Annotated in this window: 47 protein-coding genes and 1 tRNA gene (2 of these 48 only partly in view); 17 read left to right on the top strand and 31 right to left on the bottom strand. The window is 66.9% G+C overall.

What is annotated here, in order from left to right; all coding sequences use genetic code 11:
* A protein-coding gene (arfB, locus tag F8O03_RS06750) for an alternative ribosome rescue aminoacyl-tRNA hydrolase ArfB (protein WP_151423205.1) crosses the window boundary here: on the bottom strand, window positions 1-161 show its beginning. It extends 262 nt beyond the left edge of the window; 161 of the gene's 423 nt are visible here — the first part of the coding sequence; the start codon lies at window positions 159-161; its stop codon lies beyond the left edge, outside the window.
* A 251-nt stretch (window positions 162-412) separates the two neighbouring features.
* Here arfB and F8O03_RS06745 point away from each other — a divergent pair, with 251 nt between their 5' ends.
* The 3 genes from F8O03_RS06745 (at window position 413) to F8O03_RS06735 (ending at window position 2,839) form a co-directional block, all read left to right on the top strand.
* The gene (locus F8O03_RS06745; RefSeq protein WP_151423204.1) at window positions 413-805 is read left to right on the top strand and encodes a hypothetical protein; all 393 of its coding nucleotides are present in this window, start codon (window positions 413-415) and stop codon (window positions 803-805) included.
* The gene (locus F8O03_RS06740; RefSeq protein ID WP_151423203.1) at window positions 802-1,053 is read left to right on the top strand and encodes a hypothetical protein; all 252 of its coding nucleotides are present in this window, start codon (window positions 802-804) and stop codon (window positions 1,051-1,053) included. Before F8O03_RS06745 ends, F8O03_RS06740 begins: the two co-directional genes overlap by 4 nt.
* A 355-nt stretch (window positions 1,054-1,408) precedes the next feature.
* Window positions 1,409-2,839 carry an MFS transporter gene (locus tag F8O03_RS06735; protein ID WP_151423202.1) on the top strand — a complete coding sequence of 477 codons (1,431 nt, stop codon included), beginning with the start codon at window positions 1,409-1,411 and terminating at the stop codon, window positions 2,837-2,839.
* A gap of 297 nt (window positions 2,840-3,136) precedes the next feature.
* Here the strand turns inward: F8O03_RS06735 and F8O03_RS06730 are convergent, their stop codons facing one another.
* The 6 genes from F8O03_RS06730 to F8O03_RS06705 all read right to left on the bottom strand — a co-directional run bounded on the left by F8O03_RS06730 (window position 3,137) and on the right by F8O03_RS06705 (window position 8,926).
* The gene (locus F8O03_RS06730) at window positions 3,137-3,448 is read right to left on the bottom strand and encodes a metal-sensitive transcriptional regulator (RefSeq protein WP_151423201.1); all 312 of its coding nucleotides are present in this window, start codon (window positions 3,446-3,448) and stop codon (window positions 3,137-3,139) included.
* A gap of 102 nt (window positions 3,449-3,550) precedes the next feature.
* Window positions 3,551-4,918: an MFS transporter gene (locus F8O03_RS06725; protein WP_151423200.1), complete on the bottom strand. Its 1,368-nt coding sequence runs from the start codon at window positions 4,916-4,918 to the stop codon at window positions 3,551-3,553.
* A 166-nt stretch (window positions 4,919-5,084) separates the two neighbouring features.
* Entirely contained in the window at window positions 5,085-5,360 is a 276-nt protein-coding gene (locus tag F8O03_RS06720) for a YHS domain-containing protein (RefSeq protein WP_151423199.1), read from the bottom strand.
* 41 nt (window positions 5,361-5,401) lie between these two features.
* On the bottom strand, window positions 5,402-7,672 hold the full coding sequence (locus F8O03_RS06715) for a heavy metal translocating P-type ATPase (protein WP_151423198.1): 2,271 nt from the start codon (window positions 7,670-7,672) through the stop codon (window positions 5,402-5,404).
* Window positions 7,673-7,763: 91 nt separating this feature from the next.
* The gene (locus F8O03_RS06710; RefSeq protein WP_244296000.1) at window positions 7,764-8,591 is read right to left on the bottom strand and encodes a hypothetical protein; all 828 of its coding nucleotides are present in this window, start codon (window positions 8,589-8,591) and stop codon (window positions 7,764-7,766) included.
* A 122-nt stretch (window positions 8,592-8,713) separates the two neighbouring features.
* Entirely contained in the window at window positions 8,714-8,926 is a 213-nt protein-coding gene (locus F8O03_RS06705) for a heavy-metal-associated domain-containing protein (RefSeq protein ID WP_151423196.1), read from the bottom strand.
* Between the two features lie 262 nt (window positions 8,927-9,188).
* Between F8O03_RS06705 and F8O03_RS06700 the strand changes: the two genes are divergently transcribed.
* From F8O03_RS06700 to F8O03_RS18510, 3 genes are all read left to right on the top strand, one after another.
* Window positions 9,189-11,090 carry an ABC transporter ATP-binding protein gene (locus tag F8O03_RS06700; protein WP_151423195.1) on the top strand — a complete coding sequence of 634 codons (1,902 nt, stop codon included), beginning with the start codon at window positions 9,189-9,191 and terminating at the stop codon, window positions 11,088-11,090.
* Between the two features lie 63 nt (window positions 11,091-11,153).
* The gene (locus tag F8O03_RS06695) at window positions 11,154-11,705 is read left to right on the top strand and encodes a HEAT repeat domain-containing protein (protein ID WP_167516511.1); all 552 of its coding nucleotides are present in this window, start codon (window positions 11,154-11,156) and stop codon (window positions 11,703-11,705) included.
* A gap of 50 nt (window positions 11,706-11,755) precedes the next feature.
* Complete coding sequence (locus F8O03_RS18510; protein WP_280115566.1) at window positions 11,756-11,887, top strand: hypothetical protein; 132 nt, start codon at window positions 11,756-11,758, stop codon at window positions 11,885-11,887.
* 652 nt (window positions 11,888-12,539) lie between these two features.
* Here the strand turns inward: F8O03_RS18510 and F8O03_RS06690 are convergent.
* Complete coding sequence (locus F8O03_RS06690) at window positions 12,540-14,078, bottom strand: SIR2 family protein (RefSeq protein ID WP_151423194.1); 1,539 nt, start codon at window positions 14,076-14,078, stop codon at window positions 12,540-12,542.
* Window positions 14,079-15,090: 1,012 nt separating this feature from the next.
* On the bottom strand, window positions 15,091-15,546 hold the full coding sequence (locus tag F8O03_RS06685; protein ID WP_167516510.1) for an FRG domain-containing protein: 456 nt from the start codon (window positions 15,544-15,546) through the stop codon (window positions 15,091-15,093).
* Between the two features lie 1,369 nt (window positions 15,547-16,915).
* Here F8O03_RS06685 and F8O03_RS06680 point away from each other — a divergent pair.
* Together F8O03_RS06680 and F8O03_RS06675 are read left to right on the top strand one after the other, a co-directional pair.
* A complete protein-coding gene (locus tag F8O03_RS06680) occupies window positions 16,916-17,797 on the top strand; it encodes a hypothetical protein (protein ID WP_151423192.1) in 882 nt (293 codons plus the stop codon).
* 551 nt (window positions 17,798-18,348) lie between these two features.
* A complete protein-coding gene (locus F8O03_RS06675; protein WP_151423191.1) occupies window positions 18,349-21,861 on the top strand; it encodes an NACHT domain-containing protein in 3,513 nt (1,170 codons plus the stop codon).
* Between the two features lie 898 nt (window positions 21,862-22,759).
* On the opposite strand, the gene F8O03_RS06670 is transcribed toward F8O03_RS06675, so the two are convergent.
* Window positions 22,760-24,517 carry a hypothetical protein gene (locus F8O03_RS06670; RefSeq protein WP_151423190.1) on the bottom strand — a complete coding sequence of 586 codons (1,758 nt, stop codon included), beginning with the start codon at window positions 24,515-24,517 and terminating at the stop codon, window positions 22,760-22,762.
* Between the two features lie 371 nt (window positions 24,518-24,888).
* Between F8O03_RS06670 and F8O03_RS06665 the strand changes: the two genes are divergently transcribed.
* Window positions 24,889-26,472, top strand: coding sequence for a recombinase family protein (locus tag F8O03_RS06665; RefSeq protein WP_167516509.1), 1,584 nt, complete (start codon window positions 24,889-24,891; stop codon window positions 26,470-26,472).
* Window positions 26,473-27,133: 661 nt separating this feature from the next.
* Here the strand turns inward: F8O03_RS06665 and F8O03_RS06660 are convergent.
* The 4 genes from F8O03_RS06660 to F8O03_RS06645 form a co-directional block, all read right to left on the bottom strand.
* The gene (locus F8O03_RS06660) at window positions 27,134-28,156 is read right to left on the bottom strand and encodes a tyrosine-type recombinase/integrase (protein ID WP_244295998.1); all 1,023 of its coding nucleotides are present in this window, start codon (window positions 28,154-28,156) and stop codon (window positions 27,134-27,136) included.
* Window positions 28,157-28,316: 160 nt separating this feature from the next.
* Window positions 28,317-28,556, bottom strand: a complete 240-nt coding sequence (locus F8O03_RS06655) for a helix-turn-helix domain-containing protein (RefSeq protein ID WP_151423188.1) — start codon at window positions 28,554-28,556, stop codon at window positions 28,317-28,319.
* Window positions 28,557-28,738: 182 nt separating this feature from the next.
* Window positions 28,739-28,812: transfer RNA gene (locus F8O03_RS06650), tRNA-Pro, on the bottom strand.
* A 128-nt stretch (window positions 28,813-28,940) separates the two neighbouring features.
* Window positions 28,941-29,723: an acetoin reductase gene (locus F8O03_RS06645; RefSeq protein WP_104252604.1), complete on the bottom strand. Its 783-nt coding sequence runs from the start codon at window positions 29,721-29,723 to the stop codon at window positions 28,941-28,943.
* 282 nt (window positions 29,724-30,005) lie between these two features.
* Here F8O03_RS06645 and F8O03_RS06640 point away from each other — a divergent pair, with 282 nt between their 5' ends.
* The 3 genes from F8O03_RS06640 (at window position 30,006) to F8O03_RS18505 (ending at window position 32,880) form a co-directional block, all read left to right on the top strand.
* Window positions 30,006-31,247, top strand: coding sequence for a sigma-54-dependent transcriptional regulator family protein (locus F8O03_RS06640; RefSeq protein WP_167516508.1), 1,242 nt, complete (start codon window positions 30,006-30,008; stop codon window positions 31,245-31,247).
* A 120-nt stretch (window positions 31,248-31,367) separates the two neighbouring features.
* Complete coding sequence (locus F8O03_RS06635; protein ID WP_151423186.1) at window positions 31,368-32,630, top strand: MFS transporter; 1,263 nt, start codon at window positions 31,368-31,370, stop codon at window positions 32,628-32,630.
* Between the two features lie 124 nt (window positions 32,631-32,754).
* Window positions 32,755-32,880 (top strand): hypothetical protein, encoded by a 126-nt coding sequence (locus F8O03_RS18505; protein ID WP_280115564.1) that lies wholly within the window; start codon window positions 32,755-32,757, stop codon window positions 32,878-32,880.
* A gap of 10 nt (window positions 32,881-32,890) precedes the next feature.
* Here the strand turns inward: F8O03_RS18505 and glsA (F8O03_RS06630) are convergent, their stop codons facing one another.
* The 4 genes from glsA (F8O03_RS06630) to F8O03_RS06615 form a co-directional block, all read right to left on the bottom strand.
* Complete coding sequence (gene glsA / locus F8O03_RS06630; protein ID WP_271983323.1) at window positions 32,891-33,871, bottom strand: glutaminase A; 981 nt, start codon at window positions 33,869-33,871, stop codon at window positions 32,891-32,893.
* A gap of 109 nt (window positions 33,872-33,980) precedes the next feature.
* Window positions 33,981-35,027, bottom strand: a complete 1,047-nt coding sequence (gene glsA, locus F8O03_RS06625; protein ID WP_244295996.1) for a glutaminase A — start codon at window positions 35,025-35,027, stop codon at window positions 33,981-33,983.
* A 9-nt stretch (window positions 35,028-35,036) separates the two neighbouring features.
* Window positions 35,037-36,749 (bottom strand): flavin monoamine oxidase family protein, encoded by a 1,713-nt coding sequence (locus F8O03_RS06620; RefSeq protein ID WP_425280948.1) that lies wholly within the window; start codon window positions 36,747-36,749, stop codon window positions 35,037-35,039.
* Window positions 36,746-38,254 (bottom strand): amino acid permease, encoded by a 1,509-nt coding sequence (locus F8O03_RS06615; RefSeq protein ID WP_151423185.1) that lies wholly within the window; start codon window positions 38,252-38,254, stop codon window positions 36,746-36,748. The genes F8O03_RS06620 and F8O03_RS06615 overlap by 4 nt, the downstream gene beginning before the upstream one ends.
* Window positions 38,255-38,388: 134 nt before the next feature.
* On the opposite strand from F8O03_RS06615, the gene F8O03_RS06610 reads away from it, so the two are divergent.
* The 5 genes from F8O03_RS06610 (at window position 38,389) to F8O03_RS06590 (ending at window position 44,037) form a co-directional block, all read left to right on the top strand.
* On the top strand, window positions 38,389-39,897 hold the full coding sequence (locus F8O03_RS06610; protein ID WP_167516507.1) for a PucR family transcriptional regulator ligand-binding domain-containing protein: 1,509 nt from the start codon (window positions 38,389-38,391) through the stop codon (window positions 39,895-39,897).
* Between the two features lie 161 nt (window positions 39,898-40,058).
* Window positions 40,059-41,801 carry a sensor histidine kinase gene (locus F8O03_RS06605; RefSeq protein ID WP_151423183.1) on the top strand — a complete coding sequence of 581 codons (1,743 nt, stop codon included), beginning with the start codon at window positions 40,059-40,061 and terminating at the stop codon, window positions 41,799-41,801.
* Window positions 41,789-42,469: a response regulator transcription factor gene (locus F8O03_RS06600; protein WP_151423182.1), complete on the top strand. Its 681-nt coding sequence runs from the start codon at window positions 41,789-41,791 to the stop codon at window positions 42,467-42,469. The genes F8O03_RS06605 and F8O03_RS06600 overlap by 13 nt, the downstream gene beginning before the upstream one ends.
* Before the next feature lie 75 nt (window positions 42,470-42,544).
* Complete coding sequence (locus F8O03_RS06595; protein ID WP_151423181.1) at window positions 42,545-43,105, top strand: RNA polymerase sigma factor; 561 nt, start codon at window positions 42,545-42,547, stop codon at window positions 43,103-43,105.
* Window positions 43,102-44,037, top strand: a complete 936-nt coding sequence (locus F8O03_RS06590; RefSeq protein WP_151423180.1) for a hypothetical protein — start codon at window positions 43,102-43,104, stop codon at window positions 44,035-44,037. Before F8O03_RS06595 ends, F8O03_RS06590 begins: the two co-directional genes overlap by 4 nt.
* A gap of 4 nt (window positions 44,038-44,041) precedes the next feature.
* Here F8O03_RS06590 and F8O03_RS06585 read toward each other — a convergent pair whose 3' ends face one another.
* The 13 genes from F8O03_RS06585 to F8O03_RS06525 all read right to left on the bottom strand — a co-directional run.
* Complete coding sequence (locus F8O03_RS06585; RefSeq protein WP_151423179.1) at window positions 44,042-45,268, bottom strand: serine hydrolase domain-containing protein; 1,227 nt, start codon at window positions 45,266-45,268, stop codon at window positions 44,042-44,044.
* Window positions 45,269-45,312: 44 nt separating this feature from the next.
* Complete coding sequence (gene dacB / locus F8O03_RS06580) at window positions 45,313-46,971, bottom strand: D-alanyl-D-alanine carboxypeptidase/D-alanyl-D-alanine endopeptidase (RefSeq protein WP_151423178.1); 1,659 nt, start codon at window positions 46,969-46,971, stop codon at window positions 45,313-45,315.
* Window positions 46,968-48,161 carry a serine hydrolase domain-containing protein gene (locus tag F8O03_RS06575; protein ID WP_151423177.1) on the bottom strand — a complete coding sequence of 398 codons (1,194 nt, stop codon included), beginning with the start codon at window positions 48,159-48,161 and terminating at the stop codon, window positions 46,968-46,970. Before F8O03_RS06575 ends, dacB begins: the two co-directional genes overlap by 4 nt.
* Before the next feature lie 150 nt (window positions 48,162-48,311).
* On the bottom strand, window positions 48,312-48,539 hold the full coding sequence (locus F8O03_RS06570; protein WP_151423176.1) for a hypothetical protein: 228 nt from the start codon (window positions 48,537-48,539) through the stop codon (window positions 48,312-48,314).
* Between the two features lie 76 nt (window positions 48,540-48,615).
* Window positions 48,616-48,837, bottom strand: a complete 222-nt coding sequence (locus tag F8O03_RS06565) for a hypothetical protein (protein ID WP_151423175.1) — start codon at window positions 48,835-48,837, stop codon at window positions 48,616-48,618.
* A gap of 213 nt (window positions 48,838-49,050) precedes the next feature.
* Window positions 49,051-50,073: an MBL fold metallo-hydrolase gene (locus F8O03_RS06560; protein ID WP_151423174.1), complete on the bottom strand. Its 1,023-nt coding sequence runs from the start codon at window positions 50,071-50,073 to the stop codon at window positions 49,051-49,053.
* Between the two features lie 237 nt (window positions 50,074-50,310).
* Window positions 50,311-51,294, bottom strand: a complete 984-nt coding sequence (gene speB / locus F8O03_RS06555) for an agmatinase (RefSeq protein ID WP_244295994.1) — start codon at window positions 51,292-51,294, stop codon at window positions 50,311-50,313.
* 879 nt (window positions 51,295-52,173) lie between these two features.
* Window positions 52,174-53,433: a M20 family metallo-hydrolase gene (locus F8O03_RS06550; protein ID WP_151423173.1), complete on the bottom strand. Its 1,260-nt coding sequence runs from the start codon at window positions 53,431-53,433 to the stop codon at window positions 52,174-52,176.
* Window positions 53,430-54,404 carry an NAD(P)-dependent oxidoreductase gene (locus tag F8O03_RS06545; protein WP_151423172.1) on the bottom strand — a complete coding sequence of 325 codons (975 nt, stop codon included), beginning with the start codon at window positions 54,402-54,404 and terminating at the stop codon, window positions 53,430-53,432. The genes F8O03_RS06550 and F8O03_RS06545 overlap by 4 nt, the downstream gene beginning before the upstream one ends.
* Before the next feature lie 10 nt (window positions 54,405-54,414).
* Window positions 54,415-55,197: an amino acid ABC transporter ATP-binding protein gene (locus F8O03_RS06540; protein ID WP_271982391.1), complete on the bottom strand. Its 783-nt coding sequence runs from the start codon at window positions 55,195-55,197 to the stop codon at window positions 54,415-54,417.
* Entirely contained in the window at window positions 55,197-56,162 is a 966-nt protein-coding gene (locus tag F8O03_RS06535) for an amino acid ABC transporter permease (protein ID WP_151423171.1), read from the bottom strand. The genes F8O03_RS06540 and F8O03_RS06535 overlap by 1 nt, the downstream gene beginning before the upstream one ends.
* Window positions 56,163-56,202: 40 nt before the next feature.
* Complete coding sequence (locus F8O03_RS06530) at window positions 56,203-57,093, bottom strand: ABC transporter substrate-binding protein (RefSeq protein ID WP_104252585.1); 891 nt, start codon at window positions 57,091-57,093, stop codon at window positions 56,203-56,205.
* Between the two features lie 171 nt (window positions 57,094-57,264).
* Window positions 57,265-57,671, bottom strand: the 3' portion of a protein-coding gene (locus F8O03_RS06525; protein ID WP_151423170.1) for a helix-turn-helix domain-containing protein. The gene runs 187 nt beyond the window's last position; only the last 407 of its 594 coding nucleotides appear in the window; its start codon lies beyond the right edge, outside the window; its stop codon occupies window positions 57,265-57,267.

Raw genomic sequence — 57,671 nt, 5'->3', positions numbered from 1 at the left:
CGATCGTCGGTGAGGACCTGGGATTCGCCGATGTTCCAGGAGAGTTCGACGCGACTGTCGGTGGTGTTGACGTGCTGCCCACCCGGCCCGGAGGATCGCGAGAACCGCCAGCCGAGCTCCGCGGCCGGAATCGTGAGCGAGCGCGACACCTCCAAGTCCATGCGCCAAGCCTCCCACGTTGAACGTCGCAGCCTCCCTCAACCTGTGACCCCCACTGCATCCACCCGAATGCCTGGCGGCTTTGGAAGTCTGGAAGCCTGACGGCGACGCTCCTCCTTGTGAATCCGGTCTTTGGTCACGGTTGCACACCATACGGGCCCCCTACCTTCCCCCGTTCGGAAGCCGGGACTAGCGTCAGGCGCAAGCCCTCGGCCAACGAGGGTCGATTTCAGGATCACCCTGGGAGGCCCGAATGAAGACAGGATTGATGAGCTGGCGCGGCGTGTTCACGCTGATTCTGCTGCTCATCGTCACGACCGCCGCTGTCGTCTCGATCATGAATGCGGGAACCGTTCCGACGTTCGACGACAAGGGGACGCTGCTCGTCGACCCGTTCGCCAACAGCAAGGATGTGCTGGCCCTGGTGCTGGCTCCCGCGACACTCGCACTCGGCTACTGGTTCGGTTCTTCCGGAACGGAACGGGCGGAGGAACAGCGCGCGAGCGCTGTCGTCGCCGAGCGAACAGCGAAGGACAAGCTGAATGAGTCCCAGTCCGCCGTCGCGGCGCTCTCCCAAACCTCTGATCCAGCGGTGGTCGCGGATCTGAAGACCCGCTACCCGCAGGCGTTCGGAGAGCGGCCGTGAGCGTCTTCAAGCACGATGAGGATGGCGGCGACCTGAGCCTCATCGTTGCTGGCTCGACACTCGTGCTCGCCTGCAACCAAGGCCACGCCTGGACGCTTCCGCTCACAGCTCTCGACGGCGACGGTGCGGCGCGCGACGACTCCCCCGGAGCCACCTCCGTGCTTCGGAACTCCATCCCGGACGACGAACCCGAGACGATCGATCGCGGACGATTGTCGGAGATCGTGGAGAAGTACACCGATCGCTGATGGCCCGAAGGCCGGGACCCCGCCCGTGATCGTCGATCTCACGCATCCGCTCACGACTGTCATGCAGGTCTCCCCCGGCGACCTTGAGGTGCGGATCGCACCCGGCAACTGATCCCAGGACGACGGCGTCGTCGTCCACGGTCCTCACCTTGGCGCGCACACAGGCCCGCACCTCCACGCACCCCGCACGTTGCGCAGGCGCGTCATCGGCGCCGTGGTTCGGCGCAACAGCGGGACATCGAGCGGCTCGTGCACCTCCTGCCGCCGCCGGGGTAACAACATGACACCCCTACCCCCTAGGGGTATAGAGTACAGCGCATCCGGATACCCCGGCTCTGTTCCAAGGAGGACACCCATGACCACCCACCCGCCCTTATCGCCCGCCAAGCGCTGGCTCGGCCTCGTGCTCATCGCAACGGCGCAGTTCGTCGTCATCATGGACACCTCGATCATCGGCGTCGCCCTTCCCGACATCCAAAGGGCGCTCGGTTTCTCACCCGAGTCGCTTTCTTGGGTGTTCAACGCCTACGTCGTCGCGTTCGGGGGCCTCCTCCTCCTCGGAGGGCGCCTGTCGGATGCATTCGGTGCCAGGAAGATCTTCGTGACCGGCTGGCTCGTCCTCATCGCGGGATCGATCATGGCGGGAGCGGCCAGCACGATCGGCCTTGAACTCGCTGGCCGCGCCATTCAGGGCGCAGGTTCGGCGCTCATCGCACCGGCGGCGTTGACCCTGCTGATGATGTTGTTCGGTGGCACGGCCGACCTCCCGAAGGCTTTCGCGGTCTACGGAGCTGCCGCGCCGATCGGCGGCACGGCCGGCGTCTTCCTCGGCGGCGTGCTGACCGAGTACCTGAGCTGGCCGTGGGTGTTCTACGTCACCGTACCTATCGCGGCTTTTGTCCTCGCGTTCACGGCCACGGCGCTCCCCCGGACTGCCCGCAAGGCGTCAGGATCCATCGATCTCGGCGGTGCCGTCACGGTGACGGCAGGGCTCGCGGCCGTCGTGTACGCGGTTGTGAACGCCCCAGAAGTCGGTTGGCTCACCTGGCCCACGCTGGCCGTGCTGGCCGCCGGCATCGTCCTGTTGGTGTTCTTCTTCATCATTCAAGCTCGTAGCCGCAGCCCGCTGCTGCGACTCGGTCTCCTCCGCGCCCCGCGGCTCGCCTCGGCAAACGGAGCCCAGCTGATGTTGGGCGCGGCCTGGGTGTCGATGTGGTTCTTCCTGAACCTGTACCTTCAGCAGGTGCTCGGCGCGACCGCGTTCCTCGCCGGTGCGGCGCTCCTCCCGATGACCGGCCTCGTCGTCATCGTCATGATTGCGCTCGCGCCACGTCTCCAGGCGAGGTTCGGCGCGAAGTCGATGATCGTCACCGGACTCCTGCTGCTGGCCGCGGGTCTGGCCTGGCTCGCGTTCGTTCGCCCAGACGGCACCTATGCAGTGGATGTCCTGCCCGCCTCGCTCCTGTCCGCCCTCGGCATGTCGCTTGCGTTCGTCCCGTCCCTCGGCACAGCCATCGACGCAGCACCGGCCGCTGAAACTGGCATCGCGTCAGGACTCGTCAGCACCAGCTACCAGATCGGCTCGGCCCTGGGACTCGCTGTCCTCACGGCGATCGTCTACGGCATCGCAGGTGCAGACGCGTCAAAGGCAGAACTGACCCAGGGATACTCAGCAGCCTTCATCGGCGCGGCCATCCTCGCGCTGGTCGGTGCGATCGTCACCGCCATCAGCATGTCCAAGCCGCGGGTATCCGCGCGCACGGCTGAGGAGTCAATCTCCGTCTGACGGCGACGGGGAGGGCGGCTTGACTGAGAACGTGCTTCAGCAGGCCGCCCGCCCGAAGCCGGTGACTCCACCACGTGCGGTGTCATCGGCTCGTCAGACGAACAGGATCGTGCTCACCGCAGAGTGAGTGGACCACTCCCCCACGCTTGTCGGACCTGTCACGCGGAAACGCAGGACGGGTCCGACAACTCTGCGCCCGACACGCGCCAGCTGGGCGCGGCGGTCCTGCTCGCCCTGGCATGCGACCTGAGGCCACGTGCGCCTCGCGTCACGCGCCGGACCGCGAACGGGTTCGGATCAGGAGCGGACGAGTCGACGGATAGCGTCGCTGGCTTCCTTGATCTTCGCCTCGGCCTCGTCCTCGCCAAGTCGCGCCGCGTCGACGACGCAGTGCCGGAGGTGGTCATCGAGCAACCCAAGGGCGACGACCTGCATCGCGCTGGTCAGGGCGCTGATCTGCGTGAGGATGTCGATGCAGTACTTCTCATCGTCGATCATCTTGGAGATGCCGCGTGCCTGCCCCTCGATGCGCCGCATCCGCTTCAGATACTGATCTTTGTCGCTGATGTAGCCATGGTCTCCTGCGGGAGACTCAGATGTGGGTGACATGGGTCGTTCCTTCGGAGTGAGCGGGCGAGCTGGGCGGGATGCCCGTGCGGCACGACAGGGATCGCGCCGGCGAGCGGCGGAACCCTCCAAACCGTTGCCAGGCTACCGGCCCTCGCCCGCTCGGCCCCTCGACCCTCGCTCACCGGAGGCAGACGCTGCGGAAGCTGCACCGTCGCGGTCCGCACGCTCGACAAGGACATCGCTGAGCTCGGTGACCGGATGCGCGGCCTCGTTTCCGTCCGGAACGTCACGAATCCTGAGCCGCCGCATGGTGGCGACCGCGCACAGCACCACGATCACGACGCCGACGACTGTCATCGCGCCCCGCAGCGTGGCGACCGGCACGAGCAAGCCCGCGACGATCGTCGGCACGCCGAAAGCCAGATACGAGACGGTGTAGATGACCGCCATCACGGCTGCACGCTCAGTGGGGCCGACGCGCGGCATGAGCGTCTTCAGGACGCCCATGAACGCTGTTCCGAACCCAGTTCCCACAACCGCCACCGTGAGGAGGTAGACCGGGAGGGAGTTCAGCGCCAAGGCAAGCAGGCTCAGCGCAGTTCCGACCCCAAGCGCGGACGTGCCGTAGACGCTGACAAGCCGTGCCGATCGGCGACGCAACAGGACGGACGTGATGATGCCCGCGACGGCGAAGATGGGAATCGCGACGCTCTGCTGCGCGTGCGTCGTCGCGCCGAATTCCTGCGCGACGAGGGAGGAAGCAAGGGCAAGGAAAAGCCCGTTGGTTGCCCAACCGGCAATGATGGCGGGCACCGCCACCCCGAGCGGTCGTCGCAGCCTCGCAGGAACCGCCAAGTGCGACCGGGGGCGCTCGGACCGGGAGCGCTCGACGCGCACACCAGTCGAGCGAGTCGAACGGGCCGAGCGAGTCGATCGGGTCGAATCCGGCGTCGCCCAGACCACTGCGGCCGCCAGGATGAACACGACTGCCAGGGTGCCGAAGACTGCACTGGATGCGTCGACGACGAGGTCAAGGACGAAGGCCGACGTGATTGCGCCGATTCCGAGGCCCGTCATGGCCGCGATGGTGTTCCACAGCGAGGCGGCCTCGGATTGTCTCGGAGGCGCGAAGTCAACCACCATCGCGGATAGCGCTGGCAAGAGCAGGCCGGCAGCGATTCCCTGCAGGGCCCGTGCGATGAGCAGCATGGCGAGGCCGCCCGACTGCCAGAAGAGCAGGAGACTCGCGGCCAGCACCACTGACCCGGTCGCGATAACGGGGCGACGCCCGACTGTGTCGGAGAGCGCGCCCGTGAGCAGCAGTGTCGCGAGCATCGTGAAGGCGTAGACGGCGAAGATCAGCGTGATCGCGACCGGCGGCAACTCGAATTGGGCAGCGAGCTCCGGGTAGAAGGGAGACGGCGCGCTGGCTGCGATCATCATCAGCATGGTCGCGGTGATAGCGAAGCCGAAGCCTCGCCGGCGGCCCGCGAGCGGCAGTTCTGACATCAGAGCGGAACTGCGCCGACGGCGACTTGCGGCGATCGTGACCCGGACGGCGCTGGAGCGAGCCCGACCGATCGTAGGTACTTCGTGATGAGCATTGCGGGGAGTATCCGTTCAGGTCGAGTCGACCGCGGTGAGTTGTCTGACGTCGTCCGCGTTCGGTGTACGGCTAGGCCATGTTGGCGGCGTACTTGGCAGGGTCCGAGTCGAAGGCTGGGCCGCATCCGGCGCAGCAGAAGTGGTACCGCTCACCCTCGTGATCTCGGTAGAGACCCACCGCTTCGGCGGCCTTCGTGTTGACGGGGGTGCCGACCATGACCGGACACGTGGTCATGTCGTCGTTCACGCCAGTCTCCAGGAGAGTCTCGCGCCCGTTGCGCGCGGCGGCGGGGTTGGGGGTGCTGGTGCTGCAGCAGCTCGAGGGGGCGTGTGTGTTGTTCGTCATGCGTGCATGGTTCCTTTCGTTGATGGGGTGGGGCGGTCGCGCTAGTTCTTGGCGACGGTTTTGAATCCGCGCAAGCGCAGGCTGTTGCCGACGACGAAGACGCTGGAGAGCGCCATGGCAGCCCCGGCGAGCATGGGGTTGAGCATTCCCAGCGCCGCGACGGGGATCGCCGCGACGTTGTAGGCGAAAGCCCAGAAGAGGTTGGTCTTGATCGTGCTGAGCGTCTTCCGGGACAGTCGGATCGCATCCACTGCGCTGCGGAGGTCTCCGCGCACCAGGGTGATGTCGGATGCTTCGATCGCGACGTCGGCGCCGGTTCCCATTGCGAGACCGAGGTCGGCCTGCGCGAGTGCCGGAGCGTCGTTGACACCGTCTCCGATCATCGCGACGACCTTGCCCTCGCTCTGGAGGCGGGTGACGACGTCGACCTTGTCCTTGGGCAGCACCTCGGCGATGACCGTCTCGATGCCAACGGCTGCGGCGATCTGTCGAGCGACAGCTTCGTTGTCTCCGGTGAGGAGGATCGGAGTCAGGCCGATCGCCGTGAACTGCGCAATGGCTTCGGCGCTCGTCGGCTTGACCGTGTCGGCGACGACGAGGATGCCTCGGGCCCGTCCATCCCAGCCCACCGCGACGACCGTCTTGCCTTCGCTCTCGATGCGCGCCTTCGTGGACGCCAGCTCGGGGCTCAGCGCCTGCGACCACTCGGCGAGCAGCGACTCGCGGCCCACCAGCACCGCGTGTCCGTCGACGATGCCTTGCACACCCCTGCCCTCGAGGTTCGCGAAGTCCTCTGGCGTTGGCAGGGCCCCCACCTCTTGGGTTGCACCCTTGGCGATCGCCTGCGCGATCGGGTGTTCCGACGCCTCTTCCAGCGCGCCGGCTAGCTTGAGCAGCTCGGTCCGGTCGGTGCCGCTCTCGACGACCACGTCGACGAGGCTCATCTTTCCCGTGGTGACCGTCCCGGTCTTGTCCAGCACGACCGTGTCGACCTTGCGGGTGGATTCCAGGACTTCTGGGCCCTTGATGAGGATGCCCAGCTGGGCGCCACGACCGGTGCCGACCAGGAGTGCCGTCGGAGTTGCGAGACCCAGGGCGCACGGGCAGGCGATCACGAGCACGGCCACTGCGGCGGTGAACGCCGCGGTGACCGGGAATCCGGCGCCGAGCCAGCCACCCAGGGCGACGAACGCGATCACGATCACGATGGGCACGAAGACCCCGGAGATCTTGTCAGCGAGGCGCTGCACCTCCGCCTTCCCGGTCTGGGCGTCTTCGACGAGCTGGGCCATCTGCGCCAGCTGTGTGTCGGAGCCGATTCTGGTTGCACGGACGACGAGTCGCCCGCCGACGTTGGCGGTGGCCCCGGTGACCGCGTCGCCCTCGGCGACCTCCACCGGCACGGCTTCCCCCGTGAGCATGGACGCATCCACGGCTGACGTCCCGGAGACCACGACACCGTCGGTGGCGATTTTCTCCCCCGGACGCACGATGAACTCGTCGCCGACCGCCAGATCCTCGACAGCGATCTTCGTCTCGATTCCTCCGCGGAGGACGGCGACCTCCTTCGCGCCGAGTTCCAGCAGCGCACGCAGCGCAGCGCCGGCCTGCTTCTTCGATCGCTTCTCGAAGTACCGGCCCGCGAGGATGAACATCGTCACCCCCGCGCCGACCTCGAGGTAGATGTTCGCCGCACCGTCAGAGGGGGCCAACGCGAACTCGAACGGATGCGTCATGCCGGGCGTGCCGGCGGTGCCGAAGAACAGCGCGTAGAGCGACCACAGGAAGGCGGCGGATGTGCCCATCGAGATGAGCGTGTCCATCGTGGCGGCGCCGTGCTTCAGGTTCGTCCACGCGGCCTTGTGGAAGGGCCACGCGGCCCACAGGATCACGGGTGCGGCCAGCGCGAGCGACGCCCACTGCCAGTAGGTGAACTGGAGGGCGGGGATCATCGCCATCGCGATGACGGGAACGGTGAGGACGATTGAGCCGATCAGCCGGTTGCGCAGCGACAGGAGCTCCGGATCCGCGTCGTCGGCGTCACCGGCCCGTTCGTCGTCGCGCTTCTTCCCCTTGGGCACGGGCATCGCGGCCGTGTACCCGGTCTTCTCGACCTCAGCGATCAGCAGGGCCGGGTCGTAGCCGTCCGGAACGGTGACCTTCGCCTTCTCTGTCGCGTAGTTCACGGTTGCGACGACGCCGTCGAGCTTGTTGAGCTTCTTCTCGATTCGCATCGCGCAGGAGGCGCACGTCATTCCGCCGATCTCCAGCTCGACTCCTGCCCCGATGTCCGGGACCGCTGATGGACTCATGTGGTTCTTCTCTTCTCTTGGCTGTGCGCAGACTCAGAACGGCGGCTGTTGACCGCAGCGGGGTTGGATGTGACGGGGTTGGTTGTGACGGTCAGTGCCCGTCTTCGTGTGACTCGTCGTCGGCGTCGGCAGCGGGGGCGCCGTGGCCGGCGTCGACCACGAACTCGGCGGTGTGCACCTGCCCGTCGACCTGGAAGTCCAGGTAGAGCAGGTAGCGCCCAGCAGTCGGGGCTTGCGCGGCGAAGCCGATGTCCGGACCGGACATCTCGCCGGCCTTCGGCTCCTCGCCCTCGGCGTGCACGTGCAGGTACGCGAGGTCACCCTCGCGCAGGGCGACGAGGTGGCCGAACGCGCCCAGGTACGGCTCGAGCGTGGTGACCGGAGTTCCGTCCCGTTCGACGCTGAGGGTGAGCTCGCTCGCCGAGCCTGTTGCCAGGTCTCCGTCGAGGGTCACCGTGAATCCGTCGACCTCGGCCACCCGTGTCGGCTGCGGCGCCACGGGAGCGAACTCCCCGGCCACCTGGAGCGTGTGGGTGAGCGTGAGACCGGGAGCGTCGTCGCCCGCGGGTGTGAAGTCCGCGAAGACGCGGTAGGTTCCGGCCGCAGCCCACTCCCACGGCACCGACCAGGTGCCAGTGGATGCGTCGAGCACGGGGTGGACGTGGCGGAACTGGCTGCCGTCGGATCGGGCCACGATCAGGTGCAGGTCCTTGTCGTGCGCGGTCGTGTACTCCGTGACCGGGGTGCCGACCGCATCCTGAATCTGGAACGTCAGCGCACCAGGCTCACCGACGCCCGCAGGCCCATCGACCTGCGCCAGCATGTATCCGTTGATTCCGAGCGAGAGGCCCTTCAGGTCGTCCGCAACGACGCTCGCTTCAGCTTCGCTGGACGCGTGTCCACCCTCGTGACCGTTCATTTCTGCACCCTTCGTCCAATCACTCACGACGCTCTCCGGGACAACGACGCCGGCGAGGCCGAATGCCGCGCCGAACGCCACCACCACACCGAGTCCGTATATCGCTAGTCGTGCGCCTGCGTTCATGTCGCTGGCACCGCCGTGTACCCCGCCTCCGCGACGGCGGCCAGGACCTGCGCGTCTTCGACGGGGCCAGAACTGGTCACCACGAGCCTGCCGGTCTGGGCACTCACCTGAATGTCCTCGACGCCGGTCACCTCAGCGACCTCTTCTCGAATCGACATCTCGCAGTGCCCGCAGGTCATGCCCGACACCTGGTACTCATTCGTGATCATCGCGACTCCTCCGAAATCTGGATACCCCTACCGGGTACATGTGAGTGCAACCGTATACCCCACGTGGGTATTCCGCCAAGCCGAGAAAGGGCGACATTCCCGGCGCGCACGCGTAAGGGCGATCCTGTTTCTCACGAGGCGGGGCGCGCGCGTCTCTCTCCTGGGGTCTCCAGCCGGCAGCGCACTGCGCCCCTGGCGGACAACCCCGATTTGGGACGAGCCGCGGCCTAAGCTGAGCCTCCTGCTAGGGGAAGGAACCGCTATGAGCATGGAAGGCGCGGCCTGGAGTTCGCTCTACAAGATCTCGTCCGCGAGGGATGGGAAGCACGGCTTCTCGCGTGAGTCGGTGCGGCGCATCCTGACGTTCGCGGTGCCCTACCGGTCGAAGCTGGTGCTCTTCATCGGCCTCTCCATCGTGGGTGCGTTCCTCGCGGTCGCGACGCCCGTGCTCGCCGGGCAGGTGGTCGACGTCATCGTCGCCAAGGGCGCTCTCAGCACGATCGTCTGGCTCGCGGTCCTCATCGCCATCGTCGCCGTCGCGGACGCGGGCGTCTCGCTCGTGACGCGCTGGTACTCGGCGAGGATCGGCGAAGGCGTGATCCTGGACCTCCGCACCGCCGTCTTCAACCATGTGCAGAAGATGCCGATCGCCTTCTTCACGCGCACGCGGACGGGCGCCCTCGTGAGCCGCCTCAACAACGACGTGATCGGCGCGCAGCAGGCGTTCAGCGGCACGCTGTCTGGCGTGGTCACGAACCTCGTGGCGCTCATCCTGACGCTCATCGTCATGCTCAGCACGTCCTGGCTCGTGACGGTGCTGGCCGTGATCATGCTGCCCATCTTCCTGATTCCCGCGCGCCGCATGGGCAGTCGCCTGGCCGCGCTGCGCCGCGAGGCCGCCGACCACAACTCGGCCATGAGCACACAGATGACCGAGCGCTTCTCGGCGCCCGGTGCGACGCTCGTCAAGCTCTTCGGTCGGCCGGATGAGGAGGCCGAGGAGTTCCGCGTCCGCGCGGCCCGGGTCCGCGACATCGGGGTTCGCACCGCGATGCTGCAGTTCGTCTTCTTCACCGCGCTGATGCTCGTCTCGGCGCTGGCCCTAGCGCTCGTGTACGGACTCGGCGGCGCTCTCGCGCTCGGCGGTCAGCTGGAGACCGGCGACGTGGTGACCCTGGCGCTGCTCCTCACCCGCCTCTACGCGCCGCTCACGAGCCTCGCGAATGCGCGGGTGGAGATCATGAGCGCGGTGGTCAGCTTCGAGCGCGTCTTCGAGGTGCTGGATCTCGAGCCGCTCATCAAGGAGAAGCCGGACGCCGTTACCGTGCCCGAGGGCCCGGTGTCTGTCGAGTTCGACGATGTGCACTTCGGCTACCCGTCTGCGGACAAGGTGTCGCTCGCCTCGCTCGAGGAGGTGTCCACGCTGGACACCCGCGGAGGCGAAGAGGTGCTGCACGGAGTGTCTTTCCGGATCGAGCCGGGGCAGACCGTTGCCCTCGTCGGCACGTCGGGTGCCGGGAAGTCCACGATCGCGCAGCTCCTGTCTCGCCTGTACGACGTCGACAGCGGCGCGGTGCGCCTCGCGGGCACGGATGTCCGCGACGTGACCTTCGCCTCCATGCGGCACACGCTTGGCATGGTGACGCAGGACGGCCACCTGTTCCACGAGACGATCCTCTCCAACCTGAAGCTCGCGAGGCCGGAGGCGTCTGACGACGAGGTGTGGGATGCGGTGCGCCGCGCCCGCCTCGAGCCGCTCATCCGGTCGCTGCCTGACCAGCTGGACACCATGGTGGGCGAGCGCGGCTACCGGCTGTCGGGCGGTGAGCGTCAGCGGATGACGATCGCGAGGCTCCTGCTGGCCCAGCCGCGGGTTGTCATCCTCGATGAGGCGACGGCTGCGCTGGACTCGACGTCGGAGGCGGCCGTGCAGGCGGCGCTGAGCGAGGCGCTCGAGGGGCGGACGGCGATGGTGATCGCCCACCGCCTGTCCACGATCCGTAGCGCGGACATGATCCTCGTGGTCGAGGACGGCTCGATCGTGGAGCGTGGCACGCACGAGGAGCTGCTCGCCGCGGCTGGGCGGTACGAGGAGCTGCATCGCACGCAGTTCGCGGTTCAGAAGAAGCTGGCGGCAGATGTGGATGCGGCGGGTGGATCCTGAGTTCGAAGCGGGAAGGCGCCTCGCGGGCACCTGACCACAGCGCGGTCGGCGTAGGGTGAGGTGATGTCTGACATGCCCTCCTCAGTTCCTGCGCCCGTTCCTGTCGACCTCCCGCTTGAGCAGCGGCTGGCGGCCGCCGTCGAGCGGTACGGCCAGTCCGAGTTCGTTGAGCGGGTGCTCGGCCTCATCAAGGGGCATGACGAAGGCGACGACCTTCTCCTGTTCGTCGGCGGCGATCACGCGCAGGGAATCCTTGATGGTGCGCCCGTGCTCTACTGGCCCGAGCTCTGGGGCACCCGAGCGCTGCTGTATGTCTGGGATGAGTCGGCCGCACCGGCGGTTATCGGCACGCTCACCAACCCGGCTTGGCGGGTGCGTGAAATGGGAGCAAGGGTTGTTGCGGCGCGCGAGCTCCCAGCAGCATCCGAACTGGCTGGGCTGCTCGGCGACAGCGTCGCTCGAGTGCGGTCGGCAGCCGCGAGGTCCTTGGGAGCCGTGGGCGCGCTCGAAGACCTGGAACTCCTGCGCCCACTGCTCAAAGATCCCGAGATCGATGTGCGTCGGAGTGCGCAGCAGAGCATCGACGCTCTGCGCGCGAGGTTCCCGAAGAACTAGGGCATGCTGACGAGGTTGCGGCATCAGACGAACCCCTCGCCCGAACCCACATGAAACTTCTCATCCAGGACCTGGGTGTGACGGTCATCAACGCCGCCACCCGCGAAGTCCTGCGCGAGCTCACCATCGATCTCGGCCAGGACTACCGAGCCACCGGCAACCCCAAGGGCCGGGCCAGATAAACGAAAGAGCTGGAACCTGCACTTGCAGGTTCGAGCTGTTTCTATGTCTTGCGACATCACATGGTCGGGCTGACAGGATTTGAACCCGCGACCCCCTGGAGGATCCGTTCGATTTCCGGTCTCCGCCGATCATCTCAGGAACTCGCGGATTCCCTTGTATTTACAGGGAACCGGGCGATTCGCTTGGTCCGAAAGTACCCGGTTGGTGGCGAGTCGTGGCGGGTGATCTAGATGGGTTTCTGATAGGTCGGGCTTCGGACTCGCGCCAAGAACAATTTACGGGCTCGAGCGGGATCCGGATGGAGTGGCGGATCGCTGATCGGTGGCCAGCGCCCACGATGCAAGCTGCGTGGTGTAGTTCGGATGCAGGAGGTTAACGGACGGCTCGGCACGCTGTGGAAGCCTCGACCCGACGAAGCGTCGGTGGTCGTGCGCATAGGGAGCCGGTATAGCGCAACGCATCGGGCGGTGCACACGCGCACTAGACACCACGCACGACTCGTCCTGTCCGCGCAATGACAGCCCAGGACTCACGACGCGATTCCACGCACGCTCAGCCAGCCCCAACCGAGGGCATGTTACGGCGACACACCGCACTCGATGACCGTACTCGAAGGCCGCACCGTTGAGGGTGGCGCGGTTCGATCGCGAGTTAGCTCCAACCAAGCCCGTAGCGGATGTAGTCGTAGGCGACCACGCCTTTGGAGTAATTGGTATGCCAGTACGGAGGCTCGGTTTCCAGCTTTCCGGCGTTATCGATCAAGTATTCGCGCAGGTCGCTCGCGAGATTGATGTAAGACGGTACTTCCAGGAAGTTCGAGAACATCCACCGCCAGTCGTGCTTGGCTTCCAGCGCGGCCATCGTGCCGCGACGGCGGTAGCGGAACTTCGTGACGACTTCGGCCCGGTTTCGCTGGGCGAGTTTGACCACCTGAGTTGGCAGCACCGTTTCGTCGAGGATCTTGCCGTCAGAATCGAGGTGCCCGGCTTCGCGCAGGTATTTGAACACGGGATACCACCAGTTGCTCGGAATCTTCGAAATGTGCAGTTGAAGGATGTCGTCGGCCGGAAGCCCACCGGGAGGGTTCTCGAGAACGTCATCGATGATGTCGCTTCGGTTCATGCCGACGATTCCAGTCGCCGCGATCTTAGCGCCAACACCGAAGACGATTGAGATGTCCTCCGCCTTGGCCGAGTCGATGTCTGCGTATGCGAAGAGCCGATCTTTGGGATCATTGGACTTGACGATCTCGTAGACCTGCTCTTTCAGTATGCGCAGGGTCCGAGCTGGGAGTGCGTGCTTCCGCGAGCCCAACGCCTCGAAAACCTCAGTCCAGTCGGGCGTTCTGATGCGCGTGATCGGCAGCAGGTGGCCGTTGATATTGACGTCAGTCACTTCCACTGAAGCATCGCCGTCGGCACGCCACTCGACGAAGATGAGACGGTCGCGCAACTTGTCGATGCTGTGGTTCTGGAGTCCCTGCACAATGGCAGTCAGCATCCGTTGCACATTGCCGTCATTGAAGCTGTAGCCGAGGAACACCACCGGATGCTCCACGAAGATTGTGATCAGCTTCGCCGCGAGGTAAGCGTTCCGGGCGTCGAATCGCTCGTAGTCGGACTGTGTCAGGACAAGCGACATCGGGTCACGCGTCGAACCATGGATCGCGTAGGTTTCAGCGATGCCCTGAGTGTCGGAGAACAGCATGCCCTCTTGACCGACGTACTCGAGGTACGAGGGGAAGGCCTCAGCCAGTACGCGGTCGTAGTTTGTGGTCACGATGCCGTCCACTGTCGAGGCCTTTAGCAACTCCCATTCGGCCTCGAGGGCCTGCGGAATCGTCATCGCCGCCACTTGCTTATCGAGGAGCTTCGCAATCTCGATCTTCAGTGGCCCGGCCTGATCGACCACCTTTGACTGCCACTTGCTGCGGCTGTCCTCATACTCCAGATCGCTAAACCAGACACCATGAAACGCCTCGGCGATCTTGGTTGCTGCCAAGGGCAGGTCGCCGTTCGCCGCCGACAGGTAGAACTCGTAGGGCTGGCTTGTCTTGTCCGCAAACAAGCGCAGCAGCTCGGACCACGAGGGAAGCGCCGCGAAGCGGCGTGAGAGTCCAGCTCCGACGAATAGGTATGGCGTCGCGAGCGGCGCGAGGTGTGGAATCAAGAACTCTTTGACGGCACCCATGACTGAAGAGTATTACCAACTCCCGACCGAACCGCCACGGTCCGCGCCCGAGTCGCGCTAGTCCCCCGGCTGCGAATGACCCGGGCAACGCAAGGCGGAGCCCGTCATCAAGCGTCGCCCCGCGAACCGTGACGGCGCGGAGGTCCAAGCGAGGACATCTCGGCGTCAGGCCGGGATCTATGCGCGCACGAGGGTACGGACGTCGATGGCGAAATGTCCCTTGTAGTTGCCAAACTCGATCACTAGTGTTTGGCCGCATTCGCACCAAGCAGTGAGGCTGACGTTCGGCGAGTACTCCTTCGACGGCTCCAGGCTCGCGACGTGGCCGGTGGGATGCAAGGTCGACTCGCCGCATGTTGGGCAGGCGACGCTACCCTCCATGAGCTCGCCTGCGTTGAAGAAGGCCCCGTAGGTGTGCTTGCTGCTTTGTCCAGGGATGAGTCGATCCTGGCGCAGGCAGCGCCAGGATGTCTATGCTGCAGCCGCGACTCAGTCACTCGATGCGCGCTCTGCCCTTAGGAGGACCCGATTCGCGCGAACGATACTCATCGCACTGGATCCGAGCCTCGGCGCCGATCTCTGTAGGGTGATGGGCCGGCTTTCGGCCGGCAAGTTCAGGTAGTGTCTACAGTCCGCATCGGGCGTGGTTTGGCTACTGATCGCCCGTCGCACCCATCCGACGCAGGTATGCCACCAGTCCCGCACGATCCGGATAGATGGTCGATTCCGGGATGCCCCTGTTCTCGAGGTAGCTGCGAATCTTTGCCTTGGCGCCCGATGAGATCCTCACGCTGAAAAGTGGAACGACTCGAGCCTCATTCGGCGTCGCTTGGACGTCATGACGTGACGGTATTCCAAGGACGCGCGTCGCCTGTGCGATCTCCTTCACCTTCCAGTCCTCACCGAGCCGCTCGTTGAAAACTTGGAGGAGATCTGCATCGAGGATTGGTTCGGCATCGAACAGAAACGCAGCGCGCTATGCCCGCATACGCTCGTTTAGTGCTGCCGGCTGTCATGAAGGCATGGCCCTTCCGGTTCCCCACTCTTTCGCGCGTCGTGTTTCCTGGTCCGGCCACATATGCCAGAACGCGTCGCCACCCGCTGCCGGGATCCATTGGGGGGGTTCGGGCGTTTGATTTCGCTTGGGTGCGGCGGATCGACCCCACGAGATGAGGTGACCGTCGACGCTGTCCAGCTCTTCGCTTTCCTCGACCGCAAACCACGCTGCCACTTCCGGGTCGAGCGAAACACCGATTAGGCGAGTCGGAACGCCATCGTGCTGCATCTGCGCGTAGAAGTTCATCTCCCCGAGCGTGGGCCAGATGCCCCAGCATTCAGAGGCTGCGATCTGGAAACGCTCCACCGCGATGAGTTCATCTTCCCCGAGCTTGTGTCCGGCCGTTCGCAGCGAACGAGTGAGCGAGCTGTCTACCGGCCATGCTGCATTCTGATGTCCACGCCAGACCAAGCCGCGGCGACTGTTCTTGCGCTGGATGCGGGCGAGCGCCTTGAGCAGTTTGCAACATAGTCGACTTCAACCTCGAGGGGCCGAAGAAGTCGACTGGCTTCCTCCGCCTTCGGGGCTCCGGCCACCGCGAACCGCTGAGAGTCCTATTCAGCGCTTCTTCCCACTCGTTCAATCGTGAGTCGGCGAGCAATCTCACACTTGGCTTCATTGCCTCCATCGCCGCGAGCACCGACGCGGACGGCTCCAGAGTGCCCGCTTTCCCGACCAAACCACTAGGCCAAATTGCGCTCTGGCCTTCGCGATACCCCATCTGGATCCGCTGGGCCTTCCCGCCCGGGCTGAGAGTCTTTGACTGCGCTCACTCAGCCGACAGTAGTGTAGAACGCTCCAGACACCGCGACGCTGGCGTCCAAGCTTGCCGGGACCGCGTGCTGATTTTCCACAAGCCGATGCGCGTTCTCAGGGATCCCGCAAAGCAAACGGGAAGGTCTACCTCAGAGCTGCGCTCGTAGACACACGCCACACGATTGTCTGCCAATTTCCGGCCCGCGTGACGTGCGACCGTACAAGACTGGTGGCGAACTTGGCTGGGATGTTGACCTTCCCATTAGCCTTCTTCGGGAGTGCGTTCTCAACTAGTGCGTTCCCCACGAACCGTCCGCCCCAGTCTTTCATTCGGCGTACGCGCCGCACGGAGTAGCGATTCTCACCGGGCTCCTCAAGTAGCCGGATCCCGTTGTACTTGCCCTTCCGAGCTGGGATGTTCTTCCTTAGCGACTTCAGTGCGGCTTCGGCTTCGGATACAGGACCGGATAGGGCAAAAAGGCACTCTGTTGTAGGTGGCGCTCCTTGACGAACGCCAGGCGACAAATGTCAAGCAGGATACGGTCCCACCGGCAATGGCTCGACCCTGCCACTTTGCCTCGATGCACAGCGCGCTCATCTCTGTGTTGTACGGCTGGATGAGGAAGTCAACTTCGCGCTGGCGCCCAGTGCCGTAGTCTGGACCTCGCGCAAACGCCTTGTGCGGGTACCCCGCGTGTGTTCGAAAGTCGGTTGGACTCACGAGCGCTGCCACGATCTCGCTTCGTGGTTTTCACCTAAGCCGAGACAGTGGCACCGTCGCTGACGTGCAGTCTTCTGGCAGATCGCTCGCCGCGGGAATGCTGTGGCACAGTAGCGCCCCCGGTCGCGTGGCGCCCGCGAAGGAACCCGGATTGCACGAGTCCGGGCCCGTCCGCCGCGTTCCCGATGCGGGTAAGGATCCTTGCGCCTGGCGCTCGTGCGGCTAACCGCCCCCGGTGGCGCCGCGCTGACGCCGCGCTAGTGGTGGCGACCGCGCGGCTGGCGATGCGGCAGTATTGGGCTCGTGATGACTCCAACTCCTCCGCGCGACGATCCAACGGTGCCGTCAGTTAAGCGCGGATGGCGTGTTGCGCGTCTGTTGGCAGTCTTCGCGCTTCTTGTCACATTCGCGATCGCGACGATCTGGATCTACCGTGAGTGCACGTTCGTTCGGAGTGTTGACATCAACGACCTCGCAAGCTCCGAGGTGACCTGCGCTCCACCGACAATCACAAGCGCGACCGTTCTCCTAGTGCTGCTCCTGGTTGTCGCGCTGCTGTGGCCTGATATCTCGGAGGTGACTGTGCTCGGGGTGACCCTGAAGCGCCGTATCGCCGCTGCGGAGTCCAAGGCAACGGCAGCGCGCAAAGGGATTGAGGACCTCCGCGCGACGGTGCTACTCCAGCAAGTCCAGATCAACGCCGTTGTCAGAGCGAACTCAACTGCCTCCGCTGTGGTTCATAACCACTTCGGCTCGGATGCATGGGGCCCAGATGAGCGCCAACGATTGCGGGAGGAAAGCGCTCGAGTAGCAAACGACGCCGGGGGCTACCGTGCCGACGGGCCGCCCGAGGAGCGCGATCGCGTCGCGTCCAGCGTCGCCGAGCTCAAGATGGAGTTGCTCGAGAAATACGAGGCACTCGCCGATGTGTTGGATCTTCACGCTCTCCGCGGCAGAGGCCGCCCGACCACGGGAGAGGCTCAGAAACGTCGCGTCCAGGAGTGGTTCATCGCGGATTACGCACCGGCGCTCGACAGCGTGCGACAACTTCGCAATGCGATTGCACACGCCCGCGAAGTCTCAAGAGACGACGTATCCGAAGGACTAGCGGTGCTCGATCGGCTACTTCCTGCTGCTGGTGATTGGGTTGCACAGCACGACGCAGGTGACCAGACAGCTCGCTAAGCCCCTCGAAAAAGCTCGTGCGTCACACGCCAGGCTGCGTTCAGTTCCTCTACGCTGATCTCGGTGGGTGAGGCCCGTCTGGGTAGCACTTCCGGGCGGTGCCCGTACATGGCTCCGATTAGCGCGAAGGATAGTCATCGCGCTAGGTCCCGGACTCGGCACCGATCTCTGCTCGGTGACGGACGGGCTTGCGGGCCGCGATAGCGAGCTGGATCATCGTCTGCGCAGTTGCTCGCCTGTTTGAGAGCTGGCACCGAATTACATCGGCGCCGACGCCCGGAACCCTTGGTGGCCTTTCGCTTTCGGCCTCCCGATGTCGCTCCTCACCGATAGGTTGAGTTGAGCCTGTCCGTCGTATCTGGGGAGCATCGGTGACATCTGGTCGTCAAAGGTCCGGTCCGTCGTCTGCGCGTCGTCCGCGCGGTCCGGAGTACCAAGCGGGGAACACCTTCAGGTACCTCTACTGGCGTCTGTCGGAGAAACAGTTTCAGCAGTTGTGCGGAGCGCTCCTGCGAGCCAAGTACGACCCGGTCCAGTGCTTCCCGGTCGGAATGGCTGACGAGGGCATCGACGCCATCTCGCACGGCAGCATCGTCTACCAGGTGAAGTGGACAAGCAAGCACCAGCAGAACCCTGCGACGTGGCTGGAGGCCACTCTCCAGGCCGAGTTCGACAAGATTCGCAAGCTCGTTAATGAAGGTCGCGCGACTCGCTACATCCTGATGACTTCGGTGGCGGCGACGACGACGTCGAAGGGTACGGGCAGCTTGCAGAAGCTCCAGAAGACCCTCAATGACTACTCGGCAAAGCTGGGTATCGAGGTCGAATGCTGGTGGCAGGCAGACATCGATGCTGAGGTGGACCACGCCGGGGACGGCGTCAAGTGGTCGTACCAGGAGATGCTCGCGGGCTCGGACGCCATCCGCTATCTCATCTTCGGAACGCAACTCGAAGCGTCTGCGGCTCGAATGCGGGAAACGATGACGAAGGTGTTGGCAGACCAGTGGCGTAACGACGCGCAGGTCCGGTTCTCGCAGGTGGAGATGGACCGCGTCAGCCTCGCAGAGCTCTTCGTTGACGTTCGCGCATCTTTGGTCGCAGCACCGAGGAATGCTGTGCGGGAGTTCCAGCGCAACCCCATTCTCGCGAGCACGCGCCCGCGTGGCGCTGTCGATTCCTTGCTCGACGCGCACGTGCCTTTGACATTTCTCATGGGGGTGCCTGGCCAGGGCAAATCCACTTTGACGCAGTTCCTCTGCCAGGTGCATCGCGCTGTCATCCTTGCTCAGGAGACGAGCGGCTTTGTTCCGCCGTCTGTCCCCATCCGCGAGCCAAAGCTACCGCTCCGGGTCGAGCTGAAAGAGTACGCCGCCTGGGTCGACGGGTTCGACACATTCGACGACGAGCGCCCACGCATCTCAAAGCGGCGCTCCAGGGCGACACGCAGTGCGGAGTGCTACATCGCGGAGTTGTGCGTGGCAGCGAGCGGCGGGCGCGACGTGACGGTCGAAGACGTTCACAGCCTGCTGGAGCGTTACCCGTGTCTCATCGTTTTCGACGGCCTGGATGAGGTGGCAGATCCGGAATTGCGGCGGATTATCGTCGAAGAAGTTGAGGCACTTGCGGCCCGGATGGCTCTTCCAAAGCCGCAGTTGCGCTCCTTTCAGATTGTCGTCACCGCGCGCCCCAACGCCACTGGTCTTGCAGAACCGTCTGCAGACCAGTTTCAGCGGGTGCGGCTTGACCCCATGGACGATGCTCTCCAGAACGAGTTCGTCATCAAGTGGTGTGATGCTCGCCGCATCGACGGCGCCGCGCGCACGGAACTCCGGCGAATCTTTCGCGACCGAACGTCGCTCGACCACGTGTCAAAACTCGCAGACAACCCGATGCAGCTCGCTATCCTGCTATACCTCATCAGCAAGAAGGGTGACTCGGTCCCAGTCGCCCGCACGCCGCTGTACGCCGACTACATGTCGACTTTGATGGACCGTGAGGTGGCGCGAGGACAGATTGGACGCAACGCCGTGGCGCAGGTGCAGGAAGTCACGGCGTTCCTCGGGTGGCATATGCAGGCGGGGGTCGAAACGAACCCAACCGCGGGCGCGATGACGCGGAAGGACATCGAGACGACCTTGATGCTCTATCTCCGCGAAGTCGGCGCCGACAGCAATGACGCCGCGACCTTATTCCGTGCGGCCTCTGACCGGTTCTGGGCCCTCACCAGCGAGACGGACGAGTTGTTCAAGTTCGCGGTGCAGCCAGTGCGGGAGTATTTCGCAGCGCGGTTCCTCGCCGAATGGGCTGGGCGCGAACAACGAGAACCGCTGTCCAAACAGTCGGTACTCCGCGAGCTGCTCGGCCGCCCATACTGGCTCAACACCGCCCGCTTCTACGCAGGCTTTGCTTCGCCGAACGAACTGGCCGCTCTGCGATACGGAGTCGAGGACGCCCTCGGTTCCGAACACACTGCCATCGAGTACCGCGTCGCATCCTGGGCGCTCCTGTCGGACGCCGTTTTCGTCGGCAATACCCGCGTGCAACGTGACGTCGTCGGCATGTTGACTGACGACCTCACCGTGATGCTCGCGCGGGAACCTCAGTACTCTTCAGACTTTCCTGCACTCGCGCTCGACTCGGGCGGCGCGCAGCTCGCGACTTCGTTGCAAGCGGCCCTTGAGCGCAATCCGACACACCACCTCGCCGTGGCTCGAGTGGAGATGCTGCGCAATCAGTCCTCTATCGCGCGCGCAGACTTCGAACTGTGGTGGCGCGACAAGTTGCGTCATGCCACTGGAACTGAGGGTGAGGCCCAATGGCTGACCATCGGATGCGCGTACGGTATCCGAAAGCTAGATGCAGATGCGAGCGACAAGCTCACGGGCTCGACCGCGGCCGTGTCGGAGGCTGCACTCGGCGTGGGCGCGGCCGCGTCTCCAGGTAGCCCTCTCTCGCAAGGGATGCTGTCCGCCGTCCTCGAAGGCCGTGCATCCGACTCGAAATCTCGAGGTGCGGGTGAAGCCGGCGCGCTCTTGCTTGCGATGCGGCCGCAGTGGTTCCATCGCGGAGTACCAGGCAAGCAGTCGCCGGCATTGGTGCCCAACGGGCATCTCGCTGTCGACCGAGTAGATGAGGGTGCCCGGAACGCCGCCTGGACGCGACTTCTCGACATCAACCCGGCCTACGCTGCTCTCCGTAGGTCCGCTCGGAGAGGACACTCACAGGGCGGCACGACGGAGCCCTGGCAGGCTCCCGCTCGGGAGCTCACGCGAATCCACGGCCCATCCTGGCTTGCCGCGGAGATTGCAGTCACCGGTGCGGCAGCCGTTGACCTCGTCGCGTCAGGTTCCAAGGACCGAGACGGGGTGCCATTCGGCCCGGACGTGGACTACGGGACTCTTGTCATCGAGGTACGCAGACGACCAGAAGCAACGTGGTGGGCCGAGCAGCACGACGCATGCCCGGACCAGTTGTCGCGCCGCACATGGGTTCTGGCACTCATTGCGGCGGGCTCAGTCGAAGCTGTCGCAGCCAATCTCGCTCGGGTCGATGCCGTGCTGGCCAACCTGCCTCCGGCGGAGTTCTCGGCGACCGCCGCGTCGTCAAGCCGAATCAGCCAGAACGGCTCTGCTCGGATGCTGCCAGCGAGCATCAGTTCGCCAGGTGCGAATGCGCGGACGCTGCTCCTACTTAGTCACTTCCAGAATCCCCGGCTATCGATGACCGACATCCCCGAACTCACCGGTGGCCAGTTGCGGGACCTCGCCTGCGCTGAGGCAGCGTACTGGCCGATTGCAGAGGCGCTGGCCGCGCGAATCAAGACGTCCCCTTCCCTTACCTTGCTTGAGGGTGTCGCTGCACTCGGCTTGGACTCGCTCTCCGGAATCGGCGGAGCATCGATCGCACTGGACCGAGACCTGGCGACCGAAGTTCTCCGAGACCCCGGCCGATACCCGATGGAGTGGGTGTTGTACGCCGAAGAGTCGACGCGCCCTCTGGGGAAGGGCGTACTAGAAAGGGTCGCACTCGAGAACAACTGGGTTCCGCGAGTTCCGCGCTTCTAAACGGCCCCGCGTCCGAGTTGACGTGTGACCGGATGCGCGACCCCCGCAGGATGGCCCGCGCCGGCAGCGGAAGCCACACCAGGATCGGCAGCACCATACTCCGATGTCATCGCGTCGGGAAGCGACGGCGAGCAGGCGCGGGCACGGGCGCAGGCCTGGCTGGCTGGACGACATCTTCCTCCCACCCGGCACGACGACCGACCCATAGAATGTCGCCTCGTTCTACTCGTTCACGGGCTGGCCGTGCGGGCCGGTCTCCGAGCTCGAGACGTTCTGGTAGTCCCCGACGCCACCCGCAACGACACCGCCGACTGGCTCGACGCAAACCCCGCCGGCGGCCTCATCTCCGTACTGGGAGACCACCGGCCTGACGACATGAACAGTTAGGGGATACTCCTCGGCTACATCCCCGTACTGGGCACCCAGGAGGGAATCGTGTAAACCCTCCGGACCGCCCCGGCAGCATTGCCGTGCGAGCAGAGATCGAAGCTCAGACCGCCAACGCCTCCTGCCCCGAGCTACTCGACGGAGCCCAGTACGGATCGCCTGGGATGGGATCAGACCCCAACCGGAATGGCCATAGCACCGCTAGTTCGGGATCAGAATGCACGTTGCGGTTCCACTATCGGTCACTGCCCGAAAGGGACCGGGAATCAAGCAATAAGCGAGCGCAGTCACGCTAGCCTCGCCCCATCCTTCGCCCTGCACGAGACAATCTCTTCGTGACGGAAGAAAAGAAGCGACACCACTACGTCCCGCAATTTTACCTGCGCGGGTTCGCGCGCGGGAAGCAGATGGGGACCGTGCGATCCCCGTTCGCCCCAACGCTCGCGTAGCTCAGAATGGCCACCCAAGCACGACCCGAGTGAGCGCGGACAATAAGGGAATCTCCACCGACCTACTCGGGCAGGAAATAGGAATCGTCTAGCTCAGGGTCGGGTTTCAGAGGGTTCCAACCGACGCGAATGAATGCGCCACCGGACTTCGCTCTTGCCTCTTCTATGAGGGCCTTCGAGGCGTTGCATCGCGCGCACTGTTCAGGGGTGAGGTAGAACGCGAGCGAACTGACGTGGTCCGCTCGATCGGTGGCTACTTCGAAGTCGACGTCAGCCGCGCCCGCCGCGTCTTCCAGACGCTGGACGGCCCGCTCCACGTCAAAGCGTCTGACTCGTCGGGGAAGGCGGGGGACGAGATCGATCATCCCGTCCTCGCTCACGATCACCACGAGGCACCCTCCTGGAGATGCTGCTTGGTACCGCATGCCCGAGTTGAACCTCGCACCCCGCGACGCGTCGCCGATCGATGCAGTAGCGGTGCCGTCCAGGATGACGCCGACCGCAACGCAAGTGGCGTCTGGCCTCAGGAGGACTGCCCCATCGATAGAGGTGACCGCCGCGAGTGCCTCCGCGGTCAGCTCGGTGGGATCGATAAGCGTGGCTTGCGCACCCAGCCGCGAAGCCTCCGCATCGGCATCGCGGTGAACAACCAGCATGGTTCCGTGCTGCTGATCCACTGCACCCTCGACCTGAGACCACAGCTTGTCGGGATGTGTCTCGTCTCCGAGAACTCGGCGCGCCGTGTCGACAAACACTTCACGGGATATGCGCTCTTGGGGAAGCTGCGCGCGACCGTTCTCGACGCGCATCAATCCGACCCCGGCGTGAGCGAGTTCCCATGCCCCGCGAGCGACAACCGTCACCTGGAACAGAGTTTCCGAGTCCGCGTCATACGTGGCCTGTGCTCGCCCCAACCCCACGATCTCTGCCCCGTCCGAGATGAGCGAAACCGCGACTCCGGACATCTCGAGCGTCTTCCTGAAGACCCGTGACTTTCGAAGTTTGAGTGGTGGTTCGAATCGGAGATCGTACGAAAGTGCGGGGTGGTCCGGCTTCCCTAGGATCAAGGACCCCACCGCGGTGCGCCCCTCGTACGGCTGCGCCGCGACCGAGTCCATCGCGCTCATAAACTCCGTACCTTCCCAAGATCCGTGCGCCGCAACGAGCGACCGCAGAAATCGCTCGGCACCCCGCCGCACCACATCGGGTGCCATCACATGTGGCCAGTCCGAGAGCTCCTGCGGCGGTTCGCGCCGGTCCAGATCCGCCGACGCCGTCCTGACGACCTCCTCCATCACGGCGCGCTGCATCGACTCGATCGTCACAATGCGACCATTGCGGTGGACGTGCGTGAGGCGAGGATAGCGATCCCAGACAGTACGCAAAACTGAGACCACTGGGTAGACCCGATAGTCATCTACACGGCGTGGATACCCAACGAAGAAAAGGCGACCGGCCCCGGGTGAACTGCCCTCAAGCTCTTCGGCAATCGAATCTCTTCGGCACTCTTCAAGGCGCGCCTTCATCATCCTCTCGTGGTGGCCGGCGTCGCTATAGAAAACTCCGGCGTCGGGATGCTGCTCCAGACGGTCATCGGCGACGGCGACAACGTCCGCGAGCTGCGACGGTTCGTAGCCGCGACTCTCCGGCTCAATGCAGATGGGCCAAGGCGACGCACCCTCTTCGCGGAACCCGATCAGCAGTGCTTCTGGCGCACCATGGATGCCGATCGACTCAAGCACATGCGCCGCGAGTTTTTCGAGACTGTACCGAAAGTGCGGCTGATATCCCCACATGAATTGTTGAATCGTGCGACGCATACGTCAACTCTGGCACTGTCGCTGCCAGATCGGTGGTGCGCCACGCTCACGTGCCCCTTCACATGCCACGGGACTTCGCGGACAACACGATCGCGGTAACGGGGACGATGCGGCAGCCTCCAGCGCACGGGGCTCGAAGGTCAGATCATCGCGTTCGAGGCAGCCATTCCTCAGCAACGCTCACCCCGATGACGTAGGCAAGCGCCGCTGTTGGGGCTCCGTGCGTGTCTTCAGGTGCAACTCGCGGCGGAGCCGTGCCAACATCCGTCGAGAAAGTCCCGGACCGTCTCCTCAGTCCACACGGTGGGTGCATCCTGGTTCGGCCGTTGGCCGATGCGTGATAGGACATCGCAGCCGCCATCCTTGCTGAAGTGAATAACTCACTTCAAACATCCCCACTTTGCTCCCTTGCCGCTGTGTCGTTTTCGCCGCTATCGGCCGTCTCGTACGTCCGTGTCTCGACTACTCGGCAAGTAGACAAGGGCGGCGAGCGAGACGGCTTCTCTATCCCAGCGCAGCGCGAGGCGAACAAGAAGCAAGCGCATGGGCTAGGCGCTCTCATCTCCGCCGAATTCGTTGATCGTGGTCAATCAGGACGAAATTTGAATCGCCCAGAGCTCCAACGAATACTCACCTATCTGCAGGAGCATCCAGTCGACTACGTCATCGTTCATAAGCTCGATCGCCTCGCTCGCTCTCGAGCCGACGGCATCGCCATCACCCAGGCCGTTCATGCTGCGGGCGCCCGTCTCATATCAAGTACCGAAGGCCTCGACACGACGCCGAACGGTGTCCTCCTGCACGGGATCATGGCGTCGATCGCGGAGTTCTACTCGCGCAACCTCGCGCAAGAAGTCATGAGGGGAATGCGGCAGAAAGCCATCCAGGGCGGAACACCAGGACGCGCGCCGATCGGCTACCTCAACGTCCGCCGCCAGACCGAGGACGGACATGAGTATCGAGCGATCCAACTCGACCACGAACGGGCGCCACACATCACCTGGGCGTTCGACACCTATGCCACTGGCGAGTGGAGCGTCGCTCAGCTGGTCGCAGCACTTCGGGACGGAGGACTTTGGACTCGGGCGACTGCTTCCCGTTCCCCCGCGGCGCTGACTGTCGCGAGTCTTCACCATGTGCTGACGAACCTCTATTACAAGGGCATCGTCACGCTGAACGGCGCACAGCATGCAGGAAGCCATGAGCCGATGGGCCCGGTGAAGACCTGGGATACCGTCCAATGTCTCCTCGCCTCTCGGCGTCAAGGTGAACGCGGCCGCATCCACACGCACTATCTCAAGAGCACGATCCGTTGCTTCAACTGTCAACGCCGTCTGCTGGTCCACAACGCTCGGTCGAAGAGCGGGCGCGTCTACGACTATTTCGTCTGCTCCGGCCGCCAGCACGGCACACCGCGATGCACCCAGAGCGCGCTACGTATCAGCGACGTGGAGCGTCGCGTCGAGGAGGCCTACGAACGGATCCAGATCTCCACTCACCGACGCAACGCGATCGAGAGGCATTGGCAGGATCAGCTCGCGGCGGAAGCATCCGGCTCCGGGCAGAGGCGATCAGACCTCGCCGCGCAGGCGCAAGAGATCCGGCTGCGCCAAGAGAAAGTCCTCGAGGCTTACTACTCCGATGCCCTGCCTCGCGACCTGTTCGTCAAAGAGCAGCGCAAGTTGGCCGAGTCACTCTTCCGTACCAAGGCTGAGGAGGAGAGCCCGAGCGACGATGTCGTGTTCCAGATGAAGCACTTGGCGGATTCGCTCGATCTCCTCGAAGACGCCTACGACCGCTACCTCGCAGCGGCTCCCGCAGATCGCAAGCCTCTGAACAACGCGTTGATGGACCGTGTGCTCATCGGGCCGAACCCGGAGGAAGTCTGTGTCGAGCTTCGGCCGGAGATCGCCAAGCTAGGGCTGCACGGCGCCGCGGAAGAGGATTTCGTGTAGGGCTACTTCGGGAGACCAAACGCGAGTCGAACCCGCGACGTCACGATCACCGACCGTTTCGCACAACGCGCGCCAGGTGGACCTAACGGGATTCGAACCTCTGACCTTCTGCATGTGCCGCAGCGCTTCGTATAGAGCACCCCAGGTGCACCTGATGGGAGTCGAACCCCCGACCTACTGCTCTGATCGAGCCTTCGCTTCGGACCCTCCCAACTACCCGTCAATGACGACGAGTTCCTTGGGTGGGAGCGAAGCGCACCTATCCAGTGCACCGAAGATCCGCAGCGGGCGGTGCCCGTTCAACGCCACAAGGAACCAACAACAGGAAGGCAGGATTGAGATGTCCGAATCACCGCTCAACGAATCATCCGATGTCGCCGAGGTTCGCCCGCCTCAGTGCGCTCCGCTCGTGAAGAAGGACATACCGGCGTTCCTCGCCTACGCGGCCGAGCATTACCCGCTTCTGATCGAGATCTTCGATCGGGTCGAACGAGAACTCATCAAGGAGGGCGTCGATCTGAGCGGACTGGCGGACGGCGACCTTTCCGTCTTTGAGAAACAGCGCGCCAAGCCCAACTCACGCGCATATAGCGCGCCACCAGCTGATGGGGATCGTCACAGGCCGCTGGCACTTGTGACGATCCCGTCGATCGGCCGCTGTTCACTGTTCCTTAGCGAACGCCCGCTCCAGCATCTCGGCGGTGACCGGTTTCACCATCTCACTGCGGCGGATGTAGTGCTGGATCGTGATCTTCGGATCGGTGTGCCCGAGCAGTTCGGCAGCGAGCTCGACACCTGCCTGCTGGTCGATCGCGGTCGCGACGGTGCGGCGATACACGTGCGGGGTGACGCCGGCGACCCCGGCAAGGTCGAGCACGTGCCGAAGCTGCCGGCGCACTTTGTTCGTGGTCAGCGGCGTTCCCTCGCGACTGCAGAACAGCAGCGCGTCGAGCGACAGGTCTTCCAGGCGCGCCAGGCGCCGCCGCACGGCTTCCGCGGTGAACGACGGGATCGCCACAGTCCTCCGCGACTTCGCTGTCTTCGGGTGGTCCTGCCGCGTGGTCGGTTCGCCGCAGTGACTGACGATCGTGCCGGTGATCCGGATGGACGGGGTCGGACTGGTGACATCGATGTCCCGAGGATGAATGGCGAGCACCTCGCCGATACGGGCGGAGGTACCGAGCATGACCTCGACGATCGCCCCGAGCTGCTCGTCGGGCTTCGGACCGGAGATCGAGCGTCCGGCCTCCCAGAACGCGATCGCCGCGCGGACCGCGTTCACCTCCGCAGACGTCAGCGCGTTCGGCGTCGACCCCGGCCGGTGCAGTCGCGAGACATGATCCATCGGGTTAGGCGGCAGCACCTCATGTCTGACGGCGAGGCCGAGCGCCAGGCGCAGCACGACACGGGCCCGTTTGGCGCGGTTGTAGCTCTGCTTCGCGAGCTGCTTGAGGAAGTGGTCACAACGGGCGACGCCGATCTCCCGCAAGGTCAAGTGCCCGAAGACCGGCAGGACGAGCGTCTGCACGTTCCGCTCATAGAGCGGCAGGGTGCGCTTGGAGAGCCGGTCTTCAAGCTCGAGGTCTTCGAGCCAGTACGCGACCAAGTCCGGAAACGGACTGTCCGGGGTCAGCGCCGAGGACGACGGCTGGAAGAGACTCCGGTCAGCGAGCTTCGCCTTCAACGCCCGCTCTGCCGACTTCCGAGTATCCCCGGTCGCTTGGACGAGCCGCGTCTTGCCGTCCAGTCGCGGTAACGGGCACGCGCGACGAGCAGCCCGCCGGGGCTCACGAGGTGGCCAATCTCCCGAAGCTGCCGATGGCAAACGCTGCCGACTCATCGGATCACCTCCGCTCTGGAGAGGCAGGCGATTCGGGGTCGCGCTGCTGCTCGACCCAGATCCGCACGTCCGAGAGCGCGAACTTCAGATGCTTCCCGAAGCGATACGCCCGGGGGCCGAGACCACGGGTGCGCCAGTCGTAGACAGTGGAGACAGGCACGCCCAGGTAGGCGTCAAGCTCGCCGATGTCGAGCAGCGGCTCCAGACCCCAGGGGTTGCCCGCCGGGCTGCGTTCGGTGTCCATACCGAACAGGTGCGTCCTGCTCCCACCCACGAACCGGGAGCAACCGGCAAGACGGCACAGCTGCCGGAGCGCGGCAGCCCGAGCGGGCCGCAAGGGCGTCAAAGTGATGGGTTTTCGATGACCGGATCAATTCTCACCAACTAGAAAGTCCCGGAAACCCTTGAGTTTCCGGGACCTCACCGTCGGGCTGACAGGATTTGAACCTGCGACCCCTTGACCCCCAGTCAAGTGCGCTACCAAGCTGCGCCACAGCCCGTGGCTTTCGTTCTCCGCGAGGACAACTCGACCATCCTAGCGGAACCTGGGGGCTCCGCGCACCACCGTGTCGCCGTCGTGTCGCCGTCGTGTCGCGAGCGACGAAGTGGCGCGCGCAGCCACCCCCGGCTAGTTGTAGAGCATCCCGCCGTCGACGAGCAGCACCTGGCCGGTCACGTACCCGGCGTTGGGGCTCGCGAAGAACGAGACCACGCCCGCTACATCCTCCGGCGTCTCGATGCGGCCGAGCTGGATCGACTCGACATTCTCCTTCAGGTTCTGGCCGAGCGGCTTCCCGTTGATCTTCGACAGCTCACTGTCGATGAGCTCCCACATGCCCGTACCCACGATGCCGGGGCCGTACGCGTTGACCGTGATGCCGTGCGTCGCGAGCTCCTGCGCGGCGACCTGCGTCAGGCCGCGCACCGCGAACTTCGATGCCGAATACGCCCCGAGGATCGGGAAGCCTTTGATGGCCGCGATCGACGCCGCCGAGATGATGCGCCCCTTCACGCCCCGCTCGATGAACGACTTCGCCGCGGCCTGGATGCCGTACACAACCGAGTTCACGTTGATCTGGAAGATCTTGTTGAGCTCTTCCTCCGTGACCTCGAGGATCGGCTTCACCTGTGCGATGCCGGCGTTGTTGACGATCACGTCGAACCCGCCGAGCTTCTCAAGCGCCGTCGCGACGGCCGCTTCAACGTCTGCCTTCTTCGACACATCCGCCGCCACGAACACGGCACGGCGACCGAGCGCTTCGATCTCGGCGACTACCCCGGCAGCCTTCTCCGCCTGGAAGTCGAGGTCGGCAACCACGATGTCGTAGCCATCCGCAGCCAGCTTCAGCGCGATCCCGCGCCCAATTCCCTGACCCGCTCCGGTGACAAGCGCGACCTGTGTGTCGGTCATGACAACTCCTAACTCGAGGTGCGGCCGACCAGGCTTCGCCTGCGACCGCTGAACGACGCCACGGTAGGCGCGCATCCACCCCAATAGCGAAGGCACCGGATGCACGACTCCGCTCCCCCGCGGCACCCCGCCCGAGGACACCACACGCAACCCTTGGCAACCCCTGACCCTCCTCCAGGCAATCCGCGCGCGAATGGGGTTGAATCGACTCGTGGCGCCCCGACTCCAGCACGATGCCAGCAGACGCAACGACGCGAGCCGGTCCGCCAGAAAGGCGATGGCATGACGCTCCCCCTCGAAGCGGCGTTCCCCTCCACGTCCGACCTCACGTCATACTCGCGGCTCCTCAGCGATGTCTACGACGCGGAGTTCTCGGGTAAGCGGGCGCCCGCGCATCCACGCGACGTCATCGCCGACTCCTGGGCACGACTTCGCCGTCGCGGAGTACGCCCGAGTCGCCGGCCCGCGAGCGCGAAGCACGCCGAGCCTGCCTCCACTGGAGCCTCCGCAACAAACGAGCTCGACTCCGATGCCCTGCTGCTGACGTCGCTCATACGCGCGAACCTCGGCCACCTCTCGACCCTGCTTCGCGACGACACCGCTGTCCTCGTCATCAGCGACCGCCACGGCCGCATCGTCGCCCGGAGCGGCGGCACGCAGATGCTGGCCCGCGCCGACGACCTCGGCTTCGTCGAAGGCGCAGCGTGGGGCGAGAACAGCGTCGGAACAAACGCCATCGGCACAGCCCTCGCGGCCCGCCGCGCGGTGCAGGTACACGGCGCCGAGCACTACTCCCGCTCGCAGCACCTCTGGAGTTGCACCGCAGCCCCGGTGCGCGACCCCAGAAACGGCCGAACGCTCGGCACCGTCGACCTCTCCTTCGAAGTCGCCGACGCGCATCCCATGTCCCTCGGCCTCATCTCGCTCCTCGCCCAAGCGGCAACGCAGGACCTCCGCGAGCGCCACCACCGCGACATCGCCGACCTTCGCGCCGCGAGCTTCAGCGCCACCCGCGAGCTCGACCATCCGTGGGCCGTCGTCGACAAATGGGGTTGGGTTGCCGCCTCGCACGGCGTCGACGTGAACTCCCGCATCCCGCTCCCCCGCGGCCTGCAGGCGGGCGACACCTGGACCACACCATCCGGGGAGGTGCTGATCAGCGGGCTCGACCGAGGATTCCTCCTGGCCCCGGCCCGCGCATCCACGACACAGGCGGATGCACCGCCCGAGACCACGATCACCGTGTCGGCCACCGGCACAGGTGCGCTCGTCGAACTGCGCACCCCAACCGACTCACGCGAAGTGCGCATCCCTTCCCGCCAAGCCGACATCCTCTTCCTGCTGGCCGCCGCGCCGCGAGGGCTCACCGCACGTGACCTCTCCACCCGCCTGTACGGGACGCCGGAGCACGACGTGACCGTGCGCGCGGAGATCAGCCGCCTACGCCGCCACCTCGGAAACGTGCTCATCGCCGCCCCGTACCGGTTCGCGCCCGGCATCACCGTCACTGCGACAGACAACTGACCCGAACATCCACCCGGCCGATTGTTCGCACATTCTCCCGCCTGGGAATAGCCTGGTACCTGCGCAGCGTTGCGAACCCAGTCACCGAACTCAGAACCAGAGGTCCGCAACATGCAGGTCATGCCCGAACTCACCCCCTTCCGGCGAGGAATCGCCCTCTTCGCGCTCGCGCTCGGCGGGTTCGGCATCGGCGTCACCGAGTTCGCCACCATGGGGTTGCTGCCCGACATCGCGCGCGAGCTGCTGCCCGGCTTCGAGCAGAACCCGGATGCGGTGATCGCGCAGGCGGGCATCCTGATCTCCGCGTACGCCCTCGGCGTCGTCGTCGGCGCCCCCGTGTTCGCGGTGCTCGCGGCCCGCATGTCGCAGACGAAGCTCGCCTTCTGGCTCCTCGGCATCTTCATCGTCGCCTCCGCCGCATCCGCCCTCATGCCCGACTTCGGCACGACCGCGATCATGCGCTTCATCGCGGCACTCCCTCACGGCGCGTACTTCGGCGTCGCATCCCTGCTCGCTGCCCGCATCATGGGCCCAGGCAAGCAGGGCCAGGGCGTCGCGCTCGCCCTCTCCGGCCTCACGATAGCCAACATCTTCGGCGTACCCCTCGCGACCTGGCTCGGCCAGGCCAGCGGCTGGCGCTACGCGTACGTCCTCGTCGCGGCCATCTTCTTCGTCACCTTCCTGCTCGTGTTCTTCTTCGTGCCCCGCTACCCCGGCAACCCCGAGCGCAGCGCCATGAAAGAGCTCATCGCCTTCAAGAACCCGCGCCTCTGGATCATGGTCGCCGTCGGCGCCATCGGCTTCGGCGGGTTCTTCGCCGTCTACTCGTACATCGCCGAAGTCACCACCCGCGAGACCGGCCTCGGCCCCGGCATCGTGCCGTGGGTGCTCGCGACCCTCGGCGTCGGCATGACGCTCGGCAACCTCATCGGCGGATGGGCGGCCGACCGCAACCTGACGCGCACGATGTTCATCGGCTTCGGCTCGTTCATCGCCTCACTCGTGTTCTACAGCCTCATCGCGTCGAACCCGGTCGGCCTGTTCATCGCCGTGTTCTTCCTCGGCCTCACCTCGTCGTCGCTGCTCCCCGCCATCCAGTCGCGCCTCGTGCGCATCGCCGACGAAGCCGCCCTCCTCGGCGCGGCCATCAACCACGCAGCCTTCAACGTCGGCAACAGCCTCGGCGCGTGGCTCGGCGGCATGGTCATCGCGGGCGGCCTCGGCTACCTCGCCCCCGGGTGGGTCGGCGTCGTCCTCGCCGTGCTCGGCATGGGACTCACCGCACTCGGCGTCTCCGTCGAACGCCGCGACAAGCGCCACTCGCTCGACACCACCGGGCTCCGCACGATCCCCGCCTCAGAACGCGCCGACGTCGGCGCGTAGGCCGCGCGGCGCGCCATCGCTGCCAGCGATAGTGCCGCTCTCGGTCGCCGAAAAGGGCTCGTTGCCTGGCAGCGCTCACCAGACTGGCGACACTTCTTCGCAGCAGCGAGTCGGACCCACATTCATGCGTTGCCACAACGGCCGCCCGCAGCAAGGCGTGGTCACCGGCGGCCCGTGGCTCACCGCCGGCGCGATGCTGCTGCTCGTCGTCATCTTCGCCCCGTCGCTGCGGCGCGACCGCAACGAGTGACACCGCGCCCCTACTGCACGGTCGACGCGAAGAGGTTCAGCCCGAGCTTGTTCGACAGGTGCCTCGTGGCGCGGATGCCGCGCACGCTGTTGCCAGCCGCATCCAGCGGCGGGGAGAACGTCGCGAGCGAGCCCTTGCCCGGCGCGATCGTCACGATGCCGCCTGACACACCGCTCTTGCCGGGCATGCCCACCTCGAACAGCCAGTCGCCGCTCGCCTCGTACATGCCGTTGGTGGCCATGACGGACAGCACGTCGCGGCTCACGGACGGGTCGACGACATCGATGCCCGTGATGGGGCAGTCGCCGCCGTCGGCGAGGGTCGCACCCATGGTCGCGAGGTCCTCGGCGGTGACGAGCAGCGAGCACTGGCGCGTGTACAGCTCGGTGACCTGCATCGGGTCGAGCGAGATGTGCCCGTAGCTCTCCAGCAGCCTCGCGATGCCCCGGTTGCGGGTGTTCGTCTCCATCTCGGACTCGTACACGCGCTCGTCGATCTCCAGCTCGTGACCCGCGAACTTCGACAGGCCGGCGTGGATGAAGTCCCACTTCTCATCCCACGTCGTGCCGGGCACGAGCGACGTCGTCGCCAGGGCACCCGCGTTCACGAGCGGGTTCATGGTGCGCCCGCCGTTCAGCTCGATCGCCATCACCGAATTGAACGGCAGCCCAGTGTTGTTCACGCCGATACGCTCCCGCACCTCCACGTGGCCGAGCTCCTGCACGACCAGCGCGTACACGAACGCCTTCGAGATCGACTGGATCGAGAACGGCAGCTGCGCATCCCCGAACGAGAAGCGGTGCCCCGTCGCCGAGGTGAGGCTCAACCCGAACCAGCCGGAATCAGCCTCCGCGAGCGCCGGAATGTAGTCGGCAACCCGCCCGTCCTGCACGTCGCGGTACCGCTCGTACGTCTCGGACAGCATCTCGCGCACCCGCGCCTGGTCCGGGAGGTTACCCGTCGACACGACCCGACTGTCCGGGGCCACCAGGTCGGGTTCGTGCGGGAACTCGGTCGGATGCTCGAGCAGCGTCGAGCGCGGGGCGTCAGCGGCCCGCTCGGGAAGCGCCTGTTCGGGGAGAGTCGTCACATGGACGAACCTAGTCTTGAACGGTGCCGGACGCGAAGAGGTTCATGCCGAGCTCGTTCGACAGGTGTCTGGCCGCCTTGATGCCGCGCACGCTGTTGCCGGCGTCGTCGAGGCGCGGCGAGTAGCTCGCGAACCCGCCCTTGCCCGGTGCGATCGTCACGAGCCCGCCCGAGACGCCGCTCTTCGCGGGCATCCCGATCTCGTACAGCCATTCGCCGCTCGCCTCGTACAGCCCGTTCGCGGCCATGACGGCGAGCGCATCCCGGGACGCCCCCTGCCCGATGACCTGCTCCCCCGTCTTCGGGTTCCGCCCGCCGTCGGCGAGCGTCGCCCCCATGACGGCGAGGTCCTCCGTGCTGACGAGCAGCGCGCACTGGCGCGTGTACAGCTCCGTCACCTCGTGCGGGTCGAGGGTGATGTGCCCGTAGCTCTGCAGCAGGCGCGCGATGCCCTGGTTGCGGATGTTGTTCTTGCGCTCCGACTCGAACGCGTCCTCGTCGATCTCGAGGTCGCGCCCCGCGAACGCGGACAGGCCGCGGCTAATGAAGTCCCACTTCTCCTCCCACGTCTCCCCCGGCGCGAGGGCCGACGTGGCGAGGGCGCCCGCGTTGACGAGCGGGTTCATGGTGCGGCCGCCGTTGAGCTCGATCGCCATGACCGAGTCGAACGGCAGGCCCGTGTTGTTGACGCCCACCATCTTGCGCGCCTTGGTGTGCCCGACCTCCTCGCGCACGAGCGCGAACACGAACGCCTTCGAGATCGACTGGATCGTGAACAGCAGCTCCGCGTCGCCGCGACTGTAGCTCTGCCCCTCCGTCGAGACGATGCAGATCCCGAACAGGTCGGGATCCGCATCCGCCAGCGCGGGAATGTAGTCGGGCACCTCGCCGTCGTCGACCGACGAGAACTGCTCGTACGTCTCGTCGATCGCCGTCTTCACGTCGCCCGAGTCGGGCAGCTGCCCCGTCGAGATCGCCGAGCGGCTCGAGTGCACCATCTCCGGCTCGTCACCGAACATGTGCGTTGCGTCTATGGAGCCGTTCCCAGTGTCAGTCACACGCGAAGGCTAGTCGAGGCGCACCGGAGCAAGCTCCGACCACACGTCCCCCGGTCCAGGGTTCTCGGCAGCGGATGCGCCACCCAGGTGCTTCGCGACGCCCCACACGGCGTTGAGGGCCGTCGTGACGGCGCCCTCCGCCCAGCCCGCCGTGAAGGAGATGTCGTCGCCCGCGAGGAAGATGCCCCGCTGCTCGGCGACGAGCTCGTCCTGCACGAAGTGCCCGAAGAGGCGCTCCTGGTACCGGTAGTGGCCCGGCAGGTTGTTCTTGAAGGCGCCCATGTAGTTGGGGTCGGCCTCCCACGACACGGTGATCGGCTCGCCAACGATGTGCGCGCCGATGTCGAGGCCCGGGTAGATCTTGTCGAGCGAGTGCAGCATGAGCCGCGTGCGCTCCGACGCGTCGAGCGCCAGCCACTTGAGGGCGTCGTCGTTCCACGTGTAGGAGAGGAGGATGACGGCGGGCTTGTCCGGCCCCTCGTCGATCAGGTAGGTGGCCCGCGGCAGGCGGTCGGTGAGGGTCATGCTCATGACCGGCTTCCCCGTCGCCGGGTCGAGGTCGCGCCAGAACGGGCGGTCGACCATGACGAACGTCTTCGACGAGAGCATGTAGTGGCTCTTCTCGATGGCCGTCCACATCTCGGGCGTGAAGAGCGCCTCGTCGGTGTCGATGCGGGCCGAGAGCAGCCACGACTGGCACGTCACGATGGCGGACGCGAACTCCTGCGTGCGCCCCCACTTCTCCGTGATGCTGACCCCGCCGTTCGCGCCGCGCCTGATCGCCGCGACCGCGCCGCGAGGCACGCCGCCGTGGAGGCTCGCGAGGCTCGTTCCCTCCGGCCAGTGCTCGAGCTCGCTCGGCTCGTGGTGCCACAGGTCGACGGGCAGCTTCTGCGCCCCGCCCACGATGCGGCGGTGCGCGTCGTCGGCGTTCGTGAACACGACCCGCAGGATCTCGAGGATCGAGTTGCCGAAGTCGGTGTCCCACCCGCCCGTGCCGAAGCCCACCTGCCCGAAGGCCTCGATGTGCTCGAAGCTGAGATCCCTGAAGGCCGCGCTCTCTGCCACGAAACCGTAGAACGAGCGGTTGTCGAACTTCCCCACCAGCTCGTTCCAGGCGGCCTTCAGGGTCTCGGTGTCGCGCGCCCGGATGGCGTCCTGGATGCGAACCAGGTCAGCCTCCTCCGTGAGCGCGCGCTTCCACGCCTCGGCCACCTCCGTGAAGAACGGTGGCAGATCGGCGGGAGTCTCCGCGTAGAACGAGGTGCCGGCGAGCTCGATGACGGTCGACGGGGTCACCTCCGCGAGCGGGTTCGGGAACGCCTGCGTCTCGAGCCCGAGCAGGTCCACGTAGTGGTAGAACGCGCGCCCCGACTCGGGGAAGCGCATCCCGCCCAGGTCGGCGATGACGCTCGGAGCGGCGTCGAACGACCGCGTCTTCAGGCGTCCACCGATGCTGTCGGCCTCGAAGATGACGGGCTTGAGGCCCATCTTCATGAGCTCGTAGGCGGCGACGACACCTGCGACGCCGGCGCCGACCACGGCCACCTCGGTGCCGCGGCGGTGCTCCGGCACCGACCCGAGGCCCGCCGGGTGCGCGAGGAACTCGTCGTAGCTGAACGGGAAGTCCGGGTTGAGCATGGTCACCGGCTGCGGGTCCTGCGGCGTGGATGAGCCTTCCGCCCGCTGGGGGCCGCTCGGCATCGGGGTCGCGATGGTCACTTGTGCTCCTTCATGATGACGGGGGTCGCGGCCGTTGCCGCGTTGACGTAGTCGTTCTCGCTCATGGCGCCGACGATGGAGTGCTTCCGACCGTACGCGAAGTACAGGGCGACGCCCACGACCATCCACAGACCGAACACCATCCACGTGGTGCCGCCGAGCGTGACCATGAGGCCGAGGCACATGACGATGCCGAGGATGGGAACGACGGGGAAGAACGGCACCTTGTAGCTGCGCGGCAGCTCGGGGCGGGCGCGGCGCAGGTAGATGACCGAGAGGTTCACGAGCGCGAACGCGAACAGGGTGCCGATGCTCGTCGCATCCGCCAGCTCGCCGAGCGGGATGAACGCGGCCACGATCGCGATGATCGTGCCGACGATGACCGTGCCAGCGACCGGAGTGCCCGTCGAGGGGCGCACGCGGCCGAAGATCTTCGGCACCATGCCGTCGCGCGACATGCGGAACAGGATGCGCGTCTGCCCGTAGTAGACGGTCAGCACGACGCTCGCGATGGCGATGACGGCGCCCACCGAGAACATGAGCGCGAGCGCCGGCTGGCCCGTGATGTCCGTGAGGATGCGCACGAACGCGGCCTCGCCGTCGTTGAACTCGGTCCACGGGAGCGCGCCGATGGCGGCGACCGCGACGAGGATGTAGACGACCGTGACGATGACCATCGACAGGATGATCGCGCGCGGCAGGTCCTTCTGCGGGTTCTTCGCCTCGTCGCCCGCCGTGGAGGCGGCGTCGAAGCCGATGTACGAGAAGAAGAGGCGGCTCGAGGCGGCCGCGACGCCGGCCGCGCCCATGGGGGCGAGCGGCTCGAAGTTCTGCGTCGTGAACGCCGTGAAGGCGATGAACACGAAGATGAGCAGCACGATGACCTTGATCGCGACCATGACCGTGTTGACCCAGGCGCTCTCCTTCGCACCGCGCACGAGCAGCAGCATCGCGACGATCACGAGGGCCGCGGCTGGCAGGTTGAAGAAGCCGCCGTCGAGGCCGATCGGGTTCGCGAGGGCCGGCGGCAGAGCGAGGCCGAAGACGCCGAGGGTCTCGTTGACGTACTGGCCAGCGCCGACGGCGACGGCCGCGACAGAGACGCCGTACTCGAGCACGAGGCACCACCCGCAGACCCAGGCGACACCTTCGCCCATCGTCGCGTACGAGTAGGAGTAGCTCGAGCCGGAGACGGGAACGGAGCTCGCCATCTCCGCGTAGGAGAGGGCGGAGAGGAGCGCGGCGAGTCCGGCGACCGCGAACGCGATCCACACGGCGGGACCGGCCAGCGGGACCGCGGTGCCGAGGATCACGAAGATGCCCGTGCCGAGCGTCGCCCCGACGCTGATCATCGTCAGCTGCCACATGCCGAGCGTGCGCTTCAGGCCGCCCTCGCCAGACTCGGTCAGCGACTCGTCGGTGAGCTGCTCCAGCGGCTTGCGTCGCAGAAGCTGCGCGCCGAGCGGCGTGCGGGACCTGCCGGTCGTGGTGGGTGATGTCGCCATTGACGGTTCCGTTCTTGATCAGGGATCGATCAGCTCTGTTGAGCGTGGCCATCGTATGGTCGCACCGCGCAGCGCAGACACGGGCGATATGCTCGGTTCGTCGCGAAGATGCGACAGAATGCACGGAGGCTCGCATGCCATCACCCTCGTCACCGCACGGCCAGATCACGATCGCCCAGCTGCTTGCACGCCCCGAGCTGCACCTCGAGGCGGTCGTCGACGGAACCCTCGACACGAGCATCCGCTGGGTCGCCTCCAGCGACCTCCCCGACCCGACCCCGTACCTGCTCGGCGGCGAGTTCCTGCTGACCGCCGGCGTGGGCCTGCGCGGCCTGGGTGACGAGGAGCTCGCAACGTACGTCGACCGGGCCGTGCAGACCGGCGTCGTCGCCCTTGGCATCGGCATCGGCCCCGTCTTCACGTCCGTCCCCACGGCACTCGTCGACGCCTGCACTGCCCGGCAGCTCACACTCGTCATGGTGCCCAACGACACCCCGTTCGTCTCCGTCACCCGCACCTTCGCCGAGATGACGGAGCTGCGGCGAGTGGATGCGCTGCGCACGCTCGCCGACGCCACCCGCAGGCTCCTGCGCGCCGCATCCGCCGACCAGCCCGAGACCGCCGTCGCGGCGGCCCTCGCGGAGCGCCTCCACTCGTGGGCCGCGGTCGTCGGCCAGGGCGGGACCGTGCGCGCCAGGGCGGGGCAGGTGCCGCCGGCTCCCGTGCTGGGCGCTCTGGCCGAGGCCGCCGACCCGACCAAGAGCGGTCACGCCATCTACCCGCTGCGCAGCCTTGGCGGCGCCTCCCTCGGCACCCTGCTCGTCGAGGCTGCTCCCCCGGCCGGCTCGACAGCGCACGCGTTCCTCACGACGGCCCACGGCATGCTCGAGCTCATCGCCCGACAGCGCACCTCCGGCAGCGTCGCGCCAGGGCAGCTGCTCGTGCCGCTGCTCCTCGAAGAGGGCGACGTCTTCGCGCGCTCGAACGTCGGCCAGGACGGCGAGCTCTGGCGCGAGCTGCTCGCGCAGGCCGCAGGCGGCGACGCGCGCGCCCGGACGCTTCGGGTCGTCGTCGCCTGCGCACCCTCCGCCGGGAAGGGCACCAGCGAGCTGCACCGCTGGCGGAGCCTCTTCGACACGAAGCTCGTCACGATCTCCGCCGAGCACGCCACGGTCACCCTCATCACGCGCCTCGACGTCACCGAACGACGGCTCTCGTCGCTCGTCGACGAAGGCTGGAGCTTCGTCGTCGGCAGGCCCGTCGCACCCGAGCAGCTGCGCGCATCCGCCGCCGAAGTCCGCGCCCTTGAGCGTCGCGCGCGCGAAGACGGCGGAGTGGTGCGCGTCGGCGCCGACCTCGCCCCCGTGCACTCGTTCATCGGCACAGCCTCAGGCCGGGCGCTCGCCGACCGGCGCCTCGAACCGCTGCTCGCCCTCGACGCCGACGCGCGGGACGCGAAGCTCGCGCTGCTCCGAGCCTGGCTGCACGCCAACGGCCACTGGGACGCGACCGGCCGCGAGCTCGGGATCCACCGCAACAGCGTGCGCCGCGGCATCGACCAGCTCCGAGGACTGCTGGGGCTCGACCTCGACGACGCCCGCGTGCGTGCCGAACTCGTGATCGCCCTCGACTACGTCGAATAATCCCCGTTCATCACCCGGGGTCAGAGTTCACTCGGCGCGAGCTGGCGGGCCGGGATAGGCTTCGGTCCACGCTCCCCCAGCGCGCAGCACCGCACCCCGCGAGTCCAGCCTTCGCGTGGCGCACCCCTGTTTCACTTGGCTTGAGCTGAGGTGACCTCGACGTGACCCGATCCACCGATGCCCGAGCAGCACGTGTCCCCCTCCGTGCGACGCGAGGCGACGCCCTCCGGCCAGCCCTGCTGCTCATCGCCGTGCTCGCGCTCGCCCTCGGCGGCATGCAGCTCGCCGTCGGCGTCACCGCACCCGTCCCGTTCTGGGTTCCGGCGGCCTTCACCAGCGTGTTCTTCGTCTGGACTGCCGCCGGCATCATCGCCTGGTGGCGGCGCCCCCTGAGCATGGTCGGCGGGCTGCTGCTCGTCGGCGCGATCGCCATGTTCCTCGGCGGGGTCGGCAACCTCGCCCTGCCAGTGCTCACGGAGCTCAGCGCCGTCTTCGCCACCATGATCCTGTCCGTCACCGTGCACCTGCTGCACGCCTTCCCCTCCGGGCGGCTGCAGGGGCGCCTGTCGGTCGTCACCGTGAGCGTCGGGTACGGCGTGACGCTGCTCCTGCAGATCCCCCTCTACGTCCTGCCTCCTGACTCCGCCTCGCACGTCATCGCCGTCTGGGTGCAGGCGGCCGTCGGGCTCGCCGTCATGGGCGTCACCGCCGCGCTGCTCATCCGCAGGCTCCGCTCGGCCGACCCCAAGAACCTGCGGGTGCTGCTCCCCTTGTACCTGTACGGCATCCTGGCCGTGCTGAGCATCCCCCTCTCCGCGAACGTGCTGCGCCTCCTCGGCACTCCCGGCGAGGTGATCGGCTCCATCCAGCTGGTCGTCATCGCGGGCCTCCCCATCGCCTTCCTCCTCGGCGTGCTCATCGGCGGCTACTCGCAGACCGTGGAGGCGGAGGCACTCAGCGCCTGGCTCAGCCTCGCCGGATCCGCGCGCACCGTCGTCGGCGCAGCCCTCGCCCGCTCGCTCGGCGACGACTCGCTGCGAGTCGCGTACTGGGCCGACGACCGGCAGGCGTTCGTCGACGAGGAAGGACTCGACGTGGATGTGCGCGCCCAGTCCGAGCCGCGCCGCTGGCAGGAGGTGCACGTCGAGTCCCGACTGGTCGGTGCCATCAGCTACGACGGGCGGATGATCGCCGACGCGGAGAGCGTACGGCGTGCCGGTCGCGTGCTCGCCATCGCACTCGACCGCGAACGCCTTACGGCGGCGCTCCTCGCCAGCAACGAAGCGCTGCAGCAGTCGAGGCTCCGCATCGTCGAGACCGCCGACCGCGAGCGCGGCCGCATCGCCCGGGACCTCCACGACGGGCTGCAGGTGCAGCTCGTGCTGCTCGCCCTCGAGGCGCAGCAGATCGCGAACTCATCCGACGCGCATCCGTCGACCGTGACCGAGGCGACCGCCTTGCGGCACCGCATCGACGTCGCCGCCGCCGACCTGCGCAGCCTCGTGCACGCCGTGCTGCCGTCGGCGCTCGTGGAACGCGGGCTGACCGCGGCCGCCGAGGACCTCATCGATCGCCTCGAGATCCCGGCGCGGCTCGTGAGCGACGCCGACGATGCCGCTCTGCCCTCCGCCACCTCGCAGTCGGCGTACCTCATCGTCGCCGAAGCCCTCACGAACGCCGTCAAACACTCGGACGCGCGCTCGGTGGAGGTGCGCATCACGCAGACGGGAAGCCTGCTGAGCGTCTCGGTGCGGGACGACGGACGCGGCGGCGCGCGCCTCGAGGGCGGCTCCGGCCTGAAGGGGCTCGTCGACCGCATCGACACCCTCGGCGGGTCCTTCGCGTTGATCTCCCCGGTCGGGTCGGGAACGGAAGTACGAGTGGAGCTGCCATGCGAGTCGTGATCGGTGAAGACGAGGCGCTGCTGCGGGAGGGCCTGGGGCTCGTCCTCAGCAACGACGGATTCGAGGTGGTCGCCTCCGTCGGCACGGCCGTCGAGCTTGAGGTCGAGGTCGCACGCCACACCCCCGACCTCGTGATCACCGACATCCGCATGCCCCCGACCTTCACCGACGAAGGCCTTGTCGCGGCCCTCCGCATCCGCCAGGCCCACCCCGAGGTGGCGGTCGTCGTCCTCTCACAGCATGTGCAGCGGCGGTACGCGAACGAGCTGATCGGGCAGCGGGAGGGAGGCGTCGGCTACCTGCTCAAGCAGCGCATCGCCGACGTGCGCGCCTTCACCGCGGACCTGCGCCACGTGCAGGCCGGCGGCACGGTGCTCGACCCCGACGTCGTCGCGGTGCTCGTCGCGCGCGCGAGCAAGCTCAGCGGGCCGGTCGGCGACCTCACCCCTCGGCAGCTCGAGGTGCTCGGCCTCATGGCGGAGGGGCGCAGCAACAGCTCCATCGCCGCCCGCCTCGGGTCGACCGAGAAAGCCATCGTGCACCACACGTCGAACATCTACGACGCCTTCAGCCTGCCCGTCGCGGCCGACGACCACCGCCGCGTGCTCGCCGTGGTCCGCTACCTGGCGGCCGCCGGCGATCTGGAAGGCGGAGCGAGCATCCGCTGAAGGCACCCGCGTGTCCCTCGAACCCCGACCTGCGCGGATTTGTAACAGGCGCGCGTTTCTGGGCATGTAGGAGATGTGAGCCCGAACAGACTCGAGAACCACCGCGCGGAGCGCTTCTCCGCGCTGTACGACGACAGCTACGTCGACGTGCTGCGCTTCCTCGCCCGCCGTGCGCCTCTCGACGCGGCCGAGGACGTCGCGCACGAGGTCTTCCTGACCGCGTGGCGCCGCTTCGACGACGTGCCGACGCTCCGCGACGAGGCGCGCGCCTGGCTGTTCGGGACCGCACGCAACTGCCTGCTCCGCGAGTGGCGAGAGAGCGGCAAGCGGAACGACCTCAGCGTGCGGATCGCGGACGCCGAGCACACGACGCCGTTCAGCGACGAGGCGACGGCAGCTGACACCCGCCTCGACCTCGCCACCGCGTGGCGCCGCCTCGACCCGAGCCACCAGGAGGTCCTCTCGCTCGCGATCTGGGAGCAGCTCCCCTCCGCCCTCGCCGGAACGGTGCTCGGCATCAGCGCCCAGAGCTACCGCGTCCGCCTGCACCGCGCCAGAGCCGCGCTGCGTCAGCACCTCGAAGAGCCGACACCACCACCTCACTCCCCCTCGACCGTGACGGAGCACCAGGCATGAACGTCGACGACGAAACTCTGAAGCAGCTGCGAGGGCTCGACGCAGCGTCGTTCACGACCCTGACCGAGAAGCAGCGGGCACGAGCCGCGACGGGCAAGGCAAGCATCCTCGCCACCTCTCTGGAGGGTGAAGCGCAGCCGGTCCCCTCCGCCCGTTCTCGCAGAGTACGCGCACGCACTCGCTCCCGACTCGCGTGGAGCATCGGCCTCGTCGCCGTGACGGGCGCAGCCGTGGCAGCACTGGTCTTCGCAGCGACCACCTACCTGGGCGACCCGGCGCCCATCGTCGGCACCACGCCGGACGCGACGAGCGAGCCGTCACCGACGGCGCCCGCACCCGCAGATCAGCCGCAGCTGACCGAAGCCGAGGCTGTCGCCGGATGCGTCGAGGCGTGGCGACCCGATCCGTCCATCCAGTCACCAGAGCGGTACAACGCGACCTACGTGAACGACAAGGCCATCGCGAACGTCGTGGACGGCGAATGGCAGATCACCCTCGTTCCGACGCAGCGGCCCCAAGCCGAATGGAACCTCTACTGCAACTCGACCGGCGAGGTCGTGATGATCTACACCAACGGCTACGAGGATTGGCCGACGCTCGAAGAGACGCAGACCACGACGATCGCTGAGACGGTGCTCCTCGCGGCCAATCGGGCCCCGGAAACGGTCATGGAGACTCAGGACGGCGGGACGCTCGGGCTCAACGAAGGCCGCTGCTGGGTTGTGATCCAGGGCGACTACCAGACTCTGGTGCAGTTCCCCTTCGGCTCCACCCTCACGCCGGACGGCTTGAGCGTGGAGGTTCCTGGTGTGGGAGTTGTCGGCGTGGGCGACACCATCGAGGGCGGCGGGGTCGGCCACGCTGCTCCCGAGACGCCTGCGGTCTGCGGGGGCCCAGGCCAACCCATGATGTTCTGGCAGGTGGTCTCGTGACCCGCTAGCCCTCCACCGGCTTGCTGTAGAGCGCCCCGATGAGGGCCTTCGCGATCTCGGTGGCCGGCCCCTGACCGTTGGCCGCCGGGGCGAGGTTCGCCCACACCACCAGCGTGACGTCGGCCTCCGGGTCGTAGCCCATGAAGGAGTTGAAGCCGGGCAGCTCGCCAGTGTGGCCGTAGAACTGTCCGAAGTGCGCGATGTTGTAGCCGTACGACGGGTCGGCGGGGTTCTTCGTCGTGGGCTGGAAGCTGTCCATCCGCGCCTGCTGCATGTCGGGTTCGAGGATGTCGCCGCTCTTCCCGCCGAGCGCTTCTACCCAGTCGGCGAGGTCACCCGCGGTCGAGATGCCCGAGCCGGCAGACCAGGCCCACGACGGGTTGTCGAGGGTGCCGTCGTTGGGCGTGAACGTGCCCTCCTCGACCTGCTTCATGAGGTCCGGCGGCAGCTTCGACGAGCCGAGCGTGTTGACGTTGGTCCACCAGAAGTAGCCGTCCGAATGGGGCGACGGGATGCTGCTGTCGCCGATCTCAGGGAACGACGTCTCGTCGAGGCCAAGGGGCGTGAAGATGCGGTCCTGGTAGATCTCGGCGAGCGGCTTGCCGTCGAGGTCCTCTGCGATGAGGCCGAGGAGGATCGTGTTGGTGTTCGAGTAGTGGTAGTCGGTGCCCGGCTCGAAGTCCACGGGCAGCGGCAGCGCCATCTTGATGAGCTCCTCCGGCTGCCACACCCGGTCGGGTTCCTCATCCAGTGCCGTGTTGAGCTCCAGCGTCTCCGTGTAGTTGGCGAGCCCGCTGCGCATGAGCAGCATCTGCTCGATGGTGATGTTGTCGCCGTTCGGCACGTCTGGCCGGTACTTCGACACCGGGTCCTCGAGCGCGATCCTGCCCTCCTGCACGAGCTGCAGGATGACGGTGCCCGTCCACGTCTTCGTGTTGGAGCCGACGCGGATGTGGTCGTCGACCGAGACGGGCGTGCTGCCGCCCGGCTTCGTCACGCCGTAGGTCGCTGTGAACTCCCCCTCCGGCGTGCGCAGCAGCATCACCGCGCCCGGCTGACCGAGCGCCTCCGCGGTCTCCTCGAAGAGCGCGGTCACGGCGGCCTCGTCGAACGGCTTGAGCGTGGATGCGGGTGCTTCCGTCTCGGCGGCCTGCGCCGAGCAGGAGACCAGCGCCAGGGCCGCGACCATGGCGGCCGCCGTGTACGTCGTTCTCTTCGCGAGCTTGGACATGCGCTGTCTCCTCTGGAATTGCGTGGGAACTCGGAGATTCCTGGTCAGTAGGCCTGCTGGATGATCGCCGCGACCTGGCCGACGTTGTCGTTCGCTTCGAAGACGCCCGGCATGCCCTCGTAGAAGCCCTGGTTGACGATGATCGTGAAGGCCAGGTTGCGGCCTGACTCGGTCTGCATGACGCCGCCGAGGGTCTTGGTCGCCAGGCGGAGCCGGCCGTTGAAGGCGTCGCCGCCCACGAGCGTCCCCGTCTTCGCGTACACCTTCCCGGCGGCGGGACTGTCCGTCTGCACGTCGGCGAGCGACCCGTCGACACCCAGGATGGGCATCGTGTCGCGCCACCGCTCGGCGTCCGGCCGCTCAGCCATGAGCGACTGGATCTGCACGGCATTCCTCGGGGTGATGTAGTTGCCCTCGAGGCCCGAGCCGTCGACAAGCGAGGCGCCGGTCGTATCGAGGCCGGCCTCGGCCCAGATCGCCTGCGCGACGCCCATGCCATCCTCGTCGCAGTCGTTCTTGCCCGCGTCGACCGCAAGTCGGCAGATGAGGGTCTGCGCGCCGCGGTTGTAGCTGACCTTCATGACGTAGGTGATCTCCTCGGCGAGCGGGAGCGATTCGAGCTCGGCGACCGCGGGCAGCGCCTCGACGGCATCCCACTCGGGGAGCGCCGACGTCGGGTTCTCCGCGAACGGGTCCGCGCTGACCGTGACGCCCGCGCGTTCGAGCGCCTCGATGAAGGCCGTGCGCGCGAACGTCGACGGGTCGTCGAACTCGAAGACGCGCAGCACGGGGTCGGCATCTGCGGCGATCGTGCCGGACACGACGAGCGTGTTGGGGTCGCTCGCCGATACCTTCGGCGCGGAGACCTTGGACTCCTCGCCCGCAGGCACCGTCTCCACCTGCAGGTCCAGCGTCCACTGGCCGACAGCTGGCGTGAGGGCCGCGGTCGCGGGCTGACCCGCCTCCCCCGGCGTGACGAGCACGTCGAGGAGGTTCTGGTTGATGACGATGGGCGTGATGGGCTGCTCAGCGAGCGTTCCCTGGAACAGGCGGTCGTCGATGATCACGTCACCGGTCACCGTGGTGATGCCAGACGCCTTCACCTGCGCGGCCAACTCGTCGAGGCCCGTGAGCGGATCCTCGGGGGTGAGCGTCGCACCCGGCAGCGGGTTGGCGTCGTTGTGGTCGAGGTTCGTGAAGCTGACCGTGCCGTCGGCCTTCGTGCGACCGCCCATCGTCAGGTCGCCCTGACCGACAAGCACGAGGTCACCGTCGAGGCTCCCCGCCGTCACCTGCCCGGACTGCTTCACGGGTGTGGTGACGGTGTGGTCTGGCCCCCACTTCACCCAGGCCGCCCCCGCACTGTAGGTCTTCACGAACGAGCCGGGCTCAGCGAGCTTCTCCCCGTCGAGATCGATGAGCGTCTCCCCCGTGTCCAGGTCCTCCACCGAGATCGACCAACGGCCGCTCGCGAATTGCGGCTGATTCATCACCTCGAGCGCCTCATCCGGGAGCCCCGGAACCGAGACGAGCGTCGTGCCGTCCCACACCGGCACCTCCGCGTCGTTCGCGTCGGCCGCGACGCACCCCGTGAGCAGCAGCATCGAGACGGCCCCCGCCGTCAGGACGCTCACGCCGCGGCCGAACTCTGGTCGGCGCATCCGCACGGCACCCTCGCCCGAGCCGGGCTTGCCGGCGATCATGCGCCCGTTCCGTTCGCGAGGACCTCAGCCAGCGCACGGAAGCCCTGATCCGCTGGATGCGCATCCGGGTTGTTCGAGACGTTCATGTACACGACGATGCTCGCCCCGGTCGCCTGGTCGTGGAAGGTCGCAGCCGTGAAGCCGAGGCCTTCGCCGTTGTGCCCCAGCCAGCCATTCGTCTCCCCCATCCCGACCGCGTACAGGTCGTAGGGCGGGCTCGGGATCTTGTGCCCGATCTCCCGCAGCTCCTGCGTCTCAGGCTTCAGCAGTGCGCCCGTGCCGAGCGTCTCGGCCCACGCCCTGCCGTCTTCGAGGGTCGAGAACAGCGAACCGGCCGGCCCGAGGATCGAGGAGTTCTCCTCCATCGGCATCGGCTCGCCATCGATGACGTACCCGGTGGGATGCGGCTCCGCCCAGTCGTCGACGTCCGTGATGTACGTCGTGCCGGTCTGGCCGAGCGGCGTCAGGATGCGGTCCTGGATGGCGTCCGCGTAGGCCGTGCCGGTGACCTTCTCGACGACCGCGCCGAGCAGGTTCGTGTTGGCGTTCGTGTACAGGTACTCGGCGCCGGGCTCGAACTGAGCCGGCTGGTCGAGGACGAAGCTGTTGAGCTCCTCGAGCGTGTAGATCCTGGTCGGGTCGGCCAGGAACTCGTCCTGGAAGGCCTCGGTGACGTAGTCGGCGTTGCCGCTCGACATGTTCGCGAGCTGCAGCAGCGTGATCTTGTCGCCGTTCGTGACGCCATCGACGTACTGGTCGATCGTGTCGTCGAGGCTCAGCTCGCCCTCGTCGGCGAGCTGCAGGATCATCGAGACCGTGTACGACTTGGTGATGCTGCGGATGGGCCACGACATGTCGGTCGTCGCCGGCGTGTTCGCCTCCACGTTCGCGAGGCCCGCCGCTGTCGTCCACGAGCCCTGGCCCGGGATCCAGACACCGGCAGCAGCACCCGGAACGTCGTACTCGGCCATGACCTCGTCGAGCGCGGCCTGCAGCTCGTCCTGGAGCTCGCCGGGCAGCTCACCCTCCGGCGCGGCCGACCTGGTCACCTCCGGCAAGACGGGGTCTGCGGAACTGCCGCCACCGTCGCCGCCCGCACTCGTGCATCCGCTCAGCAGCAGGCCGAGCGCGGCCGTCGCCGCGAGCGGCAGGAATCGGGAGGTTCGGTGTGGAGCCTGGTGCGTCGGCATGATTCCTCATTCGTCGAGGTTCCCTGAGACGCGTCGGGGGTGTGGCGTCTCGAGGATCAGACTCGCGGATGAGTGCGGGGCGCGGAAGGGACCTAGGTCCCTGTTGGTCTGGCCCCGTCGGGAAGCTCCTCGGGAGCCAAGGCGCTGGCCTCAGCCGGAGGGATTCTCAACCGGGAAGCCGTCGGCATCCGTGCCTGCTTCAGGGTCGACCTCGCTCGGCGGGGTGGGCGTGCTCTCATTGCGAGCCGCGTCCGGGTCGCCACGGTCCTCTCCCACGGCGCGGACGCTTCTCAGCGCGTCCCGCTCGGCGGCCTCGGCCGCCTCCGCTGCGCTTGGACCCTCGTTGGACGTGTCGGCACCTACTGGCTCATCGGTCATGATTCGGACGCTACGCGACGAAGATCTGTGGGCCCGAGGGGTTGCGCGCCAGCGCTGGCGGTGCATCCTTCGGCGTTCAGCGGTGGCCCGCGTCCTGGTCGCCGCCCTCACCCGACGCGACCTGTGCGTCTCGTCGCCTGCGCACCGCCTCCCGGTAGACAACCCAGAGGAGCGTCGTCGGCAGGATCAGCAGGACGCGCAGGAAGAGGTCTCCGGTCTGGAAGGACGCGGCGACGACAAGTATCGACAGCAGCACGAGGCCCGCGAGAATCCAGCGGCGTTCAGTCGTGGTGTTCATGTTGACCTCCGGCGTTCGAAGTTGTGGCTCGTGGTGCGATCAAGCTCGCCTGAATGCGCTCTCGACCTACCCAAACAGTCGTCGCTCCGCGTTCGCTCCGCACGCTCCCGCGCATCTGCCAGGAAGGTTGGTATGGCGACGCGGCGACGCTCCAGCAGTCCGGCGTATCGGCGGTCCGGCGCACCGGCGACGCCAGCCCGGGCAAGGCTGCTCTCAGGACGAGCCCGTCCGCACCGCGTCGACGTGCATCGCCGTCTGCTGGAGCGCCGAGCGCAGCGAGAAGCCGGTGAGCTTCTCCCAGCCGGCCGACCACGTCAGGCGCGAGGCGATCTCGAACATCGAGGCGTCAGGCGAAGACGCGAGGACGCCGACGACCTCGTCGGTGCGCTGCTGATGGTGGCGCGCATGTTCAGCGCACCGCTGCGCGAGCCCCACGAAGCGGAAGCCGTGGCCCGGCACGGCCTCGTCGACGCCGAGCTCGATGATGCGCCGCAGCGAGCGCTGGTACTGCAGGACCGGGTTGTTGCCGTCGTCTCCGCCGAGGCCAAGCCCCGGGTGCAGCACCGGCGAGACGTGGTCGCCCGTGAAGACGAGGCGGGCGTCGTCATCGACAAGCGACAGGTGTCCCGGCGTATGCCCTGGGGTGTGGACGGCGCGCATCCGCCGCCCAGGGACGTTGAGCAGCTGAGCATCATCGACGAGCACGTCGGCCTGCAGCGACACGGGCGTCGCCGAGCGTCCCACGAGCGTGAGGATCTCGGGGTGGCGGTCGACCGGCACTCCCCAAGCAGTGAGCCGCGTGCGTTCGGCGGCGGCGGTCGGGCGGTCGGCGGCGAGCCGGTCGAGTGCCGCCTGCTCGGCCCGGTGCAGCACGATGGGCGCCCGCGTGGCATTCCGAAGCCGCTCGGCGGAGCCGAGGTGATCGTGGTGCAGGTGCGTGACGATGATCGATCGCACCTGGTCGAGCCGGTGTCCGGTGCCCGCGATGGCTTCGGCGAGCATGCCGAGGTTCTCGTCGGAGCCCGAGCCTGGATCGACGACGTGCACGCCGCCCGCATCATCGGCGACGATCGACGCGAGCGTGCACGGGATCCGCCCGCCCGGCGTCGGCCCCGGTGGCATCGGGATGCCCACGGTCCAGATCCCGTCGCGGACGAACTCGAGCGGCGCGACAACCCCGGCGTCCCAAGCCGCCTCCTGCGGGGCGCTGCGGGCCACGACCCCGGAACTGCTCATCGCTCGCTCACCAGGTCGGACACGTTGCCGCTAGCGGTGCATCTCATGCCAGAAGCCTAGGACGCCGCTGCTTTTGGCTCACTTGGGTGCGTCAGGGCGACTCGAAACGGCAACCCGCCGCTCCTCGTGACCAACATCAGTGCAATATCGGCCGAAACCGCCTCCAGAACGGCGATTCGGCCCGATATTGCACTGATGTTGGACAGCGAACGCGGCGAACGCGCACCGGTGGGCGCGCTAGCTGCGCACCGCGAACATCGACACGAGCTCGTACACGACGTGCGCCGCGGCGACGCCGGTGAGTTCCGCGTGGTCATACGCTGGCGACACCTCCACGACATCGGCTCCGACGACGTTGAGATCAGCGAGCCCGCGCAGGATCTCGAGCAGCTCACGGCTCGTCATGCCACCGGCTTCCGGCGTTCCCGTGCCGGGCGCGTGGGCCGGGTCGAGCACGTCGATGTCGATCGAGATGTAGAGGGGGCGGTCGCCGATGCGCTCGCGCAGCTGCTGCACGACGGCGTCAGCTCCGCGGCGGTAGATGTCTGCCGAGCTGACGATGCCGAAGCCGAAGCGCTCGTCGTCCTCGAGGTCCTGCTTGCCGTACAGCGGGCCGCGGGTGCCGACGTGGCTCAGCGCATCCGTGTCGAGCAGGCCTTCCTCGAACGCGCGACGGAACGGGGTGCCGTGCGTATAGGCCGCCCCGAAATACGTGTCCCACGTGTCGAGGTGCGCGTCGAAGTGCAGCATCGCGACGGGTCCGTGGATGCGCGCCATGTTGCGCAGCAGCGGCAGCGCGATCGTGTGGTCGCCGCCGATCGTGACGATCTTCGCGCCGGTGTCGCTCAGCGCCTTGGCGGCCGCCTCGACCGTGCCGAGCGCCTCCTCGATGTCGAAGGGGTTGACGGGCACGTCGCCCGCGTCCGCGACCTGCTGGGCGGCGAACGGGGACACGTCGAGCGTCGGGTGGTACGGCCGCAGGAGACGGCTCGACTGGCGCACGTGCGCCGGACCGAAGCGAGCTCCGGGGCGGTACGAGACGCCGCTGTCGAAGGGAACGCCGAGGATCGCGACGTCGAGCTGCTCGACCTCGTCGACCCGCGGCAGCAGCGCGAACGTGGCAGGGCCCGCGAAGCGCGGAACCTGTGCCGAGTCGGTCGGTCCGATGTTGCCGTTCTGCGTCACCCGAGGCGGGTTCGTCCAGAAGAAATCATTGCTCACTATGGGGCCTCCTTGCCGCGTGCTTCTCAGTTGAAGCTAGCGAAACGGGGCCACTCGAACGCGCGCACTTTGCACCTGCACTGGCGCAGGCGGGTGCAAAGCGCACCCCTTTGTAATCCAGGCCGGTCGACGCCGACGGCCGTCACCACGCGCATCCACTCCACGTCCAATCGAGCCCGGCCAGCCGAGCCCGGCCAATCGAGCCCGGCCAATCGAGCCCGGCCAAGCCCGGCGATAGCCCGGCTGCGTCGCCCGCGACCGCGATCGCTGCCAGCCAAAGCGCCCTTGAGGACCGCCGTAAAGGGCCATATGTCTGGCAGCGATCGTGGCGGTGCCAACCGAAGCGGCCATTCGGCTGGCAGCGATCGATGCGGAACCAGCCGAAGGGGCCATCTGACTGGCAGCGATAGACGCAGCGCGAGCGGATGCATCCACCTGGCCGGCGGCGACCAGCGCAACCGGCCTGTCGACGCGGGCGTCCTTCCCCCGAACCACCGCGATCGCTGCCAGCCAAAACGCCCTTGAGGACCGCCGTAAAGGGCCATTCGGCTGGCAGCGATCGTGGCGGCGCCAACCGAAGGGGCCATTCGGCTGGCAGCGATTCGGCTCGCCCGCAGCGGATGCAACAGCGACCGGCCGCGACCGGATGCGGCGGTGGCGACCAGCGCGTAAGGCCTACCGGCCGCGACCAGATGCGGATGCGGATGCCGCCGCCGCCGCGGATGCCGCCGCGACCGGCCGGACCGGCCGGACCCGATGCGACCCGCCGGACCCGATGCGACCCGCCGGACCCGATGCGACCCGCCGGACCCGCCGCGATCCGCAGCGATCCGCAGCGATCCGCTGGACCCGCAGCGATCCGCAGCGATCAGCCGTGTCTTAGGTGAGCTCGCCCCGAACGAGGCGGCGGACGACTTCGGTGAGCACGTCGAGCCCTGCGACGAGGTCGGCGGGCTTCGTGTACTCGCCTTCGTTGTGGGAGATGCCGTCGACGGATGGCACGAAGAGCATGACCGTGGGCACGAGTTCCTTCATGTTGGTGGAGTCGTGGCCGGCGACGGTCATGATCTCGTCGTTCGAGAGCCCCAGCTCCTCGGCGACCGAGCGCGCCAGCTCCACGCCGGCGGGCTGGTACGGGTTGACGTCCCACGAGTGCGAGAGGGTGCGCTCGATCTCGACGCGGGCTTTGGCCTCGATCTCCGCGAAGCGCGCGTCCAGGAGTGCGTTGGCCTCGGCGAGCAGTTGCTCGTCGTCGCTGCGCAGGTCGAGCAGCAGCGTGACCTCGCTGGCGACGACCACCGGCGAGTTCGGATACACGTCGAGCTGCCCGACGGCCGTGTGCAGCTTCCCGGGGAAGCGGTCGGTGAGCTCCCGCGCGAAGACGACCAGCAGTGAGGCGCCGTAGAGCGCATCCTTGCGATCTTCCATGACGGTCGCCCCGGAGTGCGCTTGCTCGCCCTTCACGACGACGCGGTACTTGCTCGCGGCCCAGGTCGCGGTGACGAGGCCGATGGTCGTGCCGGCGTTCTCGAGCAGGCGTCCCTGTTCGATGTGGATCTCGGCGCAGAGCGCGGCGACGGGGCCGTTGCCCTCGCCGAGGAATCCGGTCGGGCGCAGCGCCTGTTGGACGCTGATCCCGGCCTTGTCGCGCACGGCGAGCGCATCCTCGAGTGGCAGCACGCCCGTGTACACGGAGGACCCCATCATGGAGGGCACGAAGCGCGATCCCTCTTCGTTGAACCAGTTCACGACGGCGACGTTGTATCTGGCGCCGTCGACGCCGCCGGAGACAGCGTCATCCGCGATCCGGAATGCGGCGTGCGCCGCGGCGAGCACCCCGTAGGCGCCGTCGTACTTGCCGGCCGTCGGCTGCGAGTCCATGTGCGAGCCGATGAGCACGTAGGGCGCGCCGGGCACCAGCTCCAGCAGCCCGAACTGGTTGCCGATGCGGTCGTACTCGACGGTGAAGCCGTGCCCCTCGAGCAGGCCCTGGAACCAGCGGCGCTGCTCGTTGTCGGCGTCGCTCGCGGCCTGCCGGTCGACGCCGCCGTGCCCGGTGGCCCCGAAGTCGCCCATCGTGTCGAAGTCGCGCAGGAAGCTCTCGTGCGCGTCGGAGAGGGGGATGCTGCTGTCGGTCATGAAGGGCTCCAGGTGGGGTCGGCGGGTGCGCCGAGCTCGGCGATGATGTTGTGGGCCGGCTGCGCCTCGTAGCCGGCGAGGGCCGCATCCGACCACCAGGCGGTGTGCGGCGTGATGAGGGTGCCGGGGTCGGTGCGCATGGCGTCGCTCGGATGCGGCGGCTCACCGTCGAGGACGTCGGCGGCGTAGGTGCGCAGCGCGCCGCTCGCGAGGGCCGCCTGGATGGCTGCCACGTCGACGAGGCCCGCGCGGGAGACGTTCACGACGACCGCGCCGGCGGGGAGCAGGGCGAGGGCGGCTGCATCGATGATGCCGCGCGACTCGGCGGTGAGCGGCAGGTGGAGGCTCAACGAGTCGGATGCGCGCAGCAGATCTTCGAGCGAGTCGACGAGCTCGACCCCGTCCGGCGCCTCCTTGGCGTAGGGGTCGAAGGCGAGCACGCGTCCAAAGCTGGGGCGAGCGATCTCGGCGAGCCTGCCGCCGATGCGGCCGAGCCCGACGAGTCCGAGCGTGAGGGAGCTGAGGCGGCGCGGAGTCTGCAGGCGAGCGGTGGCCTCGTCGGTCCACTCGCCGCTGCGCACGAGCTGCAGGCTGCGGAGCAGCGAGCGCTCGGCGGCGAGCAGCAGGGTCAGCGCGTGCGCCGCGACCTCCTCCGTCGCGACGCCTGCGAGGGTCACGATCTTGACACCTCGCGCGGCAGCCGCATCCGCGTCGATCATGTCGGTGCCGACGGAGCTCGTCGCGAGCAGGTGCAGCGACGGGAGCTGCGCGAGCACATCCGCTGTGATGCGCGCGTAGCCCACGACGGCCGCGACGGCGTCGAGGTGCTCGCGCGGCACGACCGCATCGGGCCCTGGCGAGGTCGGGAGCTCCAGGTGGGCGGTTGCGTACCCCGCCTCGCGCAGGAGCCTGGCGGCGGGCTCCTGCGAGAGGTCGGTGGTGTCGGTGAAGATGACGAGGGGACGTGTCATGTCAGCTCTCTCACTTGAGGACGCGTGCGAGGAAGCGCTTCGTGCGCTCGTGCTGCGGGTTCTGGATGACGTCCTCCGGGGCGCCCTCCTCGACGATGACGCCGCCGTCCATGAACACGACGCGGTCGCAGACGTCGCGCGCGAAGCCGATCTCGTGGGTGACGACGACCATGGTCATGCCCTCTTTCGCGAGCTTCGTCATGACCTGCAGCACCTCGCCGACGAGCTCGGGGTCGAGGGCGGACGTCGGCTCGTCGAAGAGCAGCACGCTCGGCTTCATGGCGAGCGCGCGGGCGATGGCCACGCGCTGCTGCTGTCCGCCGGAGAGCTGCGACGGGTAGTTGTCGCCCTTGTCGCCGAGGCCGACCTGCTCGAGCAGCACCTTCGCGTCGGCGATGGCCGCCGACTTCTTGTGGCCGAGGATCTGCACGGGCGACTCGATGATGTTCTCGATGGCCGTCATGTGCGGGAAGAGGTTGAAGCGCTGGAACACCATGCCGATGTCGCGTCGGCGCTTGGCGATCTCGTTGGGCCGCAGCTCGTAGAGCTTGCCGTTCTTCTCCTTGTAGCCGACGGGCTCGCCCGCCACCCGGATGACGCCGCGGTCGGCGGTCTCGAGGTGGTTGAGGCAGCGGAGCAGCGTCGACTTCCCCGAGCCGGAGGGGCCGAGGATGCTGACGACCTCCCCGGCGTGCACGTCGAGGGAGATGTCCTTGAGCACTTCGACGCTGCCGAACGACTTGGCGACGTTGCGCAGCTCGATCATCGGGGCGGACCCGGTGGAGACGGGCATCAGCGGACTCCCTCTCTGCTTGTTCCTACAGACCTGCGGTTGGGCAGGATCGAGTTGAGCACGCGCTTCCAGACCGGTTCGGGCGTCGCGAAGCCGCGGGACTTGCCGAGCTTGCGCTCGAGGAAGCCCTGGCCGATGCTCGCGATCGACGTGAGGATCAGGTACCAGATGCTCGCGACGAGCAGCATCTCCATGCGGCTGAAGTCGGCGGCGCCGATCTGCTGCGCCCTGGTGAGGAGGTCGCCTGCGCCGATGACGGACACCAGCGAGGTCTCCTTCAGGAGGGTGACGAGCTCGTTGCCCATGGGCGGCACGATGGAGCGAAGCGCCTGGGGCAGGATGATGCGGAACATGATCTTGCCCTGCGTCATGCCGAGCGCCTCGGCAGCCTCCTTCTGACCTGGGTCGATGGAGATGATGCCGCCGCGGATGATCTCGGACATGTACGCGGACTCGTTGGCCGCGAGCCCGAGGACGGCCGCGGTGAGCGGCAGGATGAGCGCGTTGGTGTCGAGCTGCACGAACACGAGGTCGATCTGCGGGAAGAACAGCGCCAGGTTGAACCAGATGAGGATCTGGACCAGGATCGGCGTCCCGCGGAAGATCCACACGAAGCCGCTCGAGATGGCGCGGAGCACGGCGTTGCTGGAGATGCGCATCACGGCGAGCGTGATGCCGCCGATGATGCCGAGGATCATGCTGACCACCGTCAGCATGATGGTGATGAGGAGGCCCTGCATGATGGCCTCGGCGAAGACTCTCGAGCCGACCTTCTCCCAGCGGATGCTCGATCCCGTCGCGACGTCGTAGACGAGCTTCGCGAGGAAGAGGAGCACGATGGCGGCGAAGATCCATTGGCCGTAGTGCCGTAGCGGGACGATCTTGGGGGCGTCGGCCGCGGGCGCGGCGGGGGCGGTGGTGACCGCTCCCGTCGCGCCCGTGGAGGGGCCGGTCGAGGTGTTCACTGTTCTTCAGCTCCGTTGTTCTTCGTCAGCTCCGCGGGCGCTATTCGGCGCCGTTGATGGTGACTTCTTCGACGGCTCCGCCTTCCTGGCCGTGGGCGGCGAGGATGTCGGTGTAGGTTCCGTCGGCGACCAGGGACTGCAGTGCGGCCTGGATGGCTGCGCTCAGCTCGTTGTCCTTCGCGACTGCCATGCCGAGGGGCTCAGGCTGGAAGGGCTCCTCGTTGGCGAGCTCGAAGCCGCCGGCCTGCTCGACGTTGTAGCTCGCGACCGGGTACTGGCTGACCGACGCTGCCGCGCGGCCGGACTGCACCTGGATGAGGGCGTCGTTGTCGGTGGCCTGCGCCGAGATCTCGATGGGGCTGGAGGCGCAGATGTCGCTGTTGAAGGCTTCGAGGATGCCCTGCTGCGCGGAGTCGCGGAGCACGGAGACCGCCTTGCCGCACAGGTCGGCCTCTGCGGTGATGCCCTCGGGGTTGCCTTCGGCGACGACGATGCCCTGGCCCGCGTTGAAGTAGTCGACGAAGTCGTAGTTCTCCTGGCGTTCCGGGGTGTCGGTCATGGCGGCGACGACGACGTCGTAGCGCGCCGTGTCGAGTGATGGGAGGAGCGTGTCGAACGCGACGTTCTCGATCTGGACCTCGAGGCCGAGCTTCTGCCCGACTGCCTTGATGAGGTCCATGTCGAGGCCGATGACGGTCGCGCCGTCTGCGTCGAGGTACTCGTATGGCGGGTAGTACGCCTCGGTGCCGACCGTGAGGGTTCCGGCGTCGGCGATCTCCTGCGGGAGGAGCGCGACTGCCGCGTCGTCGACGGCGACCTCGGAGACGTCCGCCTCCGGTGCATCGCCTGACGCGCATCCTGCGAGCAGTGCGGTGAGTGCGACGAACGAGGCGCCAGCCAGGCCCGCCTTCATGAGCTTCTTGGATGCCATGTGAATTTCTCCTTCTCTTGATCACCAGCAGTGATCATCTGTAGGCAACATGCGTAATCTAGGAGGCAACTTGGCGCTGAGAGCGCCACGTCACGCAGGGTTTACAAGGGCGTTACGTGCCGAGCGAACGCTCGGTCTGCCAGGGAACCGACAGTACTGCGTGGATGCAGCTCAGGTGGTGCCTCCCCACGCTGCGGGAGCGAGCACCCAGAGGAGCTCGACCCCCTCGGTCGAGTCGCGGGTGTGCCACGTGTGCGGTTCGCGCCCGTCGAGGGTGATCGAGTCACCGGAATCGAGCTCCCACGTCTCGGAGGCGAGGACGACCGTGATCGATCCGCGCAGGACGTGCAGGAAGTCGACCTCGCAGTTCACGGAGTAGAGCTCAGCTCCCCCGGTCCCGGCCATACCCGCGTCGACGCGCGAGCGCACCACCTGGAAGCGCGGATCGTTGCGGGGGCTGAGCAGGCGCTCGTACACGTTCGTGCCTCCGAGGTTGATCTGCGGCGCGTCCTCGAAGCGCACGAGCTGCGCATCAGGTGCGCTGAACAGCTCGCCGACCTCGATGTTGAGCACGTCGC

Origin of the sequence: Pseudoclavibacter terrae (genome assembly GCF_008831075.1) — a bacterium.
Lineage (GTDB): Bacteria > Actinomycetota > Actinomycetes > Actinomycetales > Microbacteriaceae > Pseudoclavibacter > Pseudoclavibacter terrae.
The sequence above is the reverse complement of the archived record's forward strand: the minus strand, read 5'-3'. Positions and strand labels throughout refer to the sequence as shown.

Coding starts and splice junctions, on each gene's coding strand:
- F8O03_RS06745 (WP_151423204.1), top strand. CDS start 413: ATGAAGACAGGATTGATGAGCTGGCGCGGCGTGTTCACGCTGATTCTG.
- F8O03_RS06735 (WP_151423202.1), top strand. CDS start 1,409: ATGACCACCCACCCGCCCTTATCGCCCGCCAAGCGCTGGCTCGGCCTC.
- F8O03_RS06730 (WP_151423201.1), bottom strand. CDS start 3,448: ATGTCACCCACATCTGAGTCTCCCGCAGGAGACCATGGCTACATCAGC.
- F8O03_RS06725 (WP_151423200.1), bottom strand. CDS start 4,918: ATGTCAGAACTGCCGCTCGCGGGCCGCCGGCGAGGCTTCGGCTTCGCT.
- F8O03_RS06720 (WP_151423199.1), bottom strand. CDS start 5,360: ATGACGAACAACACACACGCCCCCTCGAGCTGCTGCAGCACCAGCACC.
- F8O03_RS06715 (WP_151423198.1), bottom strand. CDS start 7,672: ATGAGTCCATCAGCGGTCCCGGACATCGGGGCAGGAGTCGAGCTGGAG.
- F8O03_RS06710 (WP_244296000.1), bottom strand. CDS start 8,591: ATGAACGGTCACGAGGGTGGACACGCGTCCAGCGAAGCTGAAGCGAGC.
- F8O03_RS06705 (WP_151423196.1), bottom strand. CDS start 8,926: ATGATCACGAATGAGTACCAGGTGTCGGGCATGACCTGCGGGCACTGC.
- F8O03_RS06700 (WP_151423195.1), top strand. CDS start 9,189: ATGAGCATGGAAGGCGCGGCCTGGAGTTCGCTCTACAAGATCTCGTCC.
- F8O03_RS06695 (WP_167516511.1), top strand. CDS start 11,154: ATGTCTGACATGCCCTCCTCAGTTCCTGCGCCCGTTCCTGTCGACCTC.
- F8O03_RS18510 (WP_280115566.1), top strand. CDS start 11,756: ATGAAACTTCTCATCCAGGACCTGGGTGTGACGGTCATCAACGCCGCC.
- F8O03_RS06690 (WP_151423194.1), bottom strand. CDS start 14,078: ATGGGTGCCGTCAAAGAGTTCTTGATTCCACACCTCGCGCCGCTCGCG.
- F8O03_RS06675 (WP_151423191.1), top strand. CDS start 18,349: ATGGCTGACGAGGGCATCGACGCCATCTCGCACGGCAGCATCGTCTAC.
- F8O03_RS06670 (WP_151423190.1), bottom strand. CDS start 24,517: ATGCGTCGCACGATTCAACAATTCATGTGGGGATATCAGCCGCACTTT.
- F8O03_RS06655 (WP_151423188.1), bottom strand. CDS start 28,556: ATGGACACCGAACGCAGCCCGGCGGGCAACCCCTGGGGTCTGGAGCCG.
- F8O03_RS06645 (WP_104252604.1), bottom strand. CDS start 29,723: ATGACCGACACACAGGTCGCGCTTGTCACCGGAGCGGGTCAGGGAATT.
- F8O03_RS06640 (WP_167516508.1), top strand. CDS start 30,006: ATGACGCTCCCCCTCGAAGCGGCGTTCCCCTCCACGTCCGACCTCACG.
- F8O03_RS06635 (WP_151423186.1), top strand. CDS start 31,368: ATGCCCGAACTCACCCCCTTCCGGCGAGGAATCGCCCTCTTCGCGCTC.
- F8O03_RS18505 (WP_280115564.1), top strand. CDS start 32,755: ATGCGTTGCCACAACGGCCGCCCGCAGCAAGGCGTGGTCACCGGCGGC.
- F8O03_RS06615 (WP_151423185.1), bottom strand. CDS start 38,254: ATGGCGACATCACCCACCACGACCGGCAGGTCCCGCACGCCGCTCGGC.
- F8O03_RS06610 (WP_167516507.1), top strand. CDS start 38,389: ATGCCATCACCCTCGTCACCGCACGGCCAGATCACGATCGCCCAGCTG.
- F8O03_RS06600 (WP_151423182.1), top strand. CDS start 41,789: ATGCGAGTCGTGATCGGTGAAGACGAGGCGCTGCTGCGGGAGGGCCTG.
- F8O03_RS06590 (WP_151423180.1), top strand. CDS start 43,102: ATGAACGTCGACGACGAAACTCTGAAGCAGCTGCGAGGGCTCGACGCA.
- F8O03_RS06585 (WP_151423179.1), bottom strand. CDS start 45,268: ATGTCCAAGCTCGCGAAGAGAACGACGTACACGGCGGCCGCCATGGTC.
- dacB (WP_151423178.1), bottom strand. CDS start 46,971: ATGATCGCCGGCAAGCCCGGCTCGGGCGAGGGTGCCGTGCGGATGCGC.
- F8O03_RS06575 (WP_151423177.1), bottom strand. CDS start 48,161: ATGCCGACGCACCAGGCTCCACACCGAACCTCCCGATTCCTGCCGCTC.
- F8O03_RS06570 (WP_151423176.1), bottom strand. CDS start 48,539: ATGACCGATGAGCCAGTAGGTGCCGACACGTCCAACGAGGGTCCAAGC.
- F8O03_RS06565 (WP_151423175.1), bottom strand. CDS start 48,837: ATGAACACCACGACTGAACGCCGCTGGATTCTCGCGGGCCTCGTGCTG.
- F8O03_RS06560 (WP_151423174.1), bottom strand. CDS start 50,073: ATGAGCAGTTCCGGGGTCGTGGCCCGCAGCGCCCCGCAGGAGGCGGCT.
- F8O03_RS06550 (WP_151423173.1), bottom strand. CDS start 53,433: ATGACCGACAGCAGCATCCCCCTCTCCGACGCGCACGAGAGCTTCCTG.
- F8O03_RS06545 (WP_151423172.1), bottom strand. CDS start 54,404: ATGACACGTCCCCTCGTCATCTTCACCGACACCACCGACCTCTCGCAG.
- F8O03_RS06540 (WP_271982391.1), bottom strand. CDS start 55,197: ATGCCCGTCTCCACCGGGTCCGCCCCGATGATCGAGCTGCGCAACGTC.
- F8O03_RS06530 (WP_104252585.1), bottom strand. CDS start 57,093: ATGGCATCCAAGAAGCTCATGAAGGCGGGCCTGGCTGGCGCCTCGTTC.